General features: G+C 71.3%; 55 protein-coding genes and 4 tRNA genes (1 of these 59 cut by a window edge). 32 read left to right on the top strand and 27 right to left on the bottom strand.

All coding sequences use genetic code 11. From position 1 onward, the window contains the following. Positions 1–224: 224 nt before the first annotated feature. From ACZ6B1_RS07225 to ACZ6B1_RS07235, 3 genes are all read left to right on the top strand, one after another. Positions 225–596: a hypothetical protein gene (locus tag ACZ6B1_RS07225; RefSeq protein ID WP_468775755.1), complete on the top strand. Its 372-nt coding sequence runs from the start codon at positions 225–227 to the stop codon at positions 594–596. Between the two features lie 114 nt (positions 597–710). Then, complete coding sequence (locus ACZ6B1_RS07230; protein ID WP_468775757.1) at positions 711–1283, top strand: bifunctional DNA primase/polymerase; 573 nt, start codon at positions 711–713, stop codon at positions 1281–1283. Continuing rightward, positions 1274–1347, top strand: a tRNA-Lys gene (locus tag ACZ6B1_RS07235). Before ACZ6B1_RS07230 ends, ACZ6B1_RS07235 begins: the two co-directional genes overlap by 10 nt. A gap of 77 nt (positions 1348–1424) precedes the next feature. On the opposite strand, the gene ACZ6B1_RS07240 is transcribed toward ACZ6B1_RS07235, so the two are convergent. Then, positions 1425–2699, bottom strand: a complete 1275-nt coding sequence (locus tag ACZ6B1_RS07240; protein ID WP_468776056.1) for a M6 family metalloprotease domain-containing protein — start codon at positions 2697–2699, stop codon at positions 1425–1427. 320 nt (positions 2700–3019) lie between these two features. On the opposite strand from ACZ6B1_RS07240, the gene ACZ6B1_RS07245 reads away from it, so the two are divergent. Then, a complete protein-coding gene (locus tag ACZ6B1_RS07245) occupies positions 3020–4834 on the top strand; it encodes a putative bifunctional diguanylate cyclase/phosphodiesterase (protein WP_468775758.1) in 1815 nt (604 codons plus the stop codon). Here ACZ6B1_RS07245 and ACZ6B1_RS07250 read toward each other — a convergent pair. From ACZ6B1_RS07250 to ACZ6B1_RS07260, 3 genes are all read right to left on the bottom strand, one after another. Beyond that, positions 4813–5901: an LLM class flavin-dependent oxidoreductase gene (locus ACZ6B1_RS07250; RefSeq protein ID WP_468775759.1), complete on the bottom strand. Its 1089-nt coding sequence runs from the start codon at positions 5899–5901 to the stop codon at positions 4813–4815. The two genes, ACZ6B1_RS07245 and ACZ6B1_RS07250, sit on opposite strands and share 22 nt — an antisense overlap. Positions 5902–6025: 124 nt before the next feature. After that, positions 6026–6757, bottom strand: a complete 732-nt coding sequence (locus ACZ6B1_RS07255) for a maleate cis-trans isomerase family protein (RefSeq protein ID WP_468775760.1) — start codon at positions 6755–6757, stop codon at positions 6026–6028. After that, positions 6754–7548 carry a maleate cis-trans isomerase family protein gene (locus ACZ6B1_RS07260; RefSeq protein WP_468775761.1) on the bottom strand — a complete coding sequence of 265 codons (795 nt, stop codon included), beginning with the start codon at positions 7546–7548 and terminating at the stop codon, positions 6754–6756. The genes ACZ6B1_RS07255 and ACZ6B1_RS07260 overlap by 4 nt, the downstream gene beginning before the upstream one ends. A 123-nt stretch (positions 7549–7671) precedes the next feature. On the opposite strand from ACZ6B1_RS07260, the gene ACZ6B1_RS07265 reads away from it, so the two are divergent. Continuing rightward, positions 7672–8625 carry a D-2-hydroxyacid dehydrogenase gene (locus ACZ6B1_RS07265; protein ID WP_468775762.1) on the top strand — a complete coding sequence of 318 codons (954 nt, stop codon included), beginning with the start codon at positions 7672–7674 and terminating at the stop codon, positions 8623–8625. A gap of 16 nt (positions 8626–8641) precedes the next feature. Then, positions 8642–10030, top strand: a complete 1389-nt coding sequence (locus tag ACZ6B1_RS07270) for an amidase (protein WP_468775763.1) — start codon at positions 8642–8644, stop codon at positions 10028–10030. Here ACZ6B1_RS07270 and ACZ6B1_RS07275 read toward each other — a convergent pair. Beyond that, positions 10011–10505, bottom strand: a complete 495-nt coding sequence (locus ACZ6B1_RS07275; protein ID WP_468775764.1) for a DUF3830 family protein — start codon at positions 10503–10505, stop codon at positions 10011–10013. The two genes, ACZ6B1_RS07270 and ACZ6B1_RS07275, sit on opposite strands and share 20 nt — an antisense overlap. Before the next feature lie 46 nt (positions 10506–10551). On the opposite strand from ACZ6B1_RS07275, the gene ehuB reads away from it, so the two are divergent. The 6 genes from ehuB (at position 10552) to ACZ6B1_RS07305 (ending at position 14754) form a co-directional block, all read left to right on the top strand. Further along, entirely contained in the window at positions 10552–11478 is a 927-nt protein-coding gene (gene ehuB, locus ACZ6B1_RS07280; protein ID WP_468775765.1) for an ectoine/hydroxyectoine ABC transporter substrate-binding protein EhuB, read from the top strand. Beyond that, on the top strand, positions 11475–12194 hold the full coding sequence (gene ehuC, locus ACZ6B1_RS07285) for an ectoine/hydroxyectoine ABC transporter permease subunit EhuC (RefSeq protein ID WP_468775766.1): 720 nt from the start codon (positions 11475–11477) through the stop codon (positions 12192–12194). Before ehuB ends, ehuC begins: the two co-directional genes overlap by 4 nt. Further along, positions 12191–12841: an ectoine/hydroxyectoine ABC transporter permease subunit EhuD gene (ehuD, locus tag ACZ6B1_RS07290; protein WP_468775767.1), complete on the top strand. Its 651-nt coding sequence runs from the start codon at positions 12191–12193 to the stop codon at positions 12839–12841. Before ehuC ends, ehuD begins: the two co-directional genes overlap by 4 nt. 10 nt (positions 12842–12851) lie before the next feature. Then, positions 12852–13628, top strand: a complete 777-nt coding sequence (gene ehuA / locus ACZ6B1_RS07295) for an ectoine/hydroxyectoine ABC transporter ATP-binding protein EhuA (protein ID WP_390055170.1) — start codon at positions 12852–12854, stop codon at positions 13626–13628. Positions 13629–13835: 207 nt separating this feature from the next. Next, positions 13836–14594 (top strand): IclR family transcriptional regulator, encoded by a 759-nt coding sequence (locus ACZ6B1_RS07300; protein WP_468775768.1) that lies wholly within the window; start codon positions 13836–13838, stop codon positions 14592–14594. Between the two features lie 86 nt (positions 14595–14680). Further along, positions 14681–14754, top strand: a tRNA-Lys gene (locus tag ACZ6B1_RS07305). A gap of 82 nt (positions 14755–14836) precedes the next feature. Here the strand turns inward: ACZ6B1_RS07305 and ACZ6B1_RS07310 are convergent. The 4 genes from ACZ6B1_RS07310 to ACZ6B1_RS07325 all read right to left on the bottom strand — a co-directional run bounded on the left by ACZ6B1_RS07310 (position 14837) and on the right by ACZ6B1_RS07325 (position 18498). Then, entirely contained in the window at positions 14837–15301 is a 465-nt protein-coding gene (locus ACZ6B1_RS07310) for a DUF3592 domain-containing protein (protein ID WP_468775769.1), read from the bottom strand. 122 nt (positions 15302–15423) lie between these two features. After that, positions 15424–16029, bottom strand: coding sequence for a lytic polysaccharide monooxygenase auxiliary activity family 9 protein (locus ACZ6B1_RS07315; RefSeq protein WP_468775770.1), 606 nt, complete (start codon positions 16027–16029; stop codon positions 15424–15426). A gap of 134 nt (positions 16030–16163) precedes the next feature. Next, positions 16164–17303, bottom strand: coding sequence for an SPFH domain-containing protein (locus ACZ6B1_RS07320; RefSeq protein WP_468775771.1), 1140 nt, complete (start codon positions 17301–17303; stop codon positions 16164–16166). A 127-nt stretch (positions 17304–17430) separates the two neighbouring features. Further along, the gene (locus ACZ6B1_RS07325; RefSeq protein ID WP_468775772.1) at positions 17431–18498 is read right to left on the bottom strand and encodes a peptidoglycan-binding protein; all 1068 of its coding nucleotides are present in this window, start codon (positions 18496–18498) and stop codon (positions 17431–17433) included. A gap of 183 nt (positions 18499–18681) precedes the next feature. Between ACZ6B1_RS07325 and ACZ6B1_RS07330 the strand changes: the two genes are divergently transcribed. The 4 genes from ACZ6B1_RS07330 to glxA all read left to right on the top strand — a co-directional run bounded on the left by ACZ6B1_RS07330 (position 18682) and on the right by glxA (position 23886). Further along, a tRNA-Lys gene (locus ACZ6B1_RS07330) sits at positions 18682–18755 on the top strand. A 175-nt stretch (positions 18756–18930) separates the two neighbouring features. Continuing rightward, the gene (locus tag ACZ6B1_RS07335; RefSeq protein WP_468775773.1) at positions 18931–19653 is read left to right on the top strand and encodes a FadR/GntR family transcriptional regulator; all 723 of its coding nucleotides are present in this window, start codon (positions 18931–18933) and stop codon (positions 19651–19653) included. Between the two features lie 313 nt (positions 19654–19966). Then, positions 19967–21952 carry a glycosyltransferase family 2 protein gene (locus tag ACZ6B1_RS07340; RefSeq protein WP_468775774.1) on the top strand — a complete coding sequence of 662 codons (1986 nt, stop codon included), beginning with the start codon at positions 19967–19969 and terminating at the stop codon, positions 21950–21952. Further along, positions 21949–23886 carry a radical copper oxidase GlxA gene (glxA, locus tag ACZ6B1_RS07345; RefSeq protein ID WP_468775775.1) on the top strand — a complete coding sequence of 646 codons (1938 nt, stop codon included), beginning with the start codon at positions 21949–21951 and terminating at the stop codon, positions 23884–23886. Before ACZ6B1_RS07340 ends, glxA begins: the two co-directional genes overlap by 4 nt. A 56-nt stretch (positions 23887–23942) precedes the next feature. Here the strand turns inward: glxA and ACZ6B1_RS07350 are convergent, their stop codons facing one another. From ACZ6B1_RS07350 to ACZ6B1_RS07375, 6 genes are all read right to left on the bottom strand, one after another. Then, entirely contained in the window at positions 23943–24968 is a 1026-nt protein-coding gene (locus ACZ6B1_RS07350; RefSeq protein WP_468775776.1) for a glycoside hydrolase family 6 protein, read from the bottom strand. 103 nt (positions 24969–25071) lie between these two features. Continuing rightward, entirely contained in the window at positions 25072–25740 is a 669-nt protein-coding gene (locus ACZ6B1_RS07355; RefSeq protein WP_468775777.1) for a class F sortase, read from the bottom strand. Between the two features lie 15 nt (positions 25741–25755). Continuing rightward, positions 25756–26364, bottom strand: coding sequence for a hypothetical protein (locus tag ACZ6B1_RS07360; RefSeq protein ID WP_468775778.1), 609 nt, complete (start codon positions 26362–26364; stop codon positions 25756–25758). Positions 26365–26534: 170 nt separating this feature from the next. Beyond that, complete coding sequence (locus tag ACZ6B1_RS07365; protein ID WP_468775779.1) at positions 26535–27314, bottom strand: HAD-IIA family hydrolase; 780 nt, start codon at positions 27312–27314, stop codon at positions 26535–26537. Positions 27315–27457: 143 nt separating this feature from the next. Then, on the bottom strand, positions 27458–28420 hold the full coding sequence (locus ACZ6B1_RS07370; RefSeq protein WP_468775780.1) for a hypothetical protein: 963 nt from the start codon (positions 28418–28420) through the stop codon (positions 27458–27460). Positions 28421–28562: 142 nt separating this feature from the next. Next, positions 28563–29768, bottom strand: coding sequence for an ROK family transcriptional regulator (locus tag ACZ6B1_RS07375; RefSeq protein ID WP_468775781.1), 1206 nt, complete (start codon positions 29766–29768; stop codon positions 28563–28565). Between the two features lie 56 nt (positions 29769–29824). On the opposite strand from ACZ6B1_RS07375, the gene ACZ6B1_RS07380 reads away from it, so the two are divergent. The 3 genes from ACZ6B1_RS07380 to ACZ6B1_RS07390 all read left to right on the top strand — a co-directional run bounded on the left by ACZ6B1_RS07380 (position 29825) and on the right by ACZ6B1_RS07390 (position 32393). Further along, entirely contained in the window at positions 29825–30916 is a 1092-nt protein-coding gene (locus ACZ6B1_RS07380; protein WP_468775782.1) for a Gfo/Idh/MocA family protein, read from the top strand. Continuing rightward, positions 30916–31416: a heme-degrading domain-containing protein gene (locus ACZ6B1_RS07385; RefSeq protein ID WP_468775783.1), complete on the top strand. Its 501-nt coding sequence runs from the start codon at positions 30916–30918 to the stop codon at positions 31414–31416. Before ACZ6B1_RS07380 ends, ACZ6B1_RS07385 begins: the two co-directional genes overlap by 1 nt. A 92-nt stretch (positions 31417–31508) precedes the next feature. After that, the gene (locus ACZ6B1_RS07390; protein ID WP_468775784.1) at positions 31509–32393 is read left to right on the top strand and encodes an LLM class F420-dependent oxidoreductase; all 885 of its coding nucleotides are present in this window, start codon (positions 31509–31511) and stop codon (positions 32391–32393) included. Positions 32394–32490: 97 nt separating this feature from the next. Here ACZ6B1_RS07390 and ACZ6B1_RS07395 read toward each other — a convergent pair whose 3' ends face one another. The 3 genes from ACZ6B1_RS07395 to ACZ6B1_RS07405 form a co-directional block, all read right to left on the bottom strand. Beyond that, positions 32491–33348 (bottom strand): fumarylacetoacetate hydrolase family protein, encoded by an 858-nt coding sequence (locus ACZ6B1_RS07395; RefSeq protein ID WP_468775785.1) that lies wholly within the window; start codon positions 33346–33348, stop codon positions 32491–32493. A 142-nt stretch (positions 33349–33490) separates the two neighbouring features. After that, complete coding sequence (locus tag ACZ6B1_RS07400; protein ID WP_468775786.1) at positions 33491–34207, bottom strand: YidC/Oxa1 family membrane protein insertase; 717 nt, start codon at positions 34205–34207, stop codon at positions 33491–33493. Between the two features lie 125 nt (positions 34208–34332). Beyond that, positions 34333–34668 (bottom strand): DUF6412 domain-containing protein, encoded by a 336-nt coding sequence (locus ACZ6B1_RS07405; protein WP_468775787.1) that lies wholly within the window; start codon positions 34666–34668, stop codon positions 34333–34335. Positions 34669–34919: 251 nt separating this feature from the next. On the opposite strand from ACZ6B1_RS07405, the gene ACZ6B1_RS07410 reads away from it, so the two are divergent. The 5 genes from ACZ6B1_RS07410 (at position 34920) to ACZ6B1_RS07430 (ending at position 41092) form a co-directional block, all read left to right on the top strand. Then, positions 34920–35534 carry a DUF1326 domain-containing protein gene (locus tag ACZ6B1_RS07410; protein ID WP_468775788.1) on the top strand — a complete coding sequence of 205 codons (615 nt, stop codon included), beginning with the start codon at positions 34920–34922 and terminating at the stop codon, positions 35532–35534. Next, positions 35531–36289, top strand: a complete 759-nt coding sequence (locus ACZ6B1_RS07415; RefSeq protein WP_468775789.1) for a DUF2182 domain-containing protein — start codon at positions 35531–35533, stop codon at positions 36287–36289. The genes ACZ6B1_RS07410 and ACZ6B1_RS07415 overlap by 4 nt, the downstream gene beginning before the upstream one ends. Before the next feature lie 69 nt (positions 36290–36358). Further along, a complete protein-coding gene (locus ACZ6B1_RS07420) occupies positions 36359–37390 on the top strand; it encodes an SEC-C metal-binding domain-containing protein (RefSeq protein WP_468775790.1) in 1032 nt (343 codons plus the stop codon). A 45-nt stretch (positions 37391–37435) separates the two neighbouring features. Beyond that, a complete protein-coding gene (locus tag ACZ6B1_RS07425; RefSeq protein ID WP_468775791.1) occupies positions 37436–37879 on the top strand; it encodes a DUF3592 domain-containing protein in 444 nt (147 codons plus the stop codon). An 87-nt stretch (positions 37880–37966) separates the two neighbouring features. Then, positions 37967–41092: a DEAD/DEAH box helicase gene (locus ACZ6B1_RS07430; protein WP_468776058.1), complete on the top strand. Its 3126-nt coding sequence runs from the start codon at positions 37967–37969 to the stop codon at positions 41090–41092. 59 nt (positions 41093–41151) lie between these two features. On the opposite strand, the gene ACZ6B1_RS07435 is transcribed toward ACZ6B1_RS07430, so the two are convergent. Continuing rightward, entirely contained in the window at positions 41152–41898 is a 747-nt protein-coding gene (locus tag ACZ6B1_RS07435) for an SAM-dependent methyltransferase (protein WP_468775792.1), read from the bottom strand. Between the two features lie 251 nt (positions 41899–42149). Beyond that, positions 42150–43502: a serine/threonine-protein kinase gene (locus tag ACZ6B1_RS07440; RefSeq protein WP_468775793.1), complete on the bottom strand. Its 1353-nt coding sequence runs from the start codon at positions 43500–43502 to the stop codon at positions 42150–42152. A gap of 400 nt (positions 43503–43902) precedes the next feature. Here ACZ6B1_RS07440 and ACZ6B1_RS07445 point away from each other — a divergent pair, with 400 nt between their 5' ends. After that, entirely contained in the window at positions 43903–44445 is a 543-nt protein-coding gene (locus tag ACZ6B1_RS07445) for an MOSC domain-containing protein (RefSeq protein ID WP_468775794.1), read from the top strand. A 131-nt stretch (positions 44446–44576) separates the two neighbouring features. On the opposite strand, the gene ACZ6B1_RS07450 is transcribed toward ACZ6B1_RS07445, so the two are convergent. Then, positions 44577–45077 carry a DUF2267 domain-containing protein gene (locus ACZ6B1_RS07450; RefSeq protein WP_468775796.1) on the bottom strand — a complete coding sequence of 167 codons (501 nt, stop codon included), beginning with the start codon at positions 45075–45077 and terminating at the stop codon, positions 44577–44579. A 237-nt stretch (positions 45078–45314) separates the two neighbouring features. Continuing rightward, positions 45315–45752 (bottom strand): Hsp20/alpha crystallin family protein, encoded by a 438-nt coding sequence (locus tag ACZ6B1_RS07455; protein WP_468775798.1) that lies wholly within the window; start codon positions 45750–45752, stop codon positions 45315–45317. Positions 45753–45938: 186 nt separating this feature from the next. On the opposite strand from ACZ6B1_RS07455, the gene ACZ6B1_RS07460 reads away from it, so the two are divergent. Both ACZ6B1_RS07460 and ACZ6B1_RS07465 read left to right on the top strand, forming a co-directional pair. Continuing rightward, entirely contained in the window at positions 45939–46241 is a 303-nt protein-coding gene (locus tag ACZ6B1_RS07460) for a hypothetical protein (RefSeq protein ID WP_468775800.1), read from the top strand. Between the two features lie 6 nt (positions 46242–46247). Continuing rightward, positions 46248–46562: a hypothetical protein gene (locus ACZ6B1_RS07465; RefSeq protein ID WP_468775802.1), complete on the top strand. Its 315-nt coding sequence runs from the start codon at positions 46248–46250 to the stop codon at positions 46560–46562. A 10-nt stretch (positions 46563–46572) separates the two neighbouring features. On the opposite strand, the gene ACZ6B1_RS07470 is transcribed toward ACZ6B1_RS07465, so the two are convergent. Continuing rightward, a complete protein-coding gene (locus tag ACZ6B1_RS07470) occupies positions 46573–47937 on the bottom strand; it encodes an SGNH/GDSL hydrolase family protein (RefSeq protein ID WP_468775803.1) in 1365 nt (454 codons plus the stop codon). A 206-nt stretch (positions 47938–48143) separates the two neighbouring features. On the opposite strand from ACZ6B1_RS07470, the gene ACZ6B1_RS07475 reads away from it, so the two are divergent. The 3 genes from ACZ6B1_RS07475 (at position 48144) to rdgB (ending at position 51738) form a co-directional block, all read left to right on the top strand. Then, positions 48144–49472, top strand: coding sequence for a DUF445 domain-containing protein (locus ACZ6B1_RS07475; RefSeq protein WP_468775804.1), 1329 nt, complete (start codon positions 48144–48146; stop codon positions 49470–49472). A gap of 85 nt (positions 49473–49557) precedes the next feature. Next, positions 49558–51096, top strand: coding sequence for an MFS transporter (locus tag ACZ6B1_RS07480; RefSeq protein ID WP_468775806.1), 1539 nt, complete (start codon positions 49558–49560; stop codon positions 51094–51096). Between the two features lie 39 nt (positions 51097–51135). Then, positions 51136–51738 carry an RdgB/HAM1 family non-canonical purine NTP pyrophosphatase gene (gene rdgB / locus ACZ6B1_RS07485; RefSeq protein ID WP_468775808.1) on the top strand — a complete coding sequence of 201 codons (603 nt, stop codon included), beginning with the start codon at positions 51136–51138 and terminating at the stop codon, positions 51736–51738. Between the two features lie 42 nt (positions 51739–51780). Here rdgB and ACZ6B1_RS07490 read toward each other — a convergent pair. From ACZ6B1_RS07490 to bcp, 4 genes are all read right to left on the bottom strand, one after another. Beyond that, positions 51781–51864, bottom strand: a tRNA-Leu gene (locus tag ACZ6B1_RS07490). A gap of 94 nt (positions 51865–51958) precedes the next feature. After that, positions 51959–52306: a hypothetical protein gene (locus tag ACZ6B1_RS07495; RefSeq protein WP_468775809.1), complete on the bottom strand. Its 348-nt coding sequence runs from the start codon at positions 52304–52306 to the stop codon at positions 51959–51961. Between the two features lie 7 nt (positions 52307–52313). Next, complete coding sequence (locus tag ACZ6B1_RS07500; protein WP_199210708.1) at positions 52314–52697, bottom strand: hypothetical protein; 384 nt, start codon at positions 52695–52697, stop codon at positions 52314–52316. Between the two features lie 350 nt (positions 52698–53047). Beyond that, a complete protein-coding gene (bcp, locus tag ACZ6B1_RS07505; RefSeq protein ID WP_468775811.1) occupies positions 53048–53515 on the bottom strand; it encodes a thioredoxin-dependent thiol peroxidase in 468 nt (155 codons plus the stop codon). 92 nt (positions 53516–53607) lie between these two features. Between bcp and ACZ6B1_RS07510 the strand changes: the two genes are divergently transcribed. Both ACZ6B1_RS07510 and ACZ6B1_RS07515 read left to right on the top strand, forming a co-directional pair. Further along, on the top strand, positions 53608–53937 hold the full coding sequence (locus ACZ6B1_RS07510; RefSeq protein WP_468775813.1) for a DUF3618 domain-containing protein: 330 nt from the start codon (positions 53608–53610) through the stop codon (positions 53935–53937). A 112-nt stretch (positions 53938–54049) separates the two neighbouring features. Further along, positions 54050–54246, top strand: the 5' portion of a protein-coding gene (locus ACZ6B1_RS07515; RefSeq protein ID WP_250400707.1) for a GroES family chaperonin. It continues 106 nt past the right edge of the window; only the first 197 of its 303 coding nucleotides appear in the window; its start codon is at positions 54050–54052; the stop codon falls past the right edge of the window.

Below are 54246 nucleotides of genomic sequence, written 5' to 3' on the forward strand. Positions count from 1 at the left end.
CCACCCGCCGGACGGAGTCCGGCACGCCGCCGCAGGCGGCCGACGAACACAGCCCCGACGGGTGGGAGGCGAACCACGCGGTACGGGCCCACCTGGCCGAACACCGGGTGACATGGCGGCCATGAGGATCGTTCCCGAGGGCCTCTTGCGGGGGCGCGGGACAATGGACGGTGGGCCGCACGAAGGCGGTGCCCAGCGAACCGACCGTACGGAGGAGACGAGATATGGCGGAGCCCACGCCGCGCAGGAACGAACCGCGGCTACGCCCCGCGCCCCTGCTCTTCGAGCCCGCGGAAGCGGCCACCGATCCCGAGCACTTCTTCGACCTGGAGTCGATCGAGGACCCGCGGGAGCTGCTGGCGCGGGCGACGGAGCTGACCCAGGCGTTCCGTGCGGCAGCGGACCGGGCCGTGGAGTTCCAGGCCGTCGCCGCGGCCCAGCTCGCCGACCCGCGCCGGTTCGACCGGCTCACCCCGGCGGACATCGCCGAACGCGCGGAGTGGACCGAGGACTACGCCAAGAAGATGGTCGAGTTCGGCCGCGACCTGATGCGCGGCGCCGACACCGAGGGCCGCTCGCCCGTCGACCCGGTCTGAACACTCCCGTCCGGCATATGCCAGGCGGGCAAGATACTCCTCTCCGCCCCCTCCCGTCCCGGATTTCCGCAACTCAGGAGAACCGGGCACTCACGGCGGGTAAATCTAGTTGGCATGAGCAGCACGCCGAACGTCACCTGTGCCACGGCCGACGGAGCCTCCTGGCTCGCCTCGGCGGGAACGTACCCGCGCAGCACGCTCGCTCTCTGGCGCGAGCGGCCGGACGCCCCACTGGTGCTGCCCTGCGGCACCGTGTTCGACGTGGTGAGCGCCCCGGCGATCTTCGGGCGCCGCATGCTGGACCGGCTGTGGGACGAGGGGCCCGGTTCCGGGCCGGTGGCGGTGTTCCGGGGCCGCCTGCTGCTGTTCACCGCCCCCGGTACGGCCCAGCGGCTGCCTTCGCTGCTGACCTGGGAGGAGTGGGGCTCCAACCGCACCGCGGCGGTACCGCCGCTGCTCTGCCACGGCACCGGGGACGCGGTGACCGTCCCGGCCCTGACCGGCGGCGACTCCGCCTCCGGCGGCTCCCGCTGGCTGGTGGCGCCGGACACCCGTCGCCCCTGGCTGCCGGGCCCCGAGGTGGTCCTCTGGGCGGCGGTACGGGCGGCCCGCGCGGCGGTGCGGATATCGATTTTTCCTCCCGCCGACCATGATGCTAATGTCTACGACGTCAGCAGGCGCCGCTAGCTCAGTTGGTTAGAGCAGCTGACTCTTAATCAGCGGGTCCGGGGTTCGAGTCCCTGGCGGCGCACGATGACGATGGCGAGGCGTGTTCGCGTACAGCGCGAACCACCTCGCCATCTCTGTTTTCGCGCGGTTTCGCCCCGGTCAGCCGACCAGCCCCGGTGTGATCTTCACCGTCCAGGCCCCCGACGCGGTCCGCTCCTCGGCCTCGACCTTCACGCCCTCCCCCGGCACCGTGAAGCTCTCGCCCAGGGCGACGGGGGCGTCGGCCAGGGGCGGGTAGACCGAGTTCTCCCAGCAGGCCTCGGTGCCGGGGTGGGCGTCCACCACCTCGATCGGCCCGCCGCCGGACGCCTCGCCGCTGCGCACGCGGTACACGAGGACCCCCTGCCGGCAGGCCGCACGGTCGTTCCCGGCCGGGCCGCGCGCCTCGAACGCGAGCACGCTGTCCGGGCCGGTGCGCACCACCGCCAGTTTGGTGCCGTGGCCGAGGCCGAACGCCGGGGCGCCCGCGGTGCCCGGCACGCCGGACCCGGATCCGGTCGCCCCCGGCCCGGCGGTCAGCGGCTCCAGGGTCAGCCGGGTCGGCCCCGCACCCCGTACGCACGCCACCTGGCGCGGGTCCAGCCAGCCCAGCTTCCACTTGTGCCAGGCGAACAGATCCGGGGCGAGCCCGAACTGGCTGCCCATCAGGTCCCAGTCGCCGACATAGGTGTCCCAGTCGCCCTTGCCGTCGACCGGGCGGTGATAGAGGTCGGGCAGATCGAAGACATGCCCGGTCTCATGGGCCAGCACCAGGCGGTCCGGCGGGTGCTTTTCGAACACGGTGACGACCCGGCGGACGTCGGCACCGTCGACGCGCATCGGCGTCTGGAGGTTGACCACCTTCGTCGCGTCCGAGTCGACACCGGGCGCGTCCGGATCGGCGACGAGATAGACCACGTCGTAGCGGGAGAAGTCCACCTCCCCGTCGGCCGCGGCGAAGGCGTCGCGCAGGTAGGCGGCCCGGTCGGCGGCGCTCCAGTCACGCTTTATGGCGTACGCGGTCGACGGCCGCGGCATGCGCAGCCAGTGCTTCAGCGGGTGCGGGCGCAACGTGAACCTGCCGTAGGAGGCCTGTTCGTAGAAGCGGCTGGTGGCGGGGAAATGGTCGGCGGCCAGTTCCTCGGGCGTGGTGTCCGGGTGGGCGTCCGGGAAGGACAGGAAGATCATGACGGCGTCGAGCGTGCCGGTCGGCCGGGGATAGGCGCTGTTCCAGGTGTCCAGGCCCTCCGAGTGGTGGGCCTCGGTCCGGTGCAGTGCGCAGGGGGCCGTCGAGAAGGGCTCGGCGACCGACGGACCGGTGAGGATGGAGGTGGCGGCGAGCGCCGACATCGTGGTGACCACGGCGGCGGTGCTGCGCAGCTTGGGCACGGGAATGACCTCCGGAGGCGGTTCGCGGGACACCGAATCCAGAGTGTGGGAGTTTCTTGCGATTCGTCCTGTTTGCCTGCACCAGAAGGGTGAGTGCGCCCGTTTGCGCGGCGCGCGCACCGGCGGCCGACACCCCGAAACACTCACGGAACGTCACAACTGGTCGGGGGCCCGAAGAACCCGTCCAGGTGCGGGCAGAAACGATCTGTCAGAACCTGTGGTCTGTCCGGGACACTGGCAAGTGGCTGGAAGGCCCAGGGGCCAGCCTCTATGATCGGCACACTTTCCGGCACGGACCGAGATCGAGTGCACTGCGGGAGCGAGCGGTGAGCGGAACGTCCGAAGGGCCGACGCCCGCGGCAGACCTCGACCGGTCAGCCGTCACAGACAGTGATCACATCATCTACCACCGTGTCTTCGCGGCCGCCCCGCTGTCCATGGCCGTCGTCGACCCCGAGGGCCTCGTGGTCAGCGCCAACGCCGCCCTCGGCGAACTCCTCGGCGCCGACCCGCGGACGCTGACCGGGCGGGCCGCCGCCGATCTGGTGGACCTGGCCTCGGACACCCGCACCTGGCACGCCTACCGCGAGGTCCTGTGCGGCCGGCAGGCGAAGCTGCGCTGCACCCGGCGGATCAAGCACCCCGAGGGGCACTCGGTGTGGGTGCAGGTCACCGTGACCCCGCTGACGGACGGCGGACCGGGGGTGCTGGTCTCGGCCACCGACATCAGCTCCCGCCGCGAACTCCAGTCCCGCCTGCGGCATCTGGAGATGCACGACCCGGTGACCCGGCTGCCCAACCGCACCCTGTTCTTCGAGCGCCTGACCGCCGCGCTGGAGGCGGAGTCCTACGAGCACAGCGGCACCGGCCGGATCGGCCTGTGCTATCTGGACATCGACGGCTTCAAGGCCGTCAACGACACCCTCGGCCACCGGGTCGGCGACCGGCTGCTCGCGGCGGTCGCCGAACGCCTGACCCGGGTCGCCGACGAGGCGGGCCATGCCCGCGCCGGCACTCCGCTGGTGGCGCGGCTCGGCGGGGACGAATTCGCCCTGCTGGTCGAGGACTCCACCGGCACCGAGCAGCTCGCCGATCTCGCCGAGTCCGCGCTGAAGGCCCTTGAGGAGCCGTTCGACCTCGCCGGGCAGCGGCTGTCGCTGACCGCCTCCATCGGCGTCGTCGAGCGGCACGCGGCCGGCACGACCGCGACCGGTCTGATGCAGGCGGCCGACACGACGCTGTACTGGGCGAAGGCGGACGGCAAGGGCCGCTGGACCCTGTTCGACCCCGAGCGCAACGCCCACCGCATGACCCGCCAGGCCCTCTCCTCCACCCTGCGCCCCGCCATCGAGCGCGGTGAATTCGCCCTCGAATACCAGCCGTTGGTGGGCATGGAGGACGGACGGCTGAGCGGCGTCGAGGCGCTGGTCCGCTGGCACCACCCCCAGTTCGGCACGTTGACGCCGAATCGGTTCATCGCACTGGCCGAGGAGGACGGTTCGATCGTGCAGCTCGGCCGCTGGGCGCTGGCGACCGCCTGCCGGCAGGCCCGCCGCTGGCAGCTAGACCACCCCGACGAGCCGCCGATCTTCGTAAGCGTGAACGTGGCCGTGCGCCAGGTGTGGGACTCCGACCTGGTGGCGGACGTGGCGCAGACCCTCGCGGAGACCGGGCTCGCCCCGCATCTGCTCCAGTTGGAGCTGACCGAGTCGGCCGTGATGGGCTCGGCCGGCCGGCCGCTGCAGGCCCTGCAGGCGCTCAGCGACATGGGCGTGCGCATCGCCATCGACGACTTCGGCACCGGCTACTCGAACCTGGCGTATCTCAGCCGGCTGCCGGTGAAGGTCCTGAAGCTGGACGGCTCCTTCGTGCGCGGCTTCCAGTACGAGGAGGCGGCCAAGGGGACACCGCAGGTACCGCCCAACCCGGCCGACGAGGTGATCGTGGAGGCGATGATCCAGCTCGCCCACCGGCTCGGTCTGACCGTCACCGCCGAGTGCGTGGAGACCTCGGCGCAGGCCACCCGGCTGCGCCGGATCGGCTGCGACACCGGGCAGGGCTGGCTGTACTCCCGTCCGGTGCCGCCGGATCGTATCTCCGAGCTGCTGGGGACCCAGGACTACGCGGTGGGCAAACCGTAGGCGTCGGCGATCAGTTCGTAGGAGCGCAGCCGCAGTTCGCCGCGGTGGGCGTGCGTGGTGAGCATCAGCTCGTCGGCGCCGGTGCGCTTGCGCAGGTCGTCGAGACCGGTGCGGACCTCGTCGGCCGTGCCGTGCACGATGTTGCCGCCCCAGGAGGCCACGAAGTCCTCCTCCATCGGGCTGAACTCGTACTGCTCGGCCTCGTCGGGGTCGGGGAAGAGACCGGGCCGGCCGGTGCGCAGCCGGATCATGTTCAGCGCGGTCGCCCGCACCTGCCGGCGTGCCTCCCGCTCGTCGTCGGCGGCGAGCGCGGAGACGCCGATGAGGGCGTACGGGCGGTCGAGGAGCTCGGAGGGCCGGAAGGTCTGACGGTAGAGGTCGAGCGCCGGGACGGTGTTCTGCGCGGAGAAGTGGTGCGCGAAGGCGAAGGGCAGTCCGAGCATCCCGGCGAGGCGGGCGCTGAAGCCGGAGGAGCCGAGCAGCCAGACGGGCGGGCGGTGCGCGGACTGCACGCCGCCGGGAGTGCTGCCCTGGACGGGGCCCGGGATCGCGTGGATGCGCCCGTAGGGGTGGCCGTCGGGGAAGTCGTCGTCCAGGAAGCGGATGAGCTCGGCGAGCTGCTGCGGGAAGTCGTCGGCGCCCTCGTTCAGGCCGTCGGTGCGGCGCAGCGCGGCGGCCGTGGCGCCGTCCGTGCCGGGGGCGCGGCCGAGGCCCAGGTCGATCCGTCCGGGGGCCATCGCCTCCAGCGTGCCGAACTGCTCGGCGATCACCAGGGGCGCGTGGTTGGGCAGCATGACGCCGCCCGAGCCGAGCCGGATGCGGTCGGTGTGGGCGGCGAGGTGCGCGAGGATGACCGCGGGCGAGGAGGAGGCGACGCCGGGCATGGAGTGGTGCTCCGCCACCCAGTACCGGTGGAAGCCCCGGGACTCCGCGAACCGGGACAGCTCCACGCTGGTGCGCAGCGCCTCGGTGGCGGTGCTCCCCGCGCCCACGGTCACCAGGTCCAGTACGGAGAGGGGGACGGGGGCGGTGCCGTGCGTCGTGCCCCGGATCTCGTCTGCCGACACGGTGTGTGCCTCCTGGTTTCTGGCCGTGAGCTGTCCAGCGTGGGCCAACAGGAGGCTGTCCCCGTTTATTCCGGTGCCCGTTCCCGGCCCTCGCTCCCGCCCTCCGTTCCCTCCCCGTCCCCGGTCAGACCTGGAGGATCGGCTCGCGGGTGAACAGCGTGCCCAGCTCGGGGGCGTTCACCCGCCGGTCGGCGAGGCGCAGCGCCTCCCACACGGTCACCTGGTTGGCGGTGAGCAGCGGCTTGGACAGGGCCTTCTCCAGCAGACCGAGGTGGGCGGCCGTGCGCAGCGCGGTGTCCGGCAGCAGTACGGCCTGCGCGTCGGCGACGTCCGCGGCCCGGGCCAGCGTCAGCACCTCCTCCTCGCCCCAGGTGCCGACCTCGGCCGCCGTGACGATCCCGGACGACCGGGTCCCGACCACCTCCAGTCCCCCGGCCCGCAGGAAGTCCGCGAACAGCGCGGCCACCTCCTCGGGGTAGGTCGCGCCCACGGCCACCCGGCGCACGCCGATCTCGCGGGCCGCGTGCACGAAGGCGAAGGACGTCGAGGAGGCGGGCATTCCGGCCATCATGGCCAGCGACCGCACCTGGTCCTGGGCGCCCTCCCAGCCGTGTACGAAGCTGCCGCTGGTGCACGCCCACACCACCGTCTCGGCGCCGGTCAGCCGCAGCCGCTCCATGCCGTCGGCGAGCCGCTCGGGCGATCCCATCTCACGCAGCGCGTCCACGCGGTGGGCGTCCTCCCCGATGTCCGTGTGCACCAGGTCCACCCGGATGTCGCTGCCCAGGAGCTGTTCGATGCGCGGGTAGTCGTCCTCGCCGGAGTGGCCCGGGTAGAGGAATCCGAGTGCTGTCATGTCAGCCCTTCTCCGTGTTCCTGTGTCTCTTCCGGCAGTGCGGGCCAGTCACGCGCCGTCTCGTCGAGCAGCGCCTGATAGGGCCCCACGGCTCGGGTACCCAGTCGGCGCAGTGCCGCCCACATCGTGACCTGGTTGGCCGAGAGCACGGGGATGCGCAGTTCGGCCTCGAGCTGGGGGATCACGTCGTACGTCGGGAGGTTGGTGCAGGAGATGAACAGCGCGTCGGCCGAACCGGGGCGGACCGCGCGCCGGGCCATCGCGACCACGTCCCGGTACGGCACCCGCCAGATGTGCCGGGTCAGCCCCATGAAGGCACAGCCGGTGACCCGTACGCCGGCCTCGGCGACGAACTCCTCCAGGGACCGGGTGACGGACACCGTGTACGGGGTGACCAGCGCGACCCGCCGTATCCCCAGTTCGCCGAGCGCCTCCAGGAGCGCACCGGAGGTCGTCACCGAGGGCAGCTCGCCGGACCGGCTCATCGCCGCGCACATCGCCCGCTCCCCCGACCTGCCGCCGACGAAGCTGCCCGAGGTGCAGGCGTAGGCCACGACCTCGGGGGCGACGGCGTTCAGCGCGCGGACCGCCTCGCCGAGGGTCTGGTGCTCGCTGACCAGCCGGGCGAGGTCCAGGCTCACCTCGACCGGCACGAACGGGGTCCGGGTCAGGTGCAGCGACACCTCGTCCGGCACCCAGCGCCACAGCTCGCGGTCCAGCGCGAAGTCGAACGGGGCCACGACCCCTACACCGCGCTGCGGGTGGGGGCCGCCGAGAAAGGAGACGTCCATAGGACACCGGCCTCACGCTGGGAGACGAGGGCAACGGTCGGTGGATACGCCCGTGTTGACGAAGGTAGATTCGGGTGCGAGCGTGGTCAATCCGTGCATGTCAGACGCTCGGAGCCGCCCCGTATGACGTCGACTCTCCCCACCCTCCTCGTACTGGACGCCGACCCGCCGCCCCGGCTCGGCCGGCTGACCGGCCGCGCGCGGATCGAGCACACGGACGCGGCCGGCCTCGCCGGCAAGCTGCCGGGCGCGGACGTGCTGCTGGTGTGGGACTTCACCTCGCACGCGGTGCGCGAGGCCTGGCCCGGCGAGGGGCCGCGGCCGCGCTGGGTGCACACGGCGAGCGCCGGGGTGGACCATCTGATGTGCCCGGAGCTGGCCGCGTCCGACACCGTGGTGACCAACGCGCGCGGGGTCTTCGACCAGCCGATCGCCGAGTACGTGGCCGCGCTGGTGCTGGCGGTCGCCAAGGATCTGCCGCGCACCCTGGAGTCGCAGCGGGAGCGGACCTGGCGGCACCGGGAGACCCGCCGGGTGGCGGGTACGCGCGCGTGCGTGGTCGGTTCGGGGCCGATCGGCAGGGCGATCGCGCGCACCCTGAAGGCACTGGACGTGACCACGGCCCTGGTCGGCCGGGTGCCGCGCACCGGCGTCCACGGGCCCGGCGACCTCGACCGGCTGATCGCCCGCGCCGACTGGGTGATCGCCGCCGCACCGCTGACCGAGCAGACGCGACGCATGTTCGACGCGCGCCGGTTCGGCGTGATGCAGCCGTCGGCGGTCTTCGTGAACGTCGGCCGCGGGCAGCTCGTCGACGAGGACGCCCTCGCGGAGGCGCTGCGCAGACGCTGGATCGCGGGCGCAGCGCTGGACGTGTTCGCCGCCGAGCCGCTGCCCGGGGACAGTCCGCTGTGGGGCCTTCCGGGGCTGCTCGTCTCCCCGCACATGAGCGGCGACACGGTCGGCTGGCGGGACGAACTGGGCTGCCAGTTCGTGGAGTTGTACGAACGGTGGGCGGCGGGCAGATCACTGCCGAACGTGGTCGACAAGAAGCGCGGATACGTGCCCGGTCACTGACCCACCAGGAGGGTCCATGCAGCTCACCGACCTGACCGCAGTACAGCTCCTCGACGGTTACCGCAAGGGCGAGTTCGGGCCCGTGGAGGCGACCGGGCAGGCGCTGGAGCGGGCGCGGCGGATCCAGCCGGAGGTGAACGCGTTCGTACGGCTCCTGGAGGAGGAGGCGTACGCGCGGGCCCGGGAGTCGGAGGAGCGCTGGCGGCGCGGTGAGCCGGCCGGGCTGCTGGACGGGGTGCCGGTGACGGTGAAGGACATCCTGCTGCTGCGCGGCCACCCGACCCTGCGTGGCTCGAAGGCCGTGTCCGAGCGGGGGCGCTGGGACGAGGACGCGCCCTCCGTCGCCCGGCTGCGCGAGCACGGGGCGGTGTTCATCGGCAAGACGACGACCCCGGAGTACGGCTGGAAGGGCGTCACGGACTCCCCGCTGTCCGGTGTGACCCGCAATCCGCACGCCCCCTCCCGCACCGCGGGCGGTTCCAGCGGCGGCAGCGCGGCGGCCGTCGCGCTGGGCGCGGGCCCGCTGTCGCTGGGCACGGACGGCGGCGGGAGCATCCGTATCCCGGCCGCCTTCTGCGGGATCTTCGGGCTGAAGCCGACGTACGGCAGGGTGCCGTTGTATCCGGCGAGCGCGTTCGGCACGCTCGCGCACGTCGGCCCGATGACCCGGGACGCGGCGGACGCGGCGCTGATGCTGGACGTCATCGGCGTGCCCGACCCGCGTGACTGGTCGGCGCTGCCCCCGCCGGCGCGTTCGTTCCGGGCGGCGCTGGACGGCGGGGTGCGCCGGCTGCGGATGGCGTACTCGCCCAGCCTCGGCGGGCAGGTGGCCGTCCAGCCGGCGGTCGCCGCGGCGGTACGGCGGGCGGTGGCCGGGCTCGCGGACCTCGGCGCGTACGTCGAGGAGGTTGACCCGGACTTCAGCGACCCGGTGGAGGCCTTCCACACCCTGTGGTTCGCCGGTGCGGCCCGGGTCACCCAGCACCTGCCGCCGCGGACACGGAAGCTGCTCGACCCCGGCCTGCGGGAGATCTGCGTCCCGGGCGCGCGGGCGAGCGCGCTGGACTACCTGGCAGCGGTGGACGTCCGCATGGACCTGGGCCGCCGGATGGGCCTGTTTCACGAGCGGTACGACCTGCTGCTCACCCCGGCCATGCCGCTGACGGCGTTCGAGGCGGGCCGGGAGGTGCCGCCGGGCTCGGGACTGCGGCGCTGGACCGGGTGGACGCCGTTCACCTACCCGTTCAACCTGACCCAGCAGCCCGCCGCCACCGTCCCGGTCGGCACGGACGGCGACGGGCTGCCGGTGGGCCTGCAGATCGTGGCCGCGCGGCACCGCGACGACCTGGTGCTGCGCGCGGCCCACGCCCTGTACGGGGCGGGGCTCACGCTCGGCGGAAGCTGAGCGTCTCCCCCGCCGCCCCGGACCGCCACAGGTCGTTGCAGGCCTCGGCCATCCGGTCGAGGCCGTCCACCACCTGGCCCCAGACGATCCCGGGCACCCAGCCCACGTCGCCGTTGAGCAGCAGGTTGTTGCGTTCGTAGAACAGGGCCAGGTCGACCAGGGTGGTGCCGGGGCGGACCTCGCGGTCGTAGCCGTAGGCCCGGGTGCCCAGTTCGGCACCGGCGAAGGAGAAGTAGCACAGGTCGCCGGGGATCGGGGTGACGGTGGGGTTCTCCAGTGGGGGTTCGGTGGGGGCGAAGGGCGGGAAGAGGGCGTAGATCTCGTTGCGCGCGTACTTGGCGTGGTAGACGTCGCCCGCCAGTGGCAGTGCCTCCCACACCGCCGTGCAGGTCAGGGGCGCGCGGTCGTCCAGCAGGCGTGCTGTGCAGCGCACATCCCGTCGTTCCAGTGAGACTGTGACGAATCGTTCGGCCATGAAACAAGGGTGCATAGGACGAATGCGTCTGGGTAGCCGCGCCGCCATGGCTCCACCACTTGGGAACGACGCGCACATATTCCGGTCGGAACACAGACACAGCAGGCGCTCGCTGCTCGCGGGCGTCGCGGCGATCGGCGCGGTGGGCGCACTGGGCGCCACGGGCTGCACGCGGGTGGCCTCGGCGTCGGACGAGAACGGCGGCGAACTGCTCGACCGGCTGCGGGCGCAGGGTGTCGTCCGGCTCGGGATCGCCGGTGAGATCCCCTTCGGGTACATCGACCGGAACGGTCATCTCACCGGTGAGGCGCCCGAGCTGGCGAAGGCGGTCTTCAAGCGGCTCGGAGTGGACCGGGTGCAGCCGGTGCCGACGGAGTTCGGCTCGCTGATCCCCGGCCTCAACTCCCAGCAGTTCGACGTCGTCGCAGCCGGGATGTACGTCAATCCCGAGCGCTGCGAGCAGGTGATCTTCGCCGATCCGGATTACCAGATGCTGGATTCGTTCATCGTTCGCAAGGGGAACCCGAAGGGGTTGCACTCCTACCAGGACGTGGTGGAGAAGAAGGCGAGGTTCGCCACCGGCACCGGGTACGCCGAGATCGCGTACGCGGTGGAGGCCGGTTACAAGGAGAGCGACATCCTGATCGTCCCCGACCAGGTGGCCGGGCTGAACGCCGTGGAGGCCGGGCGGGTCGACGTCTTCGCCGGTACGGCGCTCACCACCCGCGAGGTGGTGAAGAAGTCGAGCAAGGCGGAGGCGACCGAGCCGTTCGCGCCGAAGGTCAAGGGCAAGCCGCACGTCGACGGGGGCGCGTTCGCGTTCCGGCCGACCGAGACGAGGCTGCGTGACGCCTTCAACGTCGAGCTGCGCAAGCTGAAGCGGAGCGGGGAGCTGTTCCGCATCCTGCGGCCCTTCGGCTTCACCAAGGCCGAGATGACGGACCTCACCGCGAAGGAGCTGTGCGGCGGATGACCTCGGGGCTCTGGGATCTGGTACTGAAAGGCATCTGGACCACCGTCCAGCTACTGGTGTTCAGCGCGCTGCTGGCCACGGCGGTGTCCTTCGTCGTCGGCGTCGCGCGCACCCACCGGCTGTGGATCGTGCGCTTCCTCGCCGGCTTCTACACCGAGGTGTTCCGCGGTACGTCGGCTCTCGTGATGATCTTCTGGGTGTTCTTCGTGCTGCCCGTCGCCTTCGGCTGGCAGCTCGTACCCATGTGGGCGGGCACGCTGGCGCTCGGGCTGACGTACGGCGCGTACGGCTCCGAGATCGTGCGCGGCGCGCTGAACGCGGTCGACCCGGCGCAGAAGGAGGGCGGCATCGCGCTCAGCTTCACGCCCTGGCAGCGGCTGCGGCTGATCACGCTGCCGCAGGCGGTGCCGGAGATGATCCCGTCGTTCTGCAACCTGCTGGTCGAGCTGCTCAAGGGCACCGCGCTGGTGTCGGTCATGGGCATGGGCGATCTGACGTTCAGCGCCAACCTGGTGCGGCTCGCGCTGCAGCAGAGCGCGGAGATCTACACGTACGTGCTGCTGATCTACTTCGCGATCGCCTTCGTCCTCACCCGGCTGATGCGCGGACTGGAGAAGCGGCTGAAGACCGGGGTCGGCAAGGACCCGGGGACGGAGTCGTCGGCGCGTGAGCTGAAGCGGGCGCAGACGACCGGTGTCGGCGGGGGTGTCGCATGAAGTGGGACTGGAATGCCGTCGGCGACTTCATGCCGGACTTCTGGCACGGGCTGCTGGTCACCCTGCAGGCCCTGGCCCTCGGTTCGCTGCTCTCCTTCACCCTGGGCCTGGTGTGGACGCTGCTGATGCGCGCGCCGTCCCGGTGGGTGCGCTGGCCGGTCGGGGCGGTCACGGAGTTCGTGCGCAACACCCCGCTGCTGGTCCAGCTGTTCTTCCTCTTCTACGTGCTGCCCGAGTGGGGCCTGACCTTCTCGGCCCTGGCCACCGGCGTCTTCGCGATCGGCCTGCACTACTCGACGTACACGATGCAGGTCTACCGGGCCGGTATCGAGGCGGTGCCCGTCGGCCAGTGGGAGGCCGCGACGGCACTGAACCTGCCGCGGCGGCGCACCTGGACCGCGGTGATCCTGCCGCAGGCGATCCGCCGGGTGGTCCCCGCCCTCGGCAACTACGTGATCTCCATGCTGAAGGACACGCCGATGCTGATGGTGATCACCCTGCTGGAGATGCTCGGCCGGGCCCGGCTCTTCTCCCAGCAGCACTTCCAGTTCACCGAGCCGCTCACCGTGATCGGTGTGGCCTTCATCCTCATTTCCTACCTGGCCTCCCTTCTTCTGCGAGCCCTGGAGCGACGTCTTGTCCGCTGACACTCCCCTGATGAAAGAACCCGACGCGAACGCCGGCCCCGTCACGGCCGGGGGTGAGCTGATCCGTCTGGAGGAGGTCACCAAGCGTTTCGGGACGAACACGGTGCTCGACCGGCTGAACTTCTCCGTCGACGCCGGCAAGCACGTGACGCTGATCGGCCCCTCCGGGTCCGGCAAGACCACGATCCTGCGGCTGCTGATGACCCTCACCAAGCCGGACGAGGGCACCATCACCGTGGACGGGGAGCGTCTGTTCCCGGCCCCGGAGAAGCAGGTCCGGGAGGCCCGCAAGAAGATCGGGATGGTGTTCCAGCAGTTCAACCTGTTCCCGAACATGACCGTGCTGCGCAACCTCACCGAGGCGCCGGTGCAGGTGCTCGGCATGTCCAAGGACGAGGCCGAGGCACGCGCCCGGGAACTGCTGGAGCTGGTGGGGCTCGCCGACAAGTGCGACGCGCGGCCGACCATGCTCTCCGGCGGGCAGCAGCAGCGGGTGGCGATCGCCCGGGCGCTGGCGATGCGGCCGCGGGTGCTGCTGCTGGACGAGGTGACCTCGGCGCTCGACCCCGAGCTGGTCGCGGGCGTGCTCGACCTGCTCAGGGACATCGCGCGCAGCACGGACATCACGATGCTCTGTGTGACCCACGAGATGAACTTCGCCCGGGACATCTCCGACCAGGTGCTCATGTTCGACTCCGGCCGGGTGATCGAGTCGGGGCCGCCGGAGCAGATCTTCGGCGACCCGGAGCAGGAGCGCACGCGGGAATTCCTCAGCGCGGTGCTGTGACCACACGCCGTGAAAACGGCAACAGCCGAGGTCCCGGCGCTGGGCGATGACCCTGGCATATGCCAGAGGGTCTGAATCCCAGTTGGGAGGGGCGTGCGGGCGGCAGAATCTCGCCAACACCCTCTCCCTGCCGGGCCTTTGCCCGTTATCGTGGTATCGATCCGACCGACCGGAATCACGGCCACAGAGCTAGCCAGGGGGACCACCGTGGCGCTGATGAACGAGCCGACCGCTCCGTACCACTCCGCCCACGACGCGCTGCGCGTACTGGAGACCGTGGCCCGTCACCCTTCCGGCGTCACCGAGGCCGAGCTGTCCCACCACACCGCCCTGGACCCCGAGCGGCTGCCCGCCCTGCTGCGCATGCTGCGCCGCGAGGGTTACGTCGAGCAGGTCACCGACGGGGCGTACGTCACCGGCGAGACCCTGCGCCGCCTCACCTCGACGCACGAGCGCGAGGGCGCCCTGCGCGACAAGCTCCAGCACACCCTGGACCGGCTGCGCGACTCCGTGGGCGCGGCCGTCTACATCAGCCGGTACGTGGACGGCGAGGTCACGGTCACCCAGTACGCCGCCGGCCCCGGCACGCCCGCGGTGAACGAGTGGGTGGACTTCCGCTTCTCCGCCCACGCCACCGCCGTCGGCAAGAGCCTGCTGACCCAGCTCGACCACAACGCCCGCCGTGACCATCTGTCCCGGCACAAGATGGCCCGGCTCACCTCGCGCACCATCACCAGCGACAAGCTGCTGCTCTCCCGCCTGGAGTCGCAGCCGCCGACGGTGCCGGTCCTGGACCTCCAGGAGTACGCGATCGGCACGGTCTGCGCCGCCGTCCCGATCACCGCCGGTTCGACGGTCGGCTGCCTGGCGCTGTCGCTCCCGGTGGAGCACGCGCACCGCCTGAAGCAGGCCGCGGAGACCCTCAACCGGAGCGCGGCGCCGGTGCTGCTGTCCCTCACGATCTAGCCGGTCCCGGGTGGTCACGAGCACCCCCGTGGACCAGGTAGTATTTTCTTCGTCGCCGGCCGCGGGAAGCGGACGGCGGGAGTCATGCGCCGCTAGCTCAGTTGGTTAGAGCAGCTGACTCTTAATCAGCGGGTCCGGGGTTCGAGTCCCTGGCGGCGCACAGATGAAGGGCCCCTCGCCTAGGCGAGGGGCCCTTCGGCGTCCCCGGGGCCGGCGGGCGGTCCACCGCCGGCCCGCACGGATCATGGCATCAGACCGCCCGCCTCCGTGAACATCATGTGGGCCACGACGATGAAGACCGAGCAGAAGGCGATGCCCACCCCGAGGAAGGTCAGCGCGATGCCGGTGCCGACGGCCAGCCTGGCACGGGCGGGCGGCAGCGCGGTGGCCCGGTGGGGCTGCTCCGCGAGGTACCGCACGGTGACGAAGTCGCCCTCGAGGACGGTCGCGGGGCCGTCCTCCTCCTCGAAGCGCTGCGTACGGCCGTCGCGGGTGGTGAACTCGTAGACGTGGTGGACGGTCGTCCGCACAGACGTGTCCCCGCCGCCCCCGCTGGTCGTCGTGTACATCCGCAGACAGCGCGCCTCCGCGGTCAGTCCATGCTTCCACGTCCTGCTGATCCGCCGGGCGCGGCGCAGCAGCAGGTACGCGACGAACCCGAAGCCCGCGATCATGAGGCAGGGCACGACGTAGAAGAGCAGTTCCATCATGAGGTTCCCCCGAGGTCGGTACGCCGCCGTCGATCGAACGGCGTGGCGGGAACCTACCCGGCGGTAGGTGCGGCCGGCCTCAAGGGAACCTCAGTTTCCGTGCTGTACCGGAACGGTGCTCAGAAGGTGACGTCGGAGCAGGCGTAGAACGCGTTGCCCGTGTCGGCGATGGTCCACACGGCGAGGATGACGTGGTGACCGCTCAGGCCGGACGGCAGGGTGCCGCTGTGGCTGAGGGTGGCCGGCGGGCGCTGGCCGTTGTACGGCACCGTCAGGAACGGGGTGAGGTTGAGGTCCGAGCGGGACAGGGCGTGGTTCTGGTTCCAGCCCGGCCTGGTGACGTAGTACTTGAAGTCCGTCGTGGCGTGCATGGCGGTGAACTGCCAGCGAAACGTGTACGACTGACCGCCGGTCACCCGGGTGGTGGGCCAGGCCGCGCCGGACGGGGTCTTCGGTGCGCTGAGCTGGGCGAACTGACTGAGGCCGCCGTTGCACAGCTGGCCGTCGGCGGGTCCGGCGGCCGGGAAGCCCTTGGGGCCCTCGACGCTCTGCGGCTCCCACTGGATGGAGCCGCAGTTCGCCACGGTGCCGTTCTGGCAGAGCTTCTGCCTGCTGATGGGGAGGTCGGTGTAGCCGTGCCCGCTGGCGCCGCCGGTGGAGAGCGCGAAGGCTCCGGCGGTCGCCGCACCCAGCACGACTGCGGTCAACTTGGTCTTGGTGCGCATGCTGCCGCTCCTGGAGAACGTGGGGGATGTTCACTGAGCTGAGCCGTGCAGTAGGTCTAGACCAAGTCACAGATTATTGCCGCCACTTGACTGTGTCCATATCAAAAGAGGCGTGGGACCAATTCGACGACCGGTCACACGCGCTCCCCGCGCCCCGAGCAGAACGCCACCGTCAGGTCCCGGACGAGCACCTTGCGCTCGTAGTCGTCGAGTTCGACCAGGCCGCGCATGGTCAGCCGGGTCACCGTGTCCTCCACCGAGTCCACGACCGAGTTGAGCATCCCGGCCCGCTCCCGGGCGTCCAGCGCCGCGATCCGGCGCCGGTCCATCGCGGCGGCGACCTCGGGGGCGTACTCCACCCGGACCGGCTGCGCGGAGAAGACCTCCAGGCCGATCGGCGCCGCGTCCGCCACCACCAGCCGGGTCAGCGCCTCCCCGGCCGCCGCCACGCCGCCGCCCGCCCCGGCGGGCATCTCCACCGGCACCCGGGCCAGCGCCGCCTCCACGCACTCCCGCAGATAGGTCTCGTGGTCGTCGATGCCGAGCACGGCCCGCGCGGTGTCCCGCACCCGCCACACCACCAGCACCACCACCCGCAGCGCCACCCCGTTGGCGTCCGCCGCCGGCATCACCTCGCTGCGCCAGTGCCGCAGCCGCACATCCACCCGGCGGCGGCGCAGCAGCGGGTTCACCCAGAGCAGGCCGGTGCGCCGGACCGTCCCCCGGTAGCGGCCGAACAGCCCGAGCAGCCGGGCCTGTCCGGTGCGGCCCCGGGTCAGCCCGCCGAAGCCGAGCGCACCGAGCGTCCCGGACCCGGCGAACGCCGCCCACTGCGCCGGACCGAGCCCGGCGCCGGTGTAGGGCGGCAGGCGCAACGCCCCCGCGGCGAGCGGCGGCAGGACACCCGCCCACCACGAGGTGGCCAGGCCGCCCAGGATCCCGCCCGCGCCGGCCAGCACCCCGGCCAGACCGGGCAGCACCTTCGCCGGACGCTCCGCCAGCTCCGGGTCGAGCCGCGGCGCCGTCCGGCTGCGGGCCGGGGTGGGGCGTCTGAGCCGCGGCTGCTCGCCGGTGCCCTGCCGGCGGGCCACCACCGCGGGCCGCACCGGCACCGACACCGCCTCCGGTTCGTCGCGGAACAGCAGGTGGACGGGGATCTCGGTGGTCGCCTCGTTCTGGATCAGCCGGGCCGGGCGGGTGGCCGTACCCGCCGGGCGCCCCCCGCTCTCCGGCTGCTCCTCGGACTCCGACGTGTGTGACGTGGTCGTACTCATGCGTGCTCCAGCCTCCGCGCCAGATGCGTCATGACAGTGAGAAAGGGTGGGACGGGAACGGTCGGGACGGAACGGGGGAAACGGCCGGCCGGGACGGACGGCGGCCAGGACGGTGGGAGAACGGCGCCTACGAGAACAGGCGGCGCCAGGTCTCCGGCCCCGGGTAGCCGTCCGCCGCTCCGCCGCGCCAGCCCTGGCCGCGCTGGAAGGCCTCCACGGCCCGCCGGTCCGCGTCGCCCCAGCGCGGTCCGGGCCCGGCGGGGTAGAAGCGGCCGAACCCCTTCTGCACCAGCCGCTCCCCCAGCTCGGTCACGTACTCGTTGGCCTCGCCCGGCCGGAACCGGGCCCGGCCGGGGTAGCCGGGCACCCCGTGCGAGGCGGGTCGGGTCGGGCCCGCCCGGCCGGTGACCGGCCGCGGCGCCTTGCCGTCGCTCGCCGCCTTCGAACCCGCGGTGTCCGCGACGACGCCCTTGTAGCGGTAGGGGACGTACTTGGAGGCGTTGCTCCAGTACGGGTACGGCGTGGCCTGGGTGCGGGCGTGCGGGGGCGTCTGCTCGTAGACCGTGTAGTAGGTGTGCGTGTAGTCCGTCCAGCCGCCGAAGAGCACGACGTGGGAGCCGCGCTCGGGGTCGTCCGGGTTGTGGAAGAGCAGCATGTCGCCGGGCAGCAGCTCGCCCTTGGTGATCTTCACGCCGTACTGGTCGAGGCTCCCGGTCCACTCGTTGGAGCCCAGGCCCCACGCCATGGACACATAGCCCGAGCAGTCCTGCCGGTAACCGTCGGTCCAGTAGTCCTCCATGCTGTACGGCACCTTCGCGGCCACCCAGACCTTGGCCCGGTTGATGATCTGGGTCCGGGTGGCGGGGGGCGGGGCTGCCGGAGGCGAGGTGGCCGGGTCGGGCAGGGGCCCGGCCGGGCCGTGCAGCGGCGACTTGGCGCCCTGCGGGGTGGCGGGCTCGCCGTCCCCGGGGTCACCGGGGCGGTGCGGGGACTGGGGCGCGGTGAGGGCGGCGGCCGGGGTGAGTGCGCCGAGGGCGGCGGACGCGGCGGCGGCCACGATCACCACCCCCCGGGCCGCCAGGTGGCCGCCGAAGCGCCCGGACAGCGGGCGGGCGCCGGCCCGGCGTACGTGGACGCAGGCCGGGCAGTCGCAGTCGCGCCCGGGGTCGACCTCTTCGAACGCCGGAGCCGTCATGCGATCTGCCTCACATTCGGGGGGAAATGTCCGCCACTGTGCACGTTGATCAGTTTCACAACTGTCGTCGCGGTGCGCATGTTGACGGTCCGAATGATGTACATCCCGTATGACCGGCTCCCCCGTGCGCAGCACATGGTCGGGACCACCGCCGAAGGTCGGGTAGAGTTCTCTCGTCAGCAGGCGCCGCTAGCTCAGTTGGTTAGAGCAGCTGACTCTTAATCAGCGGGTCCGGGGTTCGAGTCCCTGGCGGCGCACGATGACGATGGCGAGGCGTGTTCGCGTAAAGCGCGAACCACCTCGTCATCTCTGTTTTCGCACGGCTTCGCCGCGCGTCGCGGGGGCTCCGCCGCCCGCACCCCCGAGCTGCGATGACCGGCGTCCTGCGCCGGAACCCGGCCCTCCCCCCGTTTGGCCGGATACCCTCTCGCCATGGCGGCCCGGGACCTGCAGGAGCGGATCAAGAAGCTCATCGTCGACCGACGGCTGCCCTCGGGCGCCCCGCTGCCGACCGAGCCCGAGCTGATGGAGTTCCTCGGGGCGAGCCGGAACTCGGTGCGCGAGGCACTGAAGGCGCTGCAGGCGATGGGCATCGTGGAGATCAGGCACGGGTTCGGCACCTACGTGGGCCCGATGTCGCTCGCCCCGATGATCGAGGGGCTCGCCTTCCGCACGGTCGCCGGGCACTACCGGGGCGAGGACACCCTGCTGCAGCTTCTGGAGCTGCGCGAGGCCGTCGAGACCGGCCTGGTGTCCCGGCTGGCCGGGCGGCTGCCGGAGTCCGACCTCGTTGAACTGGACGCCCTCGTCACCCGTATGGAACAGGAGGCCGCCGAAGGGGCGGGCCTCGCCGAGACCGACCGCGCCTTTCACGCCACCCTCTACCGGGGGCTGGACAACGTACTGCTGAGCGAGGTGCTGGAGGCGTTCTGGGACGCCTTCCACCGCGTCCGGCGGGATCTGCTGGAGGTGCCGCAGGACCCGCGGGTCACCTGCCGGCAGCACCGGGAGATCCTGGACGCGGTCAGGTCCGGCGATTCCCTGCGGGCGGAGGAGGCCATAAGAGACCACTTCGGCAATATCCGCGCCCGGCTCACCCCCACCGGCGCACCCGAGCCACCCGAACACCACCCGCGCCACAATCAACGGGTTTGACCGGTAAACTCCACGTTTCCCGTCTTGCGATCACGCTGGACGCCGTAGAACCCTGGTTGCCACGAAGCTGCGTCTTCGCGGCAGTTGGGGGGAAGCAACCGGTTGCCGGCCGGCGGGGAGGGGGCCCCGCTCAGTGAGCGGATGCCGAGGGGGGCATCATGCAACCGGAAGGGCGCGATCCCGTGTCTATAAGGTGTGCAGGGCATGGTGACCGCGACCACCACCGTGTCCGCCTGTGACGGCCGAGGGGACCCCGACCGGGCGGTAGAAGACCGACGAAACACGCGGTGACTCGCGTGTGGGGGGATGACTCATGACGTCGACGCCGACGGGCGCCGGACAGAGCCACGAACAACACGACGACCCGTCACAGACCACACAGCTTCGTGCGGTGACGCATCGGACCGGCCAGTTCCGCCGAATAAAGAAGAGCCTGCCCAGATACGACTACGAGCACTACAGCCGCCTCTCGGGTCCCCTCACCCAGCCCGACCCGGCGAAGCCCTATCAGGTGCAGTACCGATCCCTCCTCTCGCAGGAACCGCATCGCATACGTGCCGCGCTCATGCTCGGCGCGGCGCCGGTGCTCTCGCTGGTCCTGCTGTTCTGGCTGCTCCAGCCGGAGCACTGGACCGAACGCGACTATCCGGCCTACGACTTCCTGCCCGCGCTGGACATCGTGATGCTGGTCGCGATCGGCCTCATCGAGTTCTTCCGCTGCATGAACGTGCTGTCCAACGCGCACGCCACCCTGGTCGCCCGCGACCCGGTCCCGGTGGTGCCGGAGACCGGCACGCGCGTCGCGTTCCTCACCTCCTTCGTGCCCGGCAAGGAGCCGCTGGAGATGGTGACCAAGACTCTGGAGGCGGCCGTGAAGCTCCGCCACCGGGGCCTGATGCACGTCTGGCTGCTGGACGAGGGCGACGACCCGGCCGTCAAGGAGGTCTGCGCCCGGCTCGGCGTCCACCACTTCTCCCGCAAGGGCGTCGCGCGGTGGAACCAGGCCAAGGGCCCGCACCGCGCCAAGACCAAGCACGGCAACTACAACGCCTGGCTGGAGGCGCACGGCGGCGAGTACGACTTCTTCGCGTCCGTCGACACCGACCACGTCCCGCTGCCCAACTACCTGGAGCGGATGCTCGGTTACTTCCGCGACCCGGACGTCGGCTTCGTCATCGGCCCGCAGGTCTACGGCAACTACGACACGTTCGTCACCAAGGCCGCCGAGTCGCAGCAGTTCCTCTTCCACGCGCTCATCCAGCGGGCCGGCAACCGGTACGGCGCCCCGATGTTCGTGGGCACCTCGAACGCCGTGCGCATCAAGGCGATCAAGCAGATCGGCGGCCTGTACGACTCGATCACCGAGGACATGGCCACCGGGTTCGAGATGCACCGCGCCAAGAACCCGGCCACGGGCCGCAAGTGGAAGTCCGTGTACACCCCGGACGTGCTCGCGGTCGGCGAGGGACCCAACGCCTGGACGGACTTCTTCACCCAGCAGATGCGCTGGTCGCGCGGTACGTACGAGACGATCCTCAAGCAGTACTGGAAGGGCTTCTTCACCCTGCCGCCCGGCAAGCTCTTCAACTACACGATGATGATCATCTTCTACCCGATGTCCGCTCTCAACTGGATCCTCGCGGCGCTGAGTTGCGCCCTGTTCCTGGGCCTGGGCGCCTCGGGCGTGAACATCGACCCGACCGTGTGGCTGATGCTCTACGGCAACGCCTCCGCGCTCCAGATCGGCCTGTACATCTGGAACCGGCGGCACAACGTCTCCCCGCACGAGCCGGAGGGCTCCGGCGGTGTGGCCGGCATGGTGATGTCGGCGCTGTCCGCGCCGCTGTACGCCAAGGCGCTGATCGACTCGGTGCTGCGCCGCAAGAGCAAGTTCGTGGTCACGCCCAAGGGCGACTCGGCGAGCCCGGACACCTGGTTCGGCACCTTCCGGTACCACTGGTACTTCATCGCGATCTTCGGCGCCTCGATCGTCGCCGGTCTCGTCCTCGGGCACTCCCACCCGGCGATGATCACCTGGGCCTCGTTCGCCCTGCTCATCACCGCCACACCGCTCTTCGTCTGGCGCCATGAGCTGCGGCAGCAGAAGAACAGGCCCCGGCACGCCGCCGGCGCGCCCGCGCCCGTCCCGGCGCCCGCGCCGCAGGACGCGGTGCCTCCGCGGTACGCGGCCCAGGCGCCGCAGGTCCCGCAGCAGCGGACCGGCCACGCCGGCCCGGCCGCGGGCAACGACCAGACCATGCAGATCGCCCTTGGTGGACTTGGGGGACGTAAGGAATGAAGGACCAGGCCGGCCGCCGCCGTGCTCGTCGACTCGCGATAGGCACGGCGGTGGTAGTCGCGCTGGCCGGGATGAACGGGCCGTGGCTCTACCGCTTCGGAACCGAGCAGTACCACCAGTACAAGATCAACAAGCCGGAGTACAAGGCCTCCAACGGCAAGTGGGACATCGTCGAGTTCCCACCGGAGTACCGGCAGGACACCATCCACGCGGCGCTGCTGCACACCGGCAAGGTGCTGCTGGTCGCGGGTTCGGGCAACAACCAGGACAACTTCGACAAGAAGCAGTTCGACACCCGGATCTGGGACCCGGTCAAGGGCACGATCAAGAAGATCCCCACGCCCACCGACCTGTTCTGCACCGGGCACACCCAGCTCGCCAACGGCAACCTGCTGATCGCGGGCGGCACCAAGCGGTACGAGAAGCTCAAGGGCGACGTCACCAAGGCCGGCGGCCTGATGATCGTCCACAACGAGAACCCGGACAAGCCGATCACGCTGCCCGCGGGCACCCGGTTCACCGGCAGGACCAACGGCAAGACGTTCGTCTCCAAGGACCCGGTGCTGGTACCCCGCGCGAAGAAGGTGTTCGACCCGCAGACCGGTGTCTTCCTGCGCAACGACCCGGGGCTGGGCCGCATCTACGTCGAGGCGCAGCGCAGTGGCACCAAGCACGAGACCGGCACCCAGGACAACTACCGGATCCAGGGCCTGAGCGGCGCCGACGCGCGCAACACGTACGGCATCGCGCAGAAGCTCGCCCTCGACAAGAAGGACTTCCAGGGCATCCGCGACGCCTACGAGTTCGACCCGGTCGCCGAGCGGTACATCAAGGTCGACCCGATGAACGAGGCCCGCTGGTACCCGACGCTCACCACCCTGTCGGACGGCAAGGTCCTCAGTGTCTCCGGGCTCGACGACATCGGCCAGCTCGTACCGGGCAAGAACGAGGTGTTCGACCCGAAGACCAGGAAGTGGACGTACACGAAGGAACTCCGGCAGTTCCCGACGTACCCGGCGCTGTTCCTGATGCAGAACGGGAAGGTCTTCTACTCGGGCTCCAACGCGGGCTACGGACCGGACAACGTGGGGCGCAAGCCCGGCATCTGGGACGTGGACACCAACAAGTTCACCAAGCTGCCGGGGCTCGGCGACGCCAACATGATGGAGACGTCCGGAACGGTGCTGCTGCCTCCGGCCCAGGACGAGAAGTTCATGGTGGTCGGCGGCGGCGGGGTCGGCGAGTCGAAGCTGTCCAGCAGGAAGACCCGGCTGATCGACCTCAAGGCGCGCAACCCGAAGTTCGTGGACGGACCGGAGCTGGCGAAGGGCACCCGGTATCCGCAGACCTCGATCCTGCCCGACGACACCGTGCTGGTGTCCGGCGGTTCGGAGGACTACCGGGGCCGCGGCGACTCCAACATCCTCCAGGCCCGGATGTACCACCCGGACAGCAACAGCTTCACCGAGGTCGCCGATCCGCTGGTGGGCCGCAACTACCACTCCGGGTCGATCCTGCTGCCGGACGGGCGGGTGATGTTCTTCGGATCCGACTCGCTGTACGCGGACGCGGCCAACACCAAGCCGGGCAAGTTCGAGCAGCGGATCGAGATCTACACCCCGCCGTATCTGTACCGGGGTTCGCGGCCGTCGCTCAGTGGGGGTCCGCAGACCATCGCGCGGGGGGCGTCGGGGACGTTCACCTCGGCACACGCCGCCAGCATCAAGAAGGTGCGGCTGATCCGGCCGAGCGCCTCGACCCATGTGACGGACGTGGACCAGCGGTCCGTCGCGCTGGACTTCACCACGTCCGGCGACAAGATCACCGTGACGGTGCCGAAGAGCCGGACCCTGGTGCAGTCCGGCTGGTACATGCTCTTCGTCGACGACGACCAGGGGACGCCCAGCAAGGCACAGTGGGTCAAGGTCCCCTGAGCCGGGTCCGCGGGCCCGAAGGGGCGTCCTCCGCACGGGAGGGCGCCCCTTCCGTGTTACCGCCGACCCGACTTGGCCAGCCCGAGGGCGTAACCGGCCCACCACTGGCCGGCCTTCGGGCCGCCCTTGCAGGTGCCGTCCGACTCCCCCGGGCGCTTGACCCACAGATAGGCGTCGACCATCGGGTCGTCCGTCCTGGTCGTCGGAGTCCGGCCCAGCGCCCGCCCGGGCGGGTTGCACCACCGCTGGGCCGGATCACCGCCCGTGTAGGGGCCGTTGCCGTTGCGGCTGGTGTCGACGACGAAGTGCTTGCCGCCCACCTTCGCCGAGAGCTGCTTGCCGTAGGCGATGGAGTCCTCGGTGGAGTAGAAGTTGGATACGTTGACGGCGAACCCGTCGGCCTGGTCGACGCCGGCCCGCCGCAGGGGCTCGAAGATCTGGTCGGGGTGGCCCCAGCCGGCGTTGCCCGCGTCCAGGTAGACCTTGGTGTTCTTCAGCGACTTCAGCTTGGCGACGGCGCCCTTGAGCAGGTCGTAGCGCTCCTCGTGGAACTCGTCCGGGGTACAGCCGTCGACGAGGTGCAGTACGGCGTCGGGTTCGAGGACGACGGTGGCGGCGCGGTCGCCGATGCCCCGGGCGACGCCGTCGATCCAGGCGCGGTAGCCGTCGCCGTCGGTGGCACCGCCCTGGGAGTACTGGCCGCAGTCGCGGTGCGGGATGTCGTAGAGGACGAGCAGTGCGGTGCGGTCGGCCTTCTCGGCGGCCTCGGTGAAGCCGCGGGCCTCCTGCTCGGGGTTCTCGGGGCCGATCCACTCCCCGGTCGGCTGCTCGGCGATCCGGCGGATCCGTTCGGCCTCGGTCCTCTTGCCGGCCTTCTCGTAGGCGGCGAGCTGGCGGGCCGCGTTGCCGTCCGGGTTCACCCAGAACGGGTCGGCGGACTTGGGCTGCTGGCCGATGTCCGCCTTCGCGTCGTCCGATCCGTCCCCGCCGGACGAACAGCCGGCGAGCAGCAGTGCCGCCCCCAGCACCGCGGCGGACGCCCGTACCCGTGCCGTGGTGCGGGCCCCCCTGCTGTCGTGCATGCGATTCCCCCCTGGGCGCATCGTTCCGAGTGCCAATCGTGGCACACCGCCGGGGCGGGTCACGAGGTCGCTCGGGTGCTCCGGGGCGGGGGCGCTCGGCCGGTCAGGGACCGGTGCCGGTGAGGTAGGCGGAGACGATCACGTTGGCCGTGTAGCTGCGGCTCGCCCGGTCGAAGGTGCCGCCGCAGGTGATCAGCCGGAGTTCGGCGCGGCCCGGTTTCCGGGGGCCGTAGGCCGCCTTGGCGTCGAAGTCGTCGCGGGGCAGGACGCGTACGTCGTCGATGGTGAAGCGGGCGACCCGGCCGTCCGCGCGGAGCACCCGGACCGTCTCGCCGGGCCTGAGCGTGCTGATCCTGTAGAAGACGGCGGGCCGGGTCTCCGTGTCGACGTGCCCGACCAGCAGCGCGGTCCCCACCGCGCCCGGCTTGGTCCCGGAGCCGTACCAGCCGACCACTCCCGGCTGGTCGAACGGGGGCGGCTCGATGGCGCCCCGCGCGTCCAGCCCCCGGGCCACGACCGGCGCGGTGACGGCCAGTTGGGGGATGTCGAGGCGCTGCGGCACCGCGGCCGCGAGCGGCTCGGCCGCGGGCGGCAACCGGACCGCCTCCGCGCGGCCGATCCCGGCCACGTCGCCCGTGGCGGGCCCCGCCGGGCTCTGCGGCACGCCGGTGACGCCACGCCCCCACAACCACAGCCCGAACAGCAGCAGCGTCCAGGCCAGGACGGTGACCATGCGTCCGGTGGCGGAGCTGTGCCCGTACTCGTCGGACATGGCCGCTGCCCGCGCTCAGTCCGTGCCCTGGCTCCGGCGGGCCCTGCGCAGCCCGACGGCGGCCGCGGCGATCCCGGCGAGGGCCAGGCCGGTCACCGTCTGCCCGGCGCCCGGGCCGGACCCGTCGGTGGCCACCGTGGCGAAGTGCGCGGTGCCTCCGCCACCCGCGGCGACCGGCGCGACGGGCGAGGCGGCCGTGGTGAGCGTGCCGGAGGGGTCACTGGGCTGCCCGGTGTCGCCGCTGCCGTCCCCCTGTTGCTGGAGCAGGGCCGCACCCTTGCGCCCGATGGTGATCCTGCTGTTGAGCGCGACGTCGGCGCAGGTGACCCGGACGTCGTACACACCCGGCGCGACCGAGGCGCGGACTCGGGTGTCGCCGCTCAGGATGCCCATGTCGGACGTCAGCCGGGCGTCGGCGACGAAGGCCTTCGAGGTGGCGACGGCCCGCGCCGCGCTGCAGCCACGCACGCGCAGGGACACATCGGTGCCGGGGGCCGGGGAGACCGGGGTCACGGAGACTCCGCGGTCGCCGTCGGTCGCGCAGGCGGCCGTGGTGAAGGCGGTGACGGCGAGCAGTCCGGCGCAGAGAGTCCCGGTACCGAGCGTGAGGCGTTGTGAGCCCATCGTGAACCTCCAGATACTGGGAGGCTCCCCCGTACCGCCCGCCTCCGCATCCTCGGGAGGCGCGCGATTACTCCGAACGGGTGGGGCTTGGTTTGAGAATCCCTGCTCAGGCCTGCCTCAAGGTCTGCTGGCACTGAGCAGGTCCACTCGGTCCCGGGCTCGGACCAGACTCAGACGAGGTCGACCACGTCCGCGATGGAGTCGACGACCTGGGAGGGGCGGAACGGATAGCGGTCGACGTCATCGGGCTGTGTGACACCGGTCAGCACCAGGAAGGTGCGCATCCCGGCCTCCAGGCCCGCCAGGACGTCGGTGTCCATGCGGTCACCGATCATCGCGGAGGTCTCCGAGTGCGCGCCGATCGCGTTCAGCCCGGCGCGCATCATCAGCGGGTTGGGCTTGCCGACGAAGTACGGCTTCTTGCCGGTCGCGGCGGTGATCAGGGCGGCGACCGAGCCGGTGGCGGGCAGGTCGCCCTCGGTGGAGGGGCCGACGTTGTCGGGGTTGGTGGCGATGAACCGCGCACCCTCGTTGATCAGCCGCACGGCCTTGGTCAGGGCCTCGAAGGAGTACGTGCGGGTCTCGCCGAGGATCACGAAGTCGGGCTCGTGGTCGGTGAGGATGTAGCCGATGTCGTGCAGCGCGGTGGTCAGACCGGCCTCACCGATGACGTAGGCGCTGCCGCCGGGCCGCTGGTCGTCCAGGAACTGGGCGGTGGCCAGGGCGGAGGTCCAGATGTTCTCCACCGGCACGTCCAGACCCATCCGCCGGAGCCGGGCGTGCAGGTCGCGCGCGGTGTAGATGGAGTTGTTGGTGAGCACCAGGAAGGGCCGCCCCGAGTCGCGCAGCTTCTTCAGGAAGGCATCGGCACCGGGGATCGGTACCCCCTCGTGGATCAGGACGCCGTCCATGTCGGTGAGCCACGACTCGATGGGCTTGCGGTCTGCCATGCGTTTGCGTCTCCTGACGTGCGTACGGTCAAGAACGGGGGCGCCGGAACCACGGCGTACCGACGCCACCAGCCTAATCAGGTGGCCGGGATCTTGACCCAGGCAGGTCGCAGGTCAGTGGAACGCAGGAGGCGGAAGCGCCCTCAGCGGCGCCGGCGGGCCACCAGGAAGGCCCCACCGCCGACGACGAGGAGCACGGTGACGGCGGCGAGCAGGCCGTGGGCGAGCCCGATCCCGGTCCGCGCGAGTTCCCGGGCCCGCTCGCCGGCCTGCTGCGCGGCGGCGGTGAAGGGCAGCGCGCTGGTACCCGGATCGGCACCGCTGACCGTCGGCCGCGGCTCGGTCCCGGTGTCCGTGGAGCCGACCGGGGTCGCCGCCGCCCCGGGACTGGCACTGCCGTCCGGACTCGCCGTGCCACCCGGACTGGCGCTGCTGTCCGGACCGGCGCTGCTGTCCGGGCCGGCGGTCCCGTCCCCCTCCCCGGGAGTCTGCGTCCCGCCCCCTTCCTGCTCTTGCTCCTGCTCCTCGCCCTGCTGCCGCCCGTTCACCCCGCCGTCGACGGCGAAGCGATAGTCGTTGGACTCGCCGACCCAGTCGCCGTCCTCGCCTCTACGCTGGACGACGGCGGCGTTCGCGGTGACCTGGTCGGAAACGGCGTCGGAGGTGAGGGAGAGCCTGAGCTTGACGGTGACGGTCTTGCCGGGCGGCACGGTGAACCCGTCGAACCCCTCCGCGTCCAGCACGCCGACCAGCTCCTTGGCTTCGGTGCTCTCGAAGCCGACGGGCACGGTGCGGGTGCCGTCGTAGAACTCCAGCTTGGGCTGGGACGGCTTCAGGGCGCGTTTGTCGTCGACGAGCACGACGACCGGGTGGAGGTCGGTACAGGTCCGGCTGGTGGAGTTGGTGAGGTCGAGGTACCAGGTGCCGAATCCACCGCCCGCCTCGTAGGTGCCGGGCCCGCCGTGGATGCGGGTGGCCAGCGGGAAGGCACGGTCGCCGGACGCCGCACACGTCGCGTCCGCCTGGGCAGCGGCCGACGGAACGGGCACGAACACGGCGCCTGCGGCAAGACCCAGGGACAGGGACACGCACGCAAACAGTCGCATAAACACATGACCATCCCGGAAGGTCCCTGCGAACCCGGCCCGCCACTCCGCGCCTACGCCCGAATCCCCTCGGCTTTCACCCATGTGCGGACACCGGACCTGCCCTGGCCGCGGGCACCGGACCTACCCGCAGCAGCACCCCCTACCCCACCCCCCGCCCGAACACCGGCGCCAACAACAACTGCGCGGCCCCCTCAGCGACGACCGCCTCCCCACCGACGACCCGCACGGGGACACACCCCCCAGCCGCCCTCTCCCGCCGGGCCCGAGCAGCCAGCACCTCCGCGACCCCCGCCACGAACACCTCCGGTGCCCCCGCCACAGTCCGCCCCCCGAGCAGCACCAGGTCGATGTCGAGCAGCCCGGCCAGATTCCCCGCCGCCACCCCCAGCACCCGCGCCGCCTCCCGCACCTCACCCCGGGCCACAGCCCCCAGGCACAGCACTTCCACGCACCCCCGGTTCCCGCACTCGCACGCGGGCCCGTCGAGCTGGACGACCTGGTGCCCGAACTCCCCCGCCCCGGTCCGCGCACCCCGGTGCACGTTCCCGCCGATCACCAGCCCGGCCCCCAGCCCCGTACCGAGATGCAGGTACGCGAACGACCCGCCCCCACCCCCCTCACGGCCGGCCCCCGCACCACCGCACACCCCCACCGACAACCCCAGAGCCGCCGCGTTCGTGTCCTTGTCCACCACCACCGGCACCCCCAACCGCTCCACCAGCGCGTCCCGCAGGGGAAACCCGTCCCACTCCGGAAACCCGGTGACCCGGTGCAACACCCCGCGCGCATGATCGAGCGGCCCGGGCAGAGCCACGCCGACACCGAGCAGCGAGCCGACGCCGGCGAGCCCCCCGGAAAGGCTCCCGGAAGCTCCGCGCCCTCCCAGCGCCTCCCCCACCAGCCCCGACACCTCTCCCGCGACCACCCCCAGCACAGCCCTCGCCCCGCCCCCGAGGTCCAGCTCGGCGCACCGCTCGCCCACCACGGCTCCGTCGAGATCCACCAGCACCGCCCGCAGCTCGTCCCGGTCCAGGTGCACGCCCACCGCGTGCCCCGCCTCCGGCACCAGCCGCAGCACGGTGCGCGGCTTGCCCCCGGTGGACGCCCGGCGCCCGGCCTCCGCCGCGAACCCCGCCTCCCGCAGCCGTGCGGTGATCTTGCTGACGGCCTGCGGGGTCAGCCCGGTCCGTTCGGCCAGCTCCAGTCTGCTGATCCCCGCCGTCCCGGCACCGCGTAGCAGATCCAGTACGAGCGCGGTGTTGTGGGACCGCACCGCGAACAGATTCGCTCCGATCGGCCCGCTCTTCGTCCTGCTCACGCTGTTCCCGCTGTTCACGCCGCCCATCCCCCCATTGTCCTCGCCGCTTGCACTTTGGCAACAGCGTTGCGAAAGTAGAGGGCATGACTGGTACCCCCCTCCGCGTCGGCCTGATCGGCTACGGCCTCGCAGGCTCCGTCTTCCACGCCCCGCTGATCGCGGCCACCGAGGGCCTCACCCTGGACACGGTGGTCACCTCGAACCCCGCGCGGCAGGAGCAGGCCCGCGCCGAGTTCCCGGACGTCCGTGTCGCCGGCACCCCCGAGGAACTGTTCGGCCGCGCCGGCGAGCTGGACCTGATCGTCATCGCCTCCCCGAACAAGACGCACGTCCCCCTCGCCACCGCCGCCCTGGAGGCGGGCCTGCCGGTGGTCGTGGACAAGCCGGTCGCGGGCACGGCGGCCGAGGCGCGGGAGCTGGCCGCCCTCGCCGAGGAGCGCGGCCTGCTGCTGTCGGTCTTCCAGAACCGCCGCTGGGACAACGACTTCCTGACCCTGCGCGCCCTGCTGGAGAAGGGCGAACTGGGCGACGTCTGGCGCTTCGAGTCCCGCTTCGAGCGCTGGCGCCCGCGTCCGAAGGGCGGCTGGCGCGAGTCCGGCGACCCGGCGGAGATCGGCGGTCTGCTCTACGACCTCGGCAGCCATGTCGTCGACCAGGCCCTGGTCCTGTTCGGCCCGGTGAGCGAGGTGTACGCCGAGACGGACATCCGCCGTCCGGGCGCGGAGACCGACGACGACACCTTCATCGCGCTCACCCACGCGAGCGGTGTCCGCTCCCACCTCCACGTCTCCGCGACCACGGCCCAACTCGGCCCGCGCTTCCGGGTCCTGGGATCGCAGGCAGGCTACGTCAAGTACGGCCTCGACCCGCAGGAGGCGGCCCTGCGCGCGAACGAGCGCCCCGGCACCAGCGCCGACTGGGGCACGGAGCCCGAGTCCCTTTGGGGCCGGCTCGGTGCTGGGGATTCCCCCTCCGCGGGAGAGTCCCCGGCGACCGGTGTCGGCCGTCCCGTACCCACCCTCCCCGGCGACTACCCCGCCTACTACGCGGCCGTGGCAGCGGCCCTGAACGGCGCGGGACCCAACCCGGTGCCCGCCCTCGAAGCGGCCGCCGCCCTCGACGTACTGGAGGCGGCCCGCCGGTCCGCCCGCGACAAGGTGACGGTGACCCTCTGATGCACCAACCCAAGATCACCCCGAAGTTCGCCCCGGAGGTCACCCCGAGCGTGGAGGAGCTGGAGGCGCAGGAACGCCGTCTGGTCTTCCAGCAGTTCACCCACGACGACGCGTGGGCGCTCGGCTCGCTCCTGGTCGAGCTGGCCCGGGAGCGCCAGGCCCCGGTCGCCATCGACATCCAACGCGCCGGCCAGCAGCTCTTCCACGCGGCCCTGCCCGGCTCCACGCCCGACAACGACGCCTGGATCCTCCGTAAGCGCCGGGTGGTGGAGCGATACGGCGCCTCGTCGTACCTGGTCAGCGCTCGCTTCCGGGCCAAGGGCACGACGTTCGAGGAGTCCTCCCGCCTGGACGCCGACACCTACGCGGCGCACGGCGGCGCCTTCCCGGTCAACGTCGAGAACGTGGGCGTGATCGGCACGGTGACGGTCTCCGGCCTGCCCCAGCTCCAGGACCACCGGTTCGTGGTGGAGGCGCTGGAGCAGTTCCTCGGCCGATAGCCCGCCGGCGGGATTACCGCGCGGCTCCCTCCGGTTGGGACCTACGTGCACGATGATCACGGCACGCCACCCATCCGGAGGGAAGTGACCCGATGAGCGAGTCGACGAACGACGCGAGCACCGCCAAGGAGACCGTCGGCCGGTACGGCGTCTGGAGCGTGGGCCTGCGCTCGGAGGACCCGGCCCTGCGCGGCGAGATCGCCGAGGCCGCCGCGGAACTGGAACAACTCGGGTACGGGGCGGCCTGGCTGGGCGGCAGCAGCGCGCCCCGGCACGCCCTCCCGCTCCTCGAGACGACGTCCCGGCTGGCCGTCGGCACGAGCATCCAGAGCATCTGGCAGTACGGGGCCGAGGAGAGCGCGGCCGCCTTCGCCGAGGTGGAGTCGGCCCACCCCGGCCGCTTCCTGCTCGGTCTCGGCGTGAGCCACGCCAAGCTCGCGGAGCAGTACCGGCGCCCGTACTCCGCCCTGGTCACCTACCTGGACGCGCTGGACAAGGCCGGTGTCCCGGCCGGGCGCCGGGTCCTCGCGGCCCTCGGCCCGAAGACCCTGGAGCTGTCCCGCGACCGGGCGGCGGGCTCGGTCCCCTACCTCGTCACCCCTGAGCACACCGCCCGGGCCCGCGAGATCCTGGGCGAAGAGCCGCTGCTGGCACCGGAGTTCAAGGTCGTCCTGGAGACGGACCCGGCCAGGGCCCGCACCCTGGCCCGCGAGAACCTCGCGATGTACCTGGCCCTGCCCAACTACACCAACAGCTTCCAGCGCCTGGGCTTCACCGAGGACGACCTGACCGGGGGCGGCAGCGACCGCCTGGTCGACGCCCTCTACGCCTGGGGCCCCGAGGACCGCGTCCGCGACCGGATCACCGCCTTCCACGAGGCAGGCGCCGACCACGTGGCCCTACAGATCATCGGCGGCGGCGACCGCGACACCCTCCCCCGAGAAGCCTGGCGCCGCCTCTCCGACCTCCTGCACTGACCCGGCGCCCCGCAAGGGGCGCGGGGAACTGCGCGACCAGCCACAACTCACCCGCACCCGAAACACACCCGCAGTCCCCCGCCCCCCAGCGGAGCGCCTACGCGTTCTTCAGTTCCTGCCGCTGCCGCCCCAACCCCTCGACCTCCAGCTCCACCACGTCCCCGGCCCGCAGGAACGGCTTCGGGTCGGGCTGCCCCAGAGCCACCCCCGCCGGGGTGCCGGTGTTGATGACGTCCCCGGGGTACAGCGTCATGAAGTGGCTGACGTAGCGCACCACTTCCCCCACCGGGAAGATCTGCTCGGCCGTGGTCCCGTCCTGCTTCAGCTCGCCGTTGACCCACAGCCTCAGCGGCAGCGCCTGCGGGTCGGGGACCTCGTCCGCCGTCACCAGCCAGGGGCCCAGCGGGTTGAACGTCTCGCAGTTCTTTCCCTTGTCCCAGGTGCCGCCCCGCTCGATCTGGAACTCCCGCTCGGACACGTCGTGCGCCACCGCGTACCCGGCGACATGCGCGAGCCCCTCATCGGCCGACTCCAGGTAGCGGGCCGTGCGTCCGACGACGACGGCCAGCTCCACCTCCCAGTCGGTCTTGCCGGACCCGCGCGGCACCAGCACGGTGTCGTTCGGCCCGACGACCGTGTCCGGGGCCTTGAAGAAGATCACGGGCTCGGTGGGCGGCTCCGCGCCGGTCTCCCGGGCGTGGTCGTGGTAGTTGAGCCCGATGCACACGATCTTGCCGATCCGGGCGAGGGGAGGCCCGATCCGCAGCCCCGCCGCGTCCAGCGCCGGCAGCTCACCGGCCTCGGCCGCCGCCCGGACACGGCCGAGCGCGCCGTCGTCGGCGAGCACCGCGCCGTCGATGTCGTCCACGATCCCCGACAGGTCGCGCAGGGTCCCCTGGGCGTCGAGCAGCGCCGGGCGCTCCGCTCCGGCAGTACCGACTCGCAGCAGCTTCATGGTCACCATCTCCCTCGATCGCGGGCGCCCGGCGGATGGGTGCAGCCATCGCAGGACTGGTCGATCCTCCAAGTCCCATGTCCAGTCCACAAGACCCTGTTCAGGTACTGGACCGTAACCCGCCCCTCCACCACGCCCCTGCTCACCGGTACAGCGCGGCCCTTTCCAGCGCGCTCCAGGCCGCGCTGGTGACGACGTACAGCGCGGCCGCGAGCGGTACGACCGCCACGGTGACGAGCGTGAAGAAGGACATGAACGGCATCACCCTGCCGACCGCGGCGAGCCCCGGCACCTGCTCCCCGTCCCCGGCGGCCACCGTGACCGGGTTCTTCGCCGCCATCAGCTTGGTGCGCCGGTAGTTGAAGGCGGCGACGGCCGCGACGAGGACGAAGAGAGCGAGGTATACGAGCCCGGCCGGCCCGAACACCCCGCCACCGGCGAGGGCGTCGGCCCAGCGGCCGCCGAGCGGCGCGGCGAGCAGCGAGTGCGTCAGCAGCTCGTTGTTCGCGCCGCCGATCGAGGTGTTGGAGAACAGGTGGTAGAGGAGGAAGAAGGCGGGCAGCTGGAGCAGGCTGGGCAGGCAGCCGGAGAGCGGCGAGACCTTTTCCTCCGCGTGCAGCTCCATCACCGCCTTCTGCAGCCGCTGCGGGTCCTTGGCGTGCTTCTCGCGCAGCTCGGCGATCCGCGGCTGGAGTTCGGCGCGGGCGCGCTGGCCACGGGCGCTGGCCCGGGACAAGGGGTGTACGAGAAGCCGTACCAGAGCGGTGAACAGGACGATCGCCGCGGCCGCGGCGGAGGCGTGGAAGAACGGCTGGAGCAGGTCGGCGAGCTGCTCGACGAGGCGTGCGAAGACGGACATGGGTGACCCTTCGGGACGGGGTGCGTCGGTGCCGGTGTGACCGGAGTGGGCAGGGCGGCATGACGACCCGCGCGAGGGCACCGGTGGGGACCGGCGGTCTCGTCGGTGAAGGGTGAAGGGGTGCCCTACGCGCGGATCGTCGCGAGGGCGGACCCGGGTGCCCGGGGCCGGCGGCGTCCCGGGGCGTCGGGGTCGCGCTGGGGCAGGAAGGCCGTACGGCGGGCCCGGTCGCGTATCGCTGTGCGGACCCGGTGGGGCGGGACGGCGGGCGCGCAGCGGCCGGCGAGCAGCGAGCAGGCGGCGAGCGCGGAACCGGCGGCGGCCGTCGCGGCGAGGGCGACGGCGGCGGACAGGCTGCCGGTGTCGAGGAGCGCGGCCTGGAGCAGGAACAGATGCACCAGGACCAGCAGGAGGGCGACGGGAGCGGGACGTGCGACGCGGCTGCGGCTGCGGCTGATCACGGCACCCCCTGTCTCCCCTGCCGGGACCGCTTCCCGGCCCCCTCATCGTCACAACGCCCGCACCGCCCACAATGGTTCCGCACTCGCGGAACGGAGCGGAACGGGCCTCCGGGGCGGCGGCGGACCTGCGGGGCGGGGGACGTCGGGAATAGCCTGGGAGGAGAGCGCCACGGAGACCGAACGGGCCCTCCCGACGAGTTCCACCCGGGGGACACAGAACCGAGGGGGACGTGACAAGGGAGGCGCGAGCCATGCCCTGGAATCTGAACGGCACGTATCTGGAGAGCTGCAACTGCGACGTGGTGTGCCCCTGCACCACCTCGGGCCTCACCGCACCGGCCGACCACGAGCGCTGCCAGGTGACCTTCGCGTTCCACGTGGACGGCGGGAACGTGGACGGCGTGGACGTCGCCGACCGCAACGTCGCCGTTTTCATCGACGCGCCCCGGGTCATGGCCGATGGCGGCTGGCAGGTGGCGCTGTATCTCGACGGCTCGGCCAGCGACGGCCAGGCGGAGGCGCTGGGCAAGGTCTTCTCGGGTCGGGCCGGCGGTCCGATGGCGGCGCTCACCCCGCTCATCGGCGAGGTCCTCGGAGTGGAGCGCGTCCCCATCGAGTACCGCGACGACGGCCGCCGCCACGCCGCGCGGGTGGGTGACGCCATCGACATCGAGATCGAGGACCAGGTCGCACCGCAGTACGGCGAGGACGGCCCGGTCATGGGCCTGACCGGCATGTTCCACCCGGTGAACAGCACGCTGACCATTGCCCGGTCCAGCCGCGCGACGGGCAACGGCGTCTACGGCCGGTCCTGGGACTTCTCCGGCGGCAACGGCCACTCGGCGCCCTTCACGTGGTCCGCGTGAGCGGTCGGCCGGTCACCGTCCACCGCGGCGCGGGGCCCGCGGGACTGCTGCTGGTCGCGGCGGCCGCCGCCTGGGTCTGGATGGTGACGCGCTGGGGCGGCACGCAGGCGATGCCCGGAACCATGGGTGTGGGCCTGCCCGGCTTTCTGGCCGTGTGGACGCTGATGATGGCGGCCATGATGCTGCCCGCCACGGCGCCCGTCGCCGGGCTGTACGCACGCACCATCACCGTTCACCGGGCGCCGCGCATGGTCGTCTTCACCGTCGCCTACCTGCTTGTCTGGGCCGCGGCCGGGCTGCCGGCCTACGGTCTGGCCGCCGTCCTGGGCCGGGTGACGAGCCTCCCCGCCGTGGCGGGGACCGCGGTGGCCGGGGCCGTCTTCGCGGTGAACGGCGTCTACCAGCTCACGCCTCTCAAGGACCGCTGCCTGGCGAGGTGCCGCTCGCCGATCGGGATGATGCTGCGCTACGCCTCGTACCCGGCACCCTCGCGCGATCTGCGTGCCGGAGTCCACCACGGGGCCTTCTGCCTGGGATGCTGCTGGTCGCTGATGGTGGTGCTGGCGGCCTTCGGTGTGATGAACCTGTGGGCCATGGTGGTCCTGGCCGCCGTGATCTCCATCGAGAAGCTGGCCCCGGCCGGCCACCTGGTGGCCCGCGCCGTGGGCGTCGCCTCGCTCGCGCTGGCCGTCGCCGTCTTCTGGGTTCCGGCGCTGGCCCCGGCCCTCACCGGTGGCGGCATGACCGGAATGTGAGGACGAGGGTCGCCCGCCGGGTAACCACGTACTCCACCTGTGTCACCGGTCGGCAGTACGGTGTCACCCATGCGCCCCGACACGCCTGCCGAGAACGTCGACCACACCGCCGAAGCGGCACGCCTGGAGCGGACCGCCGGCCTGTACCCCGAGGACGCCGAGGCCCTGCTCCTGCGCGCCGCGGCCCATCTGGAACTGTCCGGCGACCGCCCCGCCGCGACGACGCTCTACGACCGCCTGCTGTCCTCCGCCGACGGCCTGGAGGACCCCCACCTCGTCCGCGCCCTGAAAGCCTCGAACCTGTGGGAGTACGACCACGAGGCGGAGGCCAGGGCGATCATCGACGGCATCCGCGCGTCGGCGCCCCGCGACCCGGCCCCCTGGGTGATCGTCGCCGAGTCCCTGGAGTCGCACGACGAGCTGGAGGCGGCGGAACAGACCTTCACGCAGGCGACGGCCCTCCTCCTGCCGGACGGCACGGAGCCCCCGTACGGCACGCAGCCGCTCCTCTACGGCCGCCACCGCGTCCGCCGCATGCTTGGCCTGCCCCACGACGACTGGGACACCCTCGCGGACAGCCTCCACGCCTCCGCGGTCTCCCTGGACGAACTCCACGACCCGAAGCGGGTCTGGTCCCTGGGCTCGGACAACCCGGCGGAGCTGGCCGCGGAGATCTCCCGTCTCAACGCCGAACTGGGCGCCTACCGAGAGGCCCTCTCCCGCCCGTTCCCGGTGGCCGTCCTGCACTGGCCGGCAACCGAACTGACGGAACTGCTGGCCGCCTACGCCGGCCTGGCGGCGGAGTACCCCTCCCACGACGCCCACCTGGCGACCATAGAGGCCTCCCTCCGCGAACTGGCGTCCTCGGGCACCCCCAACCTGGGCATCGTGACCGGCACGGTCCCCTCCTACGAGGCCTTCGCGGCCTCGGAGGGCTCCAGCCCGTCCGACGCGACCCTCCTGCCCCAGTACGCGACGACCCTCGCGGCACGCGGCCGCGCCGTGGCCTGGCCCCCGCAGCGGACAGCACTCTGCTGGTGCGGGTCGGGCGACGCCTACGGCGACTGCCATGGAACGCCGGACCTGGCGACAGCCGTCTAAAGGGCCAAGCCCAGCGGAACGAGGCGGAGGGGGGCGGAGCCGGCCATGCCGCAACCCTGGCTGACCATCTCCCTCCTCTTCGCCGCCTTCTGGACGTTCATCGGCGCCCACGGCACCCACGCCGCCGTGCGCGCCCGCCGGTCCCTGGACCAGCTCGGCACGCGGGGCGTCCAGACGCGGGGCGAGGTGGCCAACTCGCCCCGCCGCGTCGGCACGTCCTACCACCCACCCCAGATCCGCTACCAGGCCCCACCCCCGGGCCACCCCACAGCCCCCGCCACCCAGACCTACCGCCAGGTCCCCCTGAACTGCGCCTCCCCCAACGCCCTGTACCGCGGAACGCCGGTGATCCTGCGCTACGCCCCGGACGACCCGCGACGCGTGGTGGTGGTCCGCACGGCGAAGTCGTACTCGCCTACCGCGAACTTGGTGTGGTGCGTGTTTTCCATGGCGTTCGGCGTGGGGTTGGGGGTTTTCTCCCTGATGTAGCCGAGGACGTGTGTCAGTGCCCCCTGTTAAAACAGATGCACATGGAAAGTGGTCGAGGGGGTCAAGGTGGCACAGCCAGGGGGACGGATGCAGCCGGTCGCCGGCGTGTACGAGCAGCTGATCACCGACGACGTGAGCGAGGCGCTGGGGCAGCTCGAGGCCATGGGCTGGAAGGCCGTCGACGCGGAAGTCAGCGCGGAGTCGGCACCCCATGTGCTTGCCCGTCACATCGGTGAGGTAGTCGCTCGCAAGCTCGATCGGCTCCCACCCTCCCAGCAGGTTCGGTTCGCCAACCAGATCCTGACGTCCCTGAGTACCGCTGCTCCTGAGCACGGCGAACCCGAGCCGGTCAGCACGGTCGCAGAAGGTCCGCGGCAGTTGCTCGCACTGGCGAAGCAGGAGGCACCAGGGGCGTACGCGATCCGGCCGCTCACCCCGCTCTCCGAGACATCGCTGCTCACGAACTCTCCGGAAGACCTCAGTCTGGGCTCGGAGTTGCGGGCCGAGCTCGCCACGGCAGACCGCATCGATCTGATCTGCGCCTTCGTGAAGTGGTACGGCATCCGGGTTCTCGAGGACGCCCTGCGCGCCGCCAAGGAGCGAGGCGTACCGATTCGGGTCATCACGACCACGTACATGGGCGCCACCGACCGCCACGCGCTCGACCGCCTGGTCCGCGACTTCGGTGCCACCGTCAAGGTGAACTACGAAATCCGCTCCACCCGCCTGCACGCCAAGGCGTGGCTGTTCCGGCGCAGGACGGGCTTCGACACGGCGTACGTCGGCAGCTCGAACCTCTCCAGAGCCGCGCTACTCGATGGCGTGGAGTGGAACGTCCGCCTGTCCTCGATCGCGACACCCGCGGTGCTCGACAAGTTCGAGGCGACCTTCGACGCGTACTGGAACGACACGGCGTTCGAGACGTACGACCCCGATCTGCACGGTGAACGCCTCGACGGAGCATTGGCCCAGGCCGGGGGCGGCACGTCCGCCGCCGACCTGAAGATCAACCTTTCCGGCCTTCAGGTACGGCCCTTCCCGCATCAGCGGGACATGCTGGAGCGGCTCACCGTCGAACGGGAGATCCGAGGGCGGCACCGGAACCTGCTGGTCGCGGCGACCGGTACCGGCAAGACCGTGATGGCGGCCCTGGACTACCGGAGCCTGTGCGGACCGTCGAAGAGCGATCGGCCGAGGCTGCTGTTCGTGGCCCACCGTAAGGAGATCCTCAGGCAGTCGCTGCGCACCTATCAGGAGGTCCTGGACGACGCCTCATTCGGCGAGCTGCTGCACGCCGGCACGGAACCCCGCGCCTGGGAGCACGTGTTCGCGAGCGTCCAGTCACTCAACGTCTCAAGGCTTGAGCAACTGGCACCCGAGCACTTCGACGTCATCGTCATCGACGAGTTCCACCACGCCACCGCCGCCACGTACCGGCGGGTCATCGACCACTTCACTCCGCGGGAGCTGCTGGGCCTCACCGCAACGCCCGAGCGGATGGACGGGCGAAACGTGCAGGACGAGTTCTTCGACGGCCGTATCGCCGCCGAAATGCGGCTGTGGGAGGCTCTGGAGAACGACCTGCTCTGCCCCTTCCACTACTTCGGTACTCCGGACGGTACCGATCTGACGAACCTTGGCTGGCAGAAGGGCACGTACGCCGACCAGGAACTAGGCAACCTCTACACGGGCAACCACGCCCGTGCCCGGATCGTGGTGAGGCAGATCCGGGACAAGGTCTCCAACCCCGGCGCCATGAGGGCACTGGGTTTCTGCGTCACCAAGGCGCACGCCCACTTCATGGCGGACTTCTTCACCCAGGCCGGTTTCCAGGCCATAGCACTCGACAGCGACTCCCCGGCCGAAGTGCGCGCCCGAGCGCTCTCCGATCTGCGCGGAGGGAAGCTTCAGGTGATCTTCTCGGTCGACCTGTTCAACGAGGGGCTGGACATCCCCGACGTGGACACTCTGCTCCTCCTCCGCCCCACCAGCAGTGCCACCGTCTTCCTCCAGCAGTTGGGGCGAGGGCTGAGGCGCACCGAGACGAAGCCCGTACTGACCGTGCTCGACTTCATCGGGCAGCATCGAGCTGAGTTCCGTTTCGAGGAGCAGTTCCGGGCTCTGACCAACCTCTCGCGGAACCGGCTCGTCGATCACATCGAACGCGACTTCCCGCAACTGCCGTCCGGCTGCCAGATCATCCTGGAGGGCAAGTCCAAAGACCTCGTCCTGGACAACATCCGTACGCAACTGGGCGCCACCGTGAAGACGCTGGTGAACGAGGTCAAGGCGTACAGCACCCCCCGTCTCGCCGACTACCTTCGCGAGAGCCGCCGGGAGATCAAGGAGCTCTACAAGAGTGAGAACTCCTGGACTACCGTCCTTCGGCGAGCCGGCCTGATCGAAGAGGCCCCGGCACCACGAGAGGCGGCGCTGCTCAAGCGGGTGCACGCGTTCCTCCACGTGGACGACCCGGAGCGCGCCGCGGCCTATCTCCGGCTCCTCGAGGACGGCGCCCCGTCGTACGAGGAACTGTCTCCGACCGATCAGTCGTACGCCCGCATGCTGTTCTTCAACCTGTGGGACAACGCGGGTGGGTTCACCAGCTTTCAGGAAGGCCTTGATTCGCTGCGCGCTCAGCGGGCGTTCCGCGATGAGCTGCGGCAGGTGCTGTCGCACGTCATGGAGCAGGCAGACCACTTCCCGATCCCGCTGTCCGGCCGTCTCAGCCATGTTCCGCTGAGGGTCCACAGCGCGTACAACCGTTCCGAGATCCTTGCTGCTCTCGGGGTAGCCCGCTTCGGCGGGCAGATGCCGCGCTCCTTTGCCCAAGGCGTCCAGTGGGTCGAGGAACTGGAGACGGACGCCCTGCTCATCACGCTGGAGAAGAACGAGAAGGACGTCTCCCCCACAGTCCGCTACAAGGACTACGCGCTGAGCCCGACGCTGTTCCATTGGGAGTCACAGAACGCGACGGCGGAGGACTCCCGTACCGGCCTGCGGTACCGGAAGCACAAGCACAGGGGAAGCCACGTCCTGCTGTTCGTGCGCCGCTACAAGAACACCGACATAGGCAAGTCCCAGCCGTGGATACTCCTCGGCCCGGCCGCCTACGAGAGCCACACCGGCAGCAAGCCGATGGCGATCACCTGGCGCCTGGAACACCAGCTTCCGGCGGACGTGTGGACCTACTCAGCAATCACCGCAAGCTGAACGCGCAAGCCGGGGCCGGCGGCAAACCGCCGCCCCCGGCCCCGGCCTCGACCTGACCGTCAGCGGCTCATGAGGGCGAAGACCCCCCAGCCGAGGTACTCGCGCTCGTACCTGGCATAGCGGGCCGGTTCCCGGGAGAGGTCGGCTCTCAGCTCTGCGGCCAGCTCGTCGTCGGGGTTCCGGTCGAGCCAGCGTCGGATGTTGAGCCACTGGGCGGCCCGATACCGGTCCCAGCTGTCCTGGTCGGCGAGCACCATCTCGACGACGTCGTAGCCCAGTTCACCGAACTGCTCGATGAGCTCCGGCAGCAGCCGGAAGTCCTCCTTGGTGCCGGCGTGGCACGCTTCGACGGTGTGCTGGTCCGGGGGTTCGTGACGCCAGTACGGCTCGCCGATCAGCAGCGTGCCGCCGGGGCGGAGACTGCGCCGCAGCAGATCGATCGTGCCGGCCACTCCGTCGCCGATCCAGGTCGCACCGATGCACGCGGCGAGGTCGACGGGTTCGTCCGCCACGTAGCCGGACGCGTCGCCGTGGATGAAGTCCAGCTGATCGGCAACGCCGAGTTCGACAGCCCGGGCACGGGCCCTGGCCGTGAACTCGGTGCTGATGTCCACGCCGGTCCCGACGATGCGGTGGGCGTGCGCCCAGGTGCACAGCATCTCGCCCGATCCGCTGGCGAGGTCGAGCGCGCGCGTCCCGGGGGTCAGGTGCAGCGCCTGGCCCAGGGCAGCCAGCTTCTCGCTGGTGAACGGGTTGTGGATGCGGTGGCTGCTCTCGCGGATGGTGAATTCACGTGGAAGATCCACTGTTGGGGTTCCTTGTGTCCGATGAGGTCATGGCATGCGCGTTGGACGGCCTGTTGACGCTGGCCGCCGTTGCCTGGACCGTCATCGAATGCACCTCATCCGGACGTACGGATCTTCGGAACCTCGGTGAGGCTAGGACGCACGCGGGAGCCGTGTCCACCGGGTTTCGCGTTCGCCGCGATCACAGCCCCGCGAGGCGGGGCCAGGCCGTGGAAGGGTGCGGAGATGCGGGGCGGCTCGGCGGGCCGGCCTCACTCCTCGTTGCCCGGCGTCGTGTGCCGGGGAGGCTTGTTGCCATGGCCGGGAGCGTGCGGGGCGGCGTGGGGCGGGTGCTCCGTGTTGCCGGGGCGGTGGGCGGAGGAGCCGTGGGCGTTGGTGGCCTTCTTGCCGGGCGGGGTGAGGGGCTTCGGGGTTGCTCGGTCGCGCGAGGGCAGGTTCATGGAGACGGGCTGGGCGTGGGGGGTGGTGGCTGCGGTTGCCGGAGTGGGTCGGCCAAAGGTCCTCGCGTCGGACTGGGCGCCGGTCGGCGGGGCGGTGCCGGGCTTGTCGCCGGATTCGGACTTGCCGGACGGCGGGTGGCCGGGGGTCGTGGCGGCGGAGGCCTTGTCGGCGCGTTCGTCGCCGCTGCTGCTGGTGCCCGGGGCCAGGGCGAGGGTCGCGCCCAGGGTCACGGAGAGGGCGGCCAGGGCGGTGCCCACTGCCAGGCGGCGGCTGTGCGGGCGGCGGTCGGTACGGGCGTGGCCCGGGACGGCCGCCGGTCCGCGGGCGTGGGCGGGCGGGATCGCTGACGCCGTCCTCAGCCCTTCCGTACGGGCGGGGCGGGCCGCTGTCGATTCCCGCGTCGTCGTGAGCCCCGCAACAGGGGCGGCGGCGCTGGGCGCGTTCAGGGTCGCCAGCGTCTGCGCGCACTGTTCGGCGTCGGGGCGGGCCTCGGGGTCCTTGGCGGTCATGGCGCGGAGCAGTGCCGCCAGGTCCGGGGAGACCCAGGCGGGTATCTCGGGTGCGCGCAGGAGGCGGGCGACCGCTGCCTCCAGGGGGGTCCCCGGGTATTCCAGTCCCCCTTTCAGGCACTCCAGCAGGACCAGGCCGAGCGCGTAGACGTCGGTGGGCGGTCCGACGTGCCCGCCCTCGACCTGCTCGGGCGCCAGATACGCGGCGGTGCCGGTCAGCGCGTCGGGTGCCGTCCGGCGGGTGGCGTCCGCCAGGCGCGCTATGCCGAAGTCGGCCAGGTGGGGGTCGCCGGCCGGGTCCAGCAGGACGTTCGACGGTTTGACGTCGCGGTGCACTATGTCGGCCCGGTGGACGTGGGCGAGCGCCCGTGCGAGGGCTGCGCCCAGGGCCGCCACTCGTCGCTCGGGCAGGGGCCCGCTTTCCAGGAGGCTGTGCAGCGTGGGGCCTTCGACGAGTTCCATGACCAGGTAGGTGCGGTCGTCCTCGCGGCCGGAGTCGTAGACCGTGACCAGTCCGGGGTGCTGGAGGCCGGCGAGGAGGACGGCCTCCGCGGTGAGGCGGTCCTCGGTATGCGGGCCCGGGCCCGGCCGGAAGACCTTGACGGCGACGGGCCGCTCGAGGCGCGTGTCGAGGGCCTCGTAGACGTCGGCCATGCCTCCCGATCCGATTCTCGCGCCCAACCGGTAGCGTCCGGACAGGACGTGAGCGGACGGCGGTTCCGCTGTGACCGACCCGGCGGTCTGCGGGGCTGCTGATCGGCTGGCCTTCATCTGGGTCTCCGTTGCTGTCACCTCGTGCCGGACTCGGCCATGGGGCGTGCTCCGATGCGGGTACCCGAGCCCGTGTCAGGTAGGCGAACGAAATCGGTGGCTCGAGGATGCTCGGAGCATCGGCTCGGTGGAGCGTCGGGGCGGTGGCCAAGGGGTCCGTCGTGGCGGTGGCACAGGTCCGTCGCACGGCCGGGGCGTGAAGTACGCCTCGCCGTATGCCAATCAGGGCTGCCGCTAGGCTCTCGGTGGATCTTGCGACGAAGAACCGATACGGGGGCCCGCGATGAGCGCGACTGTCACTGCCGTCAGCAGCAACGGCGAGTACTCCTTCACCAAGCCCAACCGGGAGCGGATCACCCTGCTCGCCGGCCTCGGGGTCGAGGGGGACGTGCATGCCGGGGTGACCGTGAAGCACCGGTCGCGCGTCGCCCAGGACCCGACCCAGCCGAACCTCCGGCAGGTGCACCTCATCCATGAGGAGCTGTTCCAGGAGGTCGGGGAGAGCGGGTTCCGGGTGGCGGCCGGGGAGCTCGGCGAGAACATCACCACCCGGGGGATCGACCTGCTGGGTCTGCCCACCGGGGCGGTGCTGCGGATCGGGGACGAGGCCGTCGTGGAGGTGACCGGGCTGCGCAACCCGTGTCTTCAGATCGACGACTTCCAGCGGGGGCTGCTGAAGCGGGTCGTGGGGCGCGACGCGGACGGGCACGTCCGGTACCGGGCCGGGGTCATGGGTGTGGTGAGGGTGGGTGGCGTCGTCCGCGCCGGGGACACGATCTCCGTGGAGCTGCCCGACGGGCCTCACCGGGCACTCGAACGGGTCTGACCGGCCGGCCGGTCGCCTTCTGGCCTACGGGCCGTCGGGCCGGTCACCGGGCGCCGCCGTCGGCAGTCGTCGGACGGACGACGGCGGGCGCCCGGAAGGGCGGGGTGGAGGGCCGGGGCGCGGGCGGAGTTCTATGCCGTCGCCGCCAGGTCCGCGCGGCCGAACAGCAGGGCGTAGCCCGGGGGGAGTTGGGCCAGGACACGGGTCGTCAGGGGCTCTCCGGCGGTGTCCGCAAGGACACCGAGGACCGAGCTGACGTCCCACCGGGCCGTGGCCGGGGTGGCGTCACCGAGGTGGCTCGCCACGGACTCGACGAACTCACGGGCGGACAGCGGGGTGGCCGCGGGGATCTGGGAGGCGAGCAGCAGGCCCGCCTGCCTGGGCAGGGCCTGGGCGAGGGCGACTCGTTCCTCGCCGGTCACATGGCCGCCCAGGGCGGTGAGGACGGTACGGGTGACGCGCTCGGCCTCGGCCGCCGTCGGGTACTGACCGGCCTCGCGCACCGCCTCGGTGAGTGCCTCCCAGCGCGCGGTGTCGGCGCCGGCCTCGGGGGCGAGCGGGCGCAGCGACGGGGCCGCGGTGGCGGCGGGGGCGGGGATGGTCGTTCTCGGCTGCGGGGTCGTCACGGTCATCGTGGTGGATCCTCCTCCGGGACTTCGGGCACCGGGAGCCCGGTACCCCGTAATGCGACGCGCATGAGCGGGAATTCGGCCAAAGTGCGGCATGTGGTGGCATGCGGCCCGTGCACCGCTCGCGGCTCGTGTGGCGGCATCCGCCCCGGCGCGGCGGGCGGGCGTGGGCGGGCGCGCGGCGGCGCCCCGGGCCCCCGCTCGGGGCCACGGGGCGCGGAGAACGCGACCTGGGCGCGCTCAGCCGGTGATCTGCTTGCGGCCGCTGTCGCCGCCGCTGATCTGGATGCGGCGCGGCTTGGCCTGTTCGGCCACCGGGATGCGCAGGGTCAGGACGCCGGACTCGTACGAGGCGTCGATGCGCTCGGTGTCGAGGGTCTCGCCGAGGAAGAGCTGACGGGTGAAGGTGCCCGTGGGGCGCTCGGCGACGATCATCTCGGCGCCCTCCGGCGCTGGGTTGCGGCGCTCGGCGCGGACGTTGAGGACGTTGCGCTCGACGTCCAGCTCGATCGTCTCGGGGTCGATGCCGGGAAGGTCGAAGTGGACCAGGAAGTCGTCACCGGAGCGGTAGGCGTCCATCGGCATGGCCGACGGGCGGCCGGCGGTGGCGTTCGCGCTGCCGAAGACCTGCTGCGCGAGTCGGTCGAATTCGCGGAACGGGTCCGTACGCATGAGCATCACGGCTCACTCCTCTCGTCAGGTGCTGGGTGCGATGCCCTTCGACTATTTATATAGCTCGCGGCCGGAAAGTTGACAAGCCTCGACTCAGCTTGTCGGAGCCGAATGGGCGCGCTATAGCCTCGGGCCAGGCAACAAAGGCACACGAAGCGCACCAAGGCGTGTCGACGTAGATGGAGGCAGCTCATGGCCAGGGTTCCCAGCGCGGCGATCGCCGCGACCGGGCTCGTCGGCGGGTACGGCGTCGCCCGCTGGACCGGGAAGCGGCAGCTCGGCGGGGCCGTCCTGGCCGCCGCGGGGGCCGCCGCCGCGCAGCGGTGGCACAGGCAGGCGGGCGGTAGGGCCGCGGGTGCGCTGACCGCCGGGTACGTCGCCGCGTTCGCCGGGTCGCATCCGCTGGCCAAGAAGGTCGGCGCCTGGCCGTCCGTTCTCGGCGTCGCGGGCGCCGTCGCCCTGGCCTCCTGGGCCGTCGCCGACCGGCGCGGCTGAGAGGCTGTGACGGTTCCCGATCCGGCGGTCGAGCAGTCGGCTGCCGGCCGGCTGCTCGAGCTCGTCCGCTCCTTCGTCACCGAGCACGTGGCATGGAAGCCGCTGTTCATCAGGGCGGTCATCACGGGCGACGACCGCATGCGCCTCTATTTCCGTTCACCCGAGCGGGAGCGCACCTACGGTGTGGACGTGCTGATCAGCCGGACGGGTCCCGGCCTGCTCGCCGCTCTGGTTTCACCGGCGTTCCTGGCGAACGGGCATCTGCACCGGCCTTCCGGCGATCCGCACTGCGACGTGATCGTGGACCTCACCGACCGCTGAGGGCCGCCGGCTACAGCTCCGCCTGACCAGCACCCTTCAGCGCACCCAGGTCGAAGATGTCGCCCATCTTGGCGAAGCCCAGGTCACTGGGGTGCAGATGGTCGCCGGAGTCGTACTCGGGGCGCAGCCGGCGCGCGTCGTACGGGTCCCGCAGGGCCCGGTCGAAGTCGACGACCGAGTCGTAGACCCGGCCGGACCGGATCTCCGCGTTGACCTGCTGCCGCACCGCCTCGCGGGCCGGCGTCCAGCCGCGGTGGCCGCGGAACGGCATGAGGGTCGCGCCGACCACCCTGAGCCCGCGGGCGTGCGCCTGGCGGACCAGGGTGCGCAGACCGCCGGTGATCCTGTCCGGGTCGGCGAGGGCCGGGTTGCGGATGATGTCGTTGATCCCGAGGTCGATGACGACGACCTTCACATTGGTCCGGGAGAGCGTGTCCCGGCCGAAGCGGCCGAGGCCGCTCTGGTTCTCCGCCGGACGGCCCAGCCCGTCGGCGAGGACCTGGTTGCCGCTGATGCCCTCGTTGACGATGCCGTAGCGGGGCAGGGCGTCACCGCCAGCCACCGCCGTGTGCAGCCGGCCCGCGAGGACGTCGGTCCAGCGGCGGTTGGCGCCGACCGTGGACGTTATGCCGTCGGTGATGGAGTCGCCGAAGACGACCACCGTGCCCGTCGCCTCGTTGCTCAGCACGTCAAGGGCCGTCAGATAGCGCCAGTACGGCGTCTGTTCGCTGTACGCGGCGCCCGTCGCGTCCTCCGTGCGGTCGCCCTGGGCCACGTATGACATCTGCTGCGCGTGCGGGTGGTAGGTGACCGGGCCCGACGGGGTCGGCGAGTACGTGGTGACCAGCACGTCCGAGTCGTGCGGGATGGCCACGCGCACGGCGTCGCTGAGTACCTGGCCGCCGGGCGGGATCACGACGCGGGTGGCGCCGTTGAACGTCAGCCGCCGCATGGTCTCCGCGTCGGCCTCGGCGGCGCCGGGACCCGACGCCACGGCCAGGGAGGCGTGCGTGATGGTCAGCGGGGACTGTCCGTAGAGGTTGGACAGCGTGATGCGGGCACTCGTTCCCGCGGTGCTCGCGTGCACGACGTTGCGCACCGAACGGCCGGCGAGACCGGCGGTCTCGGTGCCCGGCTCGCCGCCCACGGGCGCCGTGGACCAGGCACCGACCCAGGTGCCGGTCGACGCGGGAGCGACGGAGGAACCATGGCGCGGGCGACTGCCGGCGAAGGTGCTGCTGGGGGTGGTGTCGTCCGCGGCCACCGTGACGTAGACGGCTGCGGACACGGCCACGATCAGGGCGACCAGCGCGCTGAGTACGGCACGGTGTTTTGCGGGAGAGGCCCCCGCGCCCCCCACATGACGCTTGGTCATGCTTGCGTTGTTCTCCTCGGGAGATGGGAGCCCGAGGCTCCGATCTTGTTGAACCCATGATGCGTCATGGGCTCGGGAGACCTGACAGGACCCTGCCCGAAACCCCCTACAGACAGACGCCGGGAACTCCTGTTTCGTTCCGGGAGTCGGTCAGGAAGGGACAATTGTGTGCGGGATCACCGCACGGCGGAGTACGGGTGGAGCTGATGGAACGCACCGAGACACGAACAGCGGACCGGACGACGGCGCAGCAGACCGCGTCGCACCGGACCATGAACACCTTCACCCCGGCCGACGAGGAACGGCAGCGGGGCGTACGGCGGATGAAACTCACCGCGACCGGACTGCTGCTGTTCGTCGCCCTCGTCTACGTGCTCGCCCGGCTCGCCACCCACCAGGGCGCGGGCCCCTGGGCGGGCTACGTGGCCGCCGCGGCCGAGGCCGGCATGGTCGGCGCGCTCGCCGACTGGTTCGCCGTCACCGCCCTCTTCCGGCACCCCCTCGGGCTGCCCATCCCGCACACCGCGATCATCCCCACCAAGAAGGACCAGCTCGGCGTATCCCTCGGCGAGTTCGTCGGCGAGAACTTCCTCTCCCAGGACGTCGTACGGCAGCGGCTGCGCGCCGTCGGCATCGGCAGCCGGCTCGGCAACTGGCTCGCCCGGCCGGAGCACGCCGACCGGGTCACCGCCGAACTCGCCACCGCGCTGCGCGGCGCCCTCACCGTCATGCGCGACCGGGACGTCCAGGCAGTCGTGACGGAGGCCGTCACCCGGCGGGCCGACGTCCAGGAGATCGCGCCGGGCCTCGGCAAGATGCTCGAGCGGATCGTCGCCGACGGCGGCCACAAACGCGTCGTCGACCTGGTCGTCGCCCGCGCCCACGACTGGCTGGAACTGCACCGCGCCGACGTGATGAGCGCCGTCGAGGGCGGAGCGCCCGGCTGGACCCCGCGCTTCGTCGACAAGAAGGTCGGCGACCGCGTCTACAAGGAACTGCTGCGCTTCGTCACCGAGATGCGGGACATGCCCTCCCACCCGGCCCGCGGCGCCCTCGACCGCTTCCTCACCGACTTCGCCTACGACCTGCAGTCCGACACCGACACCCGCGCGCGGGTGGAGCGGCTCAAGGGCGACATCCTCGGCCGCGGCGAGGTGCAGGACCTGATCGCCTCTGCCTGGACCGCCGTACGCTCCATGGTCGTCGCGGCGGCCGGGGACGAGCGCAGCGAGCTGCGGATGCGGGTGCGGGCCGCCCTGCTCTCGCTGGGCACCCGGATGGCGAGCGAGCCGAAGGTGCAGCAGAAGGTCGACGGCTGGGTCGAGGGCGCGGCCGTGCACGTCGTCACCACCTACCGCAGGGAGATCACCTCCCTGATCACCGACACCGTCGCCGGCTGGGACGCTGAGCACACCACCCGCAAGATCGAGGCCCACATCGGCCGCGACCTGCAGTTCATCCGTATCAACGGCACCGTCGTCGGCTCGCTTGCGGGCCTGCTCATCTACGTCGTCACCCGCGCCGTGGGCGCCTGAGACAGGACCGCCCCGGAACCGCCCCGGGCCTACTCCGGCGCCGCGCGGGCACCCGTATGCCGTCCTTCGGCGTTGAGGGGAGCCCATGAGCACAGCCGCAGCACCGGCACCGCAGAGCGGCCGGACCATCACCACGAACATCCCCGCCCGGCTCGACCGCCTGCCCTGGTCCCGGTGGCACTGGTCGATCGTCATCGGCCTGGGCACCGTATGGATCCTCGACGGCCTCGAGGTCACCGTCGTCGGCAACATCGCCGGCCGCCTATCCGAACCCGGCAGCGGGCTGAGCATCAGCTCGGGGCAGATCACCGGCATCGCCGCCGCGCTCTACGTGGCAGGCGCCTGCGTCGGAGCGCTGTTCTGGGGCCGGCTCACCGACCGCTTCGGCCGCAAGAAGCTGTTCATGATCACCCTCGCGGTGTATCTCGCGGCCACCGCCCTCACCGCCGTGTCCACCGAGGCCTGGTGGTTCTTCCTGTTCCGGTTCCTGACCGGCTTCGGCATCGGCGGCGAGTACGCGGCCATCAACAGCGCCATCGACGAGCTCATCCCCGCGAACTACCGGGGCCGCGTCGACCTCGTCATCAACGGCAGCTTCTGGCTCGGCGCCGTCGGTGGCTCCCTGCTGTCCATCCTCGCCCTCAACACCGACCTGCTCCCGGCCAACATCGGCTGGCGCCTCACCTTCGCGCTCGGCGCCGTCCTCGCCCTGGTCATCCTGCTCGTCCGCCGGCACGTCCCCGAGAGCCCACGGTGGCTGCTCATCCACGGCCGCGACCGGGAGGCGGAGGAGATCGTCACCGGCATCGAACGCCAGGTACAGGCGGAGAAGGGCGAACCCCTCGCCGAACCCGAGGGCGAACTCGAGATCCACCAGCGCAAGAGCGTCTCCTTCATGGAGATCGCGCGCACCGTCTTCGGCCGGTACCGCAAGCGCGCCGTCCTCGGCTTCTCCCTCTTCATCGGCCAGGCGTTCCTCTACAACGCCATCACCTTCGGCTTCGGCGCCATCCTGACCAAGTTCTTCGACGTGCCGGCCGACCACACCGGCTACTACTTCGCCGTCATCGCCGTCGGCAACTTCTGCGGCCCGCTGCTGCTCGGCCACCTCTTCGACACCGTCGGCCGCCGCGTGATGATCTCCTCGACGTACCTGCTGTCGGGCCTGCTGCTGTTCGGCACCGCCTGGCTCTTCGACCGCGGCTCCCTCAGCGCCGGCACCCTCACCGCCTGCTGGTGCGCGGTGCTCTTCTTCGCCTCCGCCGGTGCCTCCAGCGCCTATCTGACGGTCTCCGAGATCTTCCCGATGGAGACCCGGGCCATGTCGATCGCCTTCTTCTACGCCCTCGGCACCGCCGCCGGCGGCATCAGCGGCCCGCTGCTCTTCGCCGACCTCACCAGCACCGGCAAGGTCGGCGACACCGTCCTGGCGTTCCAGATCGGCGCCGGGCTGATGTGCGCGGCCGGTCTCGTCGCCGCGTTCCTCGCAGTGAACGCCGAACGCCGGTCCCTCGAGGACATCGCCCGCCCGCTGACCGCGGCCGCGAGCAAGGCCAGGGCGGCGACGCGTCCGGCGCGCGGCTCCCAGGGGCCCTCGGCCCCTCCGGCGGCCAGCAGGCCCTGACGGCGTGGGGGCCGGGTCCGCCAAGGGATACTGGCCCCCATGACCCGCCTGATCCTCGCCACCCGCAACGCCGGAAAGATCACCGAACTGAGGGCCATCCTCGCCGAAGCAGGCCTCCCCCACGAACTGATCGGCGCCGACGCCTACCCCGACATCCCCGACGTCCGGGAGACCGGCGTCACCTTCGCGGAGAACGCCCTCCTCAAGGCCCATGCCCTGGCGCGGGCCACCGGCCTCCCCGCCGTCGCCGACGACTCGGGCCTCTGCGTCGACGTCCTGAACGGCGCCCCCGGCATCTTCTCCGCCCGCTGGGCGGGCGCCCACGGCGACGACAAGGCCAACCTGGACCTCCTGCTGGCCCAGATCTCCGACATCGCCGAGGAACACCGGGGCGCGCACTTCGCCTGCGCGGCGGCGCTGGCCCTGCCGGACGGCACGGAGCGGGTGGTCGAGGGGCAGCTCAGGGGCGTCCTGCGGCACGCCCCGGCGGGCACGAACGGTTTCGGCTACGACCCGATCCTCCAGCCGGACGGCGAGAGCCGCACCTGCGCGGAGCTGAGCCCCGACGAGAAGAACGCGATCAGCCACCGGGGGAAGGCGTTCCGGGCGCTGGTGCCGGTCGTGCGGGAGCTGCTGGGCTGACAAGCGAACGCCCCCCACCTTCGGTTCGAAGGTGGGGGGCGGTGCGGCCGGTGGGATTCGAACCCACACGGGCGTGAACCCACTGGGACCTAAACCCAGCATGACTGCCAGTTCCATCACGGCCGCCTGAGGCGCGGCCTACTTTACTGTGCCGCGCCGTGCGCCGTCCGCCCCCTGCGCGGCAGGTACCCATGGCCGCGCGGCGGCGGGGGCGGGAACGTCATCCGGCCCCACCGGCACTGCTGGGGCACCGGCTGGAACTGGGCGCGACGTAGAACTTCACGGCCCGCATCTCGGGGACCGGCTGCTGGGAGCAGATCGTGTAGCGGGCCGCGGACTCCAGGTCGATGGACCGGTGCCGGTCCGTCGTATCGACGAACGTGGCACCCAGACCGGCATTCTTGGCGCCCTCGATGCCCTTCGTGAGCTTCTCACCGACGGCCGAGCCCATGGTGGGCATCGGCGGACGGCTCTCCTCCGCCGCGCCCGGTTCGTGCGTGGCACAGGCGGCCAGCAGAAGGGGCGTCGCGATCAGGATCCCCAGCCGCGCGAGATGTCCTGCCCTCATCGCGTCGTCACGAAGTCATGATCGTCTGCGTGCTGAGGCAGGAGAAGTCCAATCCGCCGGTCGGGGTGCCCTGCCAGTCGCCGGTCATCGCGCCGAGGGCGATCGCGATGTTCTCGGGCAGATCGAGATCGACGTGACGGGTCGTACCGTTGCCGTTCGAGTTCCAGTAGAAGTACTTGGTGCCGCTCTCGATGACACCCACGGCGGAGTGACCGTCCGCCTCGGTGTCCGTGATGTACAGGTGGTCGCCGTACGTCTTGAAGACGGACTTGGCTCCACAGCCGGGCGCCGCGTACTCGGTGTAGGTGGTGTCGGCGTAGGCGGCGGTGGACGTCAGAGCGATGCCGGCGGCCACGCCGCCGGTCAGGACGGCGCGCATGATCTTGCGCATCTTTTTCCCCTTTGCGTAGGTGGAGCGTCAGCAGAACGGTTCGGCTCGGAACGGCGTGCGTGAACTCGACCTACTAGGAGGCGTGACGATGCAAACCCCCATGGCGACGTGTTCCCCCGGTCGTCGTTGATGCCCGGTCATGCCTGGTCAGGCGGGCCGAACTTGGTACGCACCTTAAGCACGGACCGAACCGGAGGTCAAAGAGTTTGCTGTGGCCGAGGAGTGAAGTGGGGCGTTTGCACCGCTAGTTGAGCATTGGGAACGCGAACGGCCCGCAGCGGGAGCTCCGGTGCGGGCCGCGGGGACAGCGGGCACGCGTCTTCAGGGCGCCCCGGGACGCCCTCGGGGGGTCAGATCCCCAGGTCCTTGATGATCTTGGCCACATGGCCCGTGGCGCGGACGTTGTAGAGGGCGCGGTCGACCTTGCCCTCCTCGTCGACGACGATCGTGGAGCGGATGACGCCCATGTAGGTCTTGCCGTAGTTCTTCTTCTCGCCGTAGGCGCCGTAGGCCTCGGTGGTCGTCTTCTCGGGGTCGGCGAGGAGGGTGATCTTCAGGGACTCCTTCTCGCGGAACTTGGCCAGCTTCTCCGGCTGGTCCGGGGAGATGCCGATGACGTCGTAGCCGGCGTCGGCCAGGAGGGAGAGGTTGTCCGTGAAGTCGCAGGCCTGCTTGGTGCAGCCGGGGGTCAGGGCCGCGGGGTAGAAGTAGACGATGACCTTGCGGCCCTTGCGGTCCGACAGGGACACCTGGTTGCCGTCGGCGTCGGGGAGGGTGAAGGCGGGGGCCACGTCGCCGGGCTGGAGTCGCTCGCTCATCGGTCCAGCGTAACGGGGGGCGTTGCGGTGCGGCCTGGGTGGGAACTGACAGACTGTCCAGGACAGCATCAGGAGATTTCGGAGGCCGTACGGTGGCGGACACGTCGGACACCAGAACCCCGGCAGAGATCGAGGCGGACATCAGGCGCCGCCGGGAAGTACTGGCCGAGACCCTCGACGAGATCGGGGTGCGGGTGCACCCGAAGACGATCGTCGGGGATGCCAAGGCCAAGGTCGTCGCCAATCTCGATCACACGGTTGGACGGGCGTATGTCCAGGTCAACCGGGTGGTGAGTGACGTCAGGGCACAGTTCGTGGACGAGAAGGGCGCGCCGCGCCTCGAGCGGGTGGTGCCGGTGGCGCTGGTCGCCGTGGGGCTGGTGGGGCTGCTCGCGCTGGGTGTGCGGCGGCGCGGCCGCTGAGCGGCTCGGCGCCCCGGGCTCGTACGGGCGTGGCGAAGGCAGGTAGGTTCGAAGCGTGAGCGCCAACAGAAACGTGCAGAGCACCCCCCATCACGACAAGCTGCCCATCCGCATGCTGCATGACCGGGTGCTGGTCAGGCAGGAGACGGGTGAGGGTGAGCGGCGGTCGGGCGGCGGCATCCTGATTCCCGCCACGGCGGCGGTCGGGCGCCGGCTGGCCTGGGCCGAGGTGGTAGCGGTGGGCCAGAACGTGCGGACCGTGGAACCGGGCGACCGGGTGCTGTTCGACCCGGAGGACCGGGCCGAGGT

This window comes from Streptomyces sp. NPDC041129 (genome assembly GCF_055592265.1).

Excerpts from the sequence above, each read along its gene's own strand:
- ACZ6B1_RS07275 (WP_468775764.1), bottom strand. The coding sequence starts at position 10,505 with ATGGCCGAACGATTCGTCACAGTCTCACTGGAACGACGGGATGTGCGC.
- ehuD (WP_468775767.1), top strand. The coding sequence starts at position 12,191 with ATGAAGTGGGACTGGAATGCCGTCGGCGACTTCATGCCGGACTTCTGG.
- ACZ6B1_RS07445 (WP_468775794.1), top strand. The coding sequence starts at position 43,903 with ATGAGCGCGACTGTCACTGCCGTCAGCAGCAACGGCGAGTACTCCTTC.
- ACZ6B1_RS07325 (WP_468775772.1), bottom strand. The coding sequence starts at position 18,498 with ATGACGGCTCCGGCGTTCGAAGAGGTCGACCCCGGGCGCGACTGCGAC.
- ACZ6B1_RS07420 (WP_468775790.1), top strand. The coding sequence starts at position 36,359 with ATGCGCCCCGACACGCCTGCCGAGAACGTCGACCACACCGCCGAAGCG.
- ACZ6B1_RS07270 (WP_468775763.1), top strand. The coding sequence starts at position 8,642 with ATGCAGCTCACCGACCTGACCGCAGTACAGCTCCTCGACGGTTACCGC.
- ACZ6B1_RS07500 (WP_199210708.1), bottom strand. The coding sequence starts at position 52,697 with ATGCGCAAGATCATGCGCGCCGTCCTGACCGGCGGCGTGGCCGCCGGC.
- ACZ6B1_RS07455 (WP_468775798.1), bottom strand. The coding sequence starts at position 45,752 with ATGCTCATGCGTACGGACCCGTTCCGCGAATTCGACCGACTCGCGCAG.
- ACZ6B1_RS07265 (WP_468775762.1), top strand. The coding sequence starts at position 7,672 with ATGACGTCGACTCTCCCCACCCTCCTCGTACTGGACGCCGACCCGCCG.
- ACZ6B1_RS07430 (WP_468776058.1), top strand. The coding sequence starts at position 37,967 with ATGCAGCCGGTCGCCGGCGTGTACGAGCAGCTGATCACCGACGACGTG.
- ACZ6B1_RS07315 (WP_468775770.1), bottom strand. The coding sequence starts at position 16,029 with ATGCGCACCAAGACCAAGTTGACCGCAGTCGTGCTGGGTGCGGCGACC.
- ACZ6B1_RS07410 (WP_468775788.1), top strand. The coding sequence starts at position 34,920 with ATGCCCTGGAATCTGAACGGCACGTATCTGGAGAGCTGCAACTGCGAC.
- ACZ6B1_RS07495 (WP_468775809.1), bottom strand. The coding sequence starts at position 52,306 with ATGAGGGCAGGACATCTCGCGCGGCTGGGGATCCTGATCGCGACGCCC.
- glxA (WP_468775775.1), top strand. The coding sequence starts at position 21,949 with ATGAAGGACCAGGCCGGCCGCCGCCGTGCTCGTCGACTCGCGATAGGC.
- ACZ6B1_RS07370 (WP_468775780.1), bottom strand. The coding sequence starts at position 28,420 with ATGCGACTGTTTGCGTGCGTGTCCCTGTCCCTGGGTCTTGCCGCAGGC.
- ACZ6B1_RS07390 (WP_468775784.1), top strand. The coding sequence starts at position 31,509 with ATGAGCGAGTCGACGAACGACGCGAGCACCGCCAAGGAGACCGTCGGC.
- ACZ6B1_RS07360 (WP_468775778.1), bottom strand. The coding sequence starts at position 26,364 with ATGGGCTCACAACGCCTCACGCTCGGTACCGGGACTCTCTGCGCCGGA.
- ACZ6B1_RS07395 (WP_468775785.1), bottom strand. The coding sequence starts at position 33,348 with ATGAAGCTGCTGCGAGTCGGTACTGCCGGAGCGGAGCGCCCGGCGCTG.
- ACZ6B1_RS07320 (WP_468775771.1), bottom strand. The coding sequence starts at position 17,303 with ATGAGTACGACCACGTCACACACGTCGGAGTCCGAGGAGCAGCCGGAG.
- ACZ6B1_RS07350 (WP_468775776.1), bottom strand. The coding sequence starts at position 24,968 with ATGCACGACAGCAGGGGGGCCCGCACCACGGCACGGGTACGGGCGTCC.
- ACZ6B1_RS07450 (WP_468775796.1), bottom strand. The coding sequence starts at position 45,077 with ATGACCGTGACGACCCCGCAGCCGAGAACGACCATCCCCGCCCCCGCC.
- ACZ6B1_RS07365 (WP_468775779.1), bottom strand. The coding sequence starts at position 27,314 with ATGGCAGACCGCAAGCCCATCGAGTCGTGGCTCACCGACATGGACGGC.
- ACZ6B1_RS07400 (WP_468775786.1), bottom strand. The coding sequence starts at position 34,207 with ATGTCCGTCTTCGCACGCCTCGTCGAGCAGCTCGCCGACCTGCTCCAG.
- ACZ6B1_RS07375 (WP_468775781.1), bottom strand. The coding sequence starts at position 29,768 with ATGGGCGGCGTGAACAGCGGGAACAGCGTGAGCAGGACGAAGAGCGGG.
- ACZ6B1_RS07470 (WP_468775803.1), bottom strand. The coding sequence starts at position 47,937 with ATGACCAAGCGTCATGTGGGGGGCGCGGGGGCCTCTCCCGCAAAACAC.
- rdgB (WP_468775808.1), top strand. The coding sequence starts at position 51,136 with ATGACCCGCCTGATCCTCGCCACCCGCAACGCCGGAAAGATCACCGAA.
- ACZ6B1_RS07460 (WP_468775800.1), top strand. The coding sequence starts at position 45,939 with ATGGCCAGGGTTCCCAGCGCGGCGATCGCCGCGACCGGGCTCGTCGGC.
- ACZ6B1_RS07255 (WP_468775760.1), bottom strand. The coding sequence starts at position 6,757 with ATGACAGCACTCGGATTCCTCTACCCGGGCCACTCCGGCGAGGACGAC.
- ACZ6B1_RS07225 (WP_468775755.1), top strand. The coding sequence starts at position 225 with ATGGCGGAGCCCACGCCGCGCAGGAACGAACCGCGGCTACGCCCCGCG.
- ACZ6B1_RS07385 (WP_468775783.1), top strand. The coding sequence starts at position 30,916 with ATGCACCAACCCAAGATCACCCCGAAGTTCGCCCCGGAGGTCACCCCG.
- ACZ6B1_RS07440 (WP_468775793.1), bottom strand. The coding sequence starts at position 43,502 with ATGGCCGACGTCTACGAGGCCCTCGACACGCGCCTCGAGCGGCCCGTC.
- ACZ6B1_RS07475 (WP_468775804.1), top strand. The coding sequence starts at position 48,144 with ATGGAACGCACCGAGACACGAACAGCGGACCGGACGACGGCGCAGCAG.
- ACZ6B1_RS07425 (WP_468775791.1), top strand. The coding sequence starts at position 37,436 with ATGCCGCAACCCTGGCTGACCATCTCCCTCCTCTTCGCCGCCTTCTGG.
- ACZ6B1_RS07230 (WP_468775757.1), top strand. The coding sequence starts at position 711 with ATGAGCAGCACGCCGAACGTCACCTGTGCCACGGCCGACGGAGCCTCC.
- ACZ6B1_RS07260 (WP_468775761.1), bottom strand. The coding sequence starts at position 7,548 with ATGGACGTCTCCTTTCTCGGCGGCCCCCACCCGCAGCGCGGTGTAGGG.
- ehuB (WP_468775765.1), top strand. The coding sequence starts at position 10,552 with ATGGCTCCACCACTTGGGAACGACGCGCACATATTCCGGTCGGAACAC.
- ACZ6B1_RS07310 (WP_468775769.1), bottom strand. The coding sequence starts at position 15,301 with ATGGAACTGCTCTTCTACGTCGTGCCCTGCCTCATGATCGCGGGCTTC.
- ACZ6B1_RS07355 (WP_468775777.1), bottom strand. The coding sequence starts at position 25,740 with ATGTCCGACGAGTACGGGCACAGCTCCGCCACCGGACGCATGGTCACC.
- ACZ6B1_RS07335 (WP_468775773.1), top strand. The coding sequence starts at position 18,931 with ATGGCGGCCCGGGACCTGCAGGAGCGGATCAAGAAGCTCATCGTCGAC.
- ACZ6B1_RS07480 (WP_468775806.1), top strand. The coding sequence starts at position 49,558 with ATGAGCACAGCCGCAGCACCGGCACCGCAGAGCGGCCGGACCATCACC.
- ehuC (WP_468775766.1), top strand. The coding sequence starts at position 11,475 with ATGACCTCGGGGCTCTGGGATCTGGTACTGAAAGGCATCTGGACCACC.
- bcp (WP_468775811.1), bottom strand. The coding sequence starts at position 53,515 with ATGAGCGAGCGACTCCAGCCCGGCGACGTGGCCCCCGCCTTCACCCTC.
- ACZ6B1_RS07340 (WP_468775774.1), top strand. The coding sequence starts at position 19,967 with ATGACGTCGACGCCGACGGGCGCCGGACAGAGCCACGAACAACACGAC.
- ehuA (WP_390055170.1), top strand. The coding sequence starts at position 12,852 with ATGAAAGAACCCGACGCGAACGCCGGCCCCGTCACGGCCGGGGGTGAG.
- ACZ6B1_RS07380 (WP_468775782.1), top strand. The coding sequence starts at position 29,825 with ATGACTGGTACCCCCCTCCGCGTCGGCCTGATCGGCTACGGCCTCGCA.